52 protein-coding genes (1 of these 52 cut by a window edge) are annotated in these 55,784 nt (G+C 72.3%); 23 read left to right on the top strand and 29 right to left on the bottom strand.

What is annotated here, in order from left to right:
* Positions 1-659: the end of a BTAD domain-containing putative transcriptional regulator gene (locus tag ACFY9V_RS21425; protein ID WP_391162417.1), read on the top strand. Its footprint begins 2,275 nt before the window's first position; only the last 659 of its 2,934 coding nucleotides appear in the window; its start codon lies off the left edge, out of view; its stop codon occupies positions 657-659.
* 157 nt (positions 660-816) lie between these two features.
* Positions 817-978, top strand: a complete 162-nt coding sequence (locus tag ACFY9V_RS21430) for a hypothetical protein (protein WP_355337672.1) — start codon at positions 817-819, stop codon at positions 976-978.
* A gap of 329 nt (positions 979-1,307) precedes the next feature.
* Here ACFY9V_RS21430 and ACFY9V_RS21435 read toward each other — a convergent pair whose 3' ends face one another.
* The gene (locus ACFY9V_RS21435; protein WP_391162418.1) at positions 1,308-3,074 is read right to left on the bottom strand and encodes a FadD3 family acyl-CoA ligase; all 1,767 of its coding nucleotides are present in this window, start codon (positions 3,072-3,074) and stop codon (positions 1,308-1,310) included.
* A gap of 101 nt (positions 3,075-3,175) precedes the next feature.
* Here ACFY9V_RS21435 and ACFY9V_RS21440 point away from each other — a divergent pair, with 101 nt between their 5' ends.
* The 4 genes from ACFY9V_RS21440 to ACFY9V_RS21455 all read left to right on the top strand — a co-directional run bounded on the left by ACFY9V_RS21440 (position 3,176) and on the right by ACFY9V_RS21455 (position 6,302).
* The gene (locus ACFY9V_RS21440) at positions 3,176-4,330 is read left to right on the top strand and encodes a lipid-transfer protein (protein WP_188283764.1); all 1,155 of its coding nucleotides are present in this window, start codon (positions 3,176-3,178) and stop codon (positions 4,328-4,330) included.
* Positions 4,331-4,338: 8 nt separating this feature from the next.
* Positions 4,339-4,788 (top strand): OB-fold domain-containing protein, encoded by a 450-nt coding sequence (locus tag ACFY9V_RS21445; RefSeq protein WP_355337663.1) that lies wholly within the window; start codon positions 4,339-4,341, stop codon positions 4,786-4,788.
* Positions 4,785-5,561 (top strand): enoyl-CoA hydratase-related protein, encoded by a 777-nt coding sequence (locus tag ACFY9V_RS21450; protein WP_391162419.1) that lies wholly within the window; start codon positions 4,785-4,787, stop codon positions 5,559-5,561. Before ACFY9V_RS21445 ends, ACFY9V_RS21450 begins: the two co-directional genes overlap by 4 nt.
* 84 nt (positions 5,562-5,645) lie before the next feature.
* The gene (locus tag ACFY9V_RS21455) at positions 5,646-6,302 is read left to right on the top strand and encodes a hypothetical protein (RefSeq protein ID WP_355337657.1); all 657 of its coding nucleotides are present in this window, start codon (positions 5,646-5,648) and stop codon (positions 6,300-6,302) included.
* A gap of 37 nt (positions 6,303-6,339) precedes the next feature.
* On the opposite strand, the gene ACFY9V_RS21460 is transcribed toward ACFY9V_RS21455, so the two are convergent.
* The 3 genes from ACFY9V_RS21460 to ACFY9V_RS21470 all read right to left on the bottom strand — a co-directional run bounded on the left by ACFY9V_RS21460 (position 6,340) and on the right by ACFY9V_RS21470 (position 11,797).
* The gene (locus ACFY9V_RS21460) at positions 6,340-8,946 is read right to left on the bottom strand and encodes a PQQ-binding-like beta-propeller repeat protein (RefSeq protein WP_391162420.1); all 2,607 of its coding nucleotides are present in this window, start codon (positions 8,944-8,946) and stop codon (positions 6,340-6,342) included.
* A gap of 485 nt (positions 8,947-9,431) precedes the next feature.
* Entirely contained in the window at positions 9,432-10,652 is a 1,221-nt protein-coding gene (locus ACFY9V_RS21465) for an acyl-CoA dehydrogenase family protein (RefSeq protein WP_391162421.1), read from the bottom strand.
* On the bottom strand, positions 10,649-11,797 hold the full coding sequence (locus ACFY9V_RS21470) for an acyl-CoA dehydrogenase family protein (RefSeq protein ID WP_391162422.1): 1,149 nt from the start codon (positions 11,795-11,797) through the stop codon (positions 10,649-10,651). Before ACFY9V_RS21470 ends, ACFY9V_RS21465 begins: the two co-directional genes overlap by 4 nt.
* 178 nt (positions 11,798-11,975) lie before the next feature.
* Here ACFY9V_RS21470 and ACFY9V_RS21475 point away from each other — a divergent pair, with 178 nt between their 5' ends.
* Positions 11,976-13,127, top strand: a complete 1,152-nt coding sequence (locus ACFY9V_RS21475) for an acetyl-CoA C-acetyltransferase (protein ID WP_391162423.1) — start codon at positions 11,976-11,978, stop codon at positions 13,125-13,127.
* A gap of 6 nt (positions 13,128-13,133) precedes the next feature.
* Here ACFY9V_RS21475 and ACFY9V_RS21480 read toward each other — a convergent pair whose 3' ends face one another.
* The 5 genes from ACFY9V_RS21480 to ACFY9V_RS21500 all read right to left on the bottom strand — a co-directional run bounded on the left by ACFY9V_RS21480 (position 13,134) and on the right by ACFY9V_RS21500 (position 17,510).
* A complete protein-coding gene (locus ACFY9V_RS21480) occupies positions 13,134-13,925 on the bottom strand; it encodes a VOC family protein (protein ID WP_355337642.1) in 792 nt (263 codons plus the stop codon).
* Between the two features lie 84 nt (positions 13,926-14,009).
* The gene (locus tag ACFY9V_RS21485) at positions 14,010-15,083 is read right to left on the bottom strand and encodes a nitronate monooxygenase (protein ID WP_391162424.1); all 1,074 of its coding nucleotides are present in this window, start codon (positions 15,081-15,083) and stop codon (positions 14,010-14,012) included.
* On the bottom strand, positions 15,080-15,895 hold the full coding sequence (locus tag ACFY9V_RS21490; RefSeq protein WP_391162425.1) for a CoA-transferase: 816 nt from the start codon (positions 15,893-15,895) through the stop codon (positions 15,080-15,082). The genes ACFY9V_RS21485 and ACFY9V_RS21490 overlap by 4 nt, the downstream gene beginning before the upstream one ends.
* Positions 15,892-16,764 (bottom strand): CoA-transferase, encoded by an 873-nt coding sequence (locus ACFY9V_RS21495; protein WP_391162426.1) that lies wholly within the window; start codon positions 16,762-16,764, stop codon positions 15,892-15,894. The genes ACFY9V_RS21490 and ACFY9V_RS21495 overlap by 4 nt, the downstream gene beginning before the upstream one ends.
* On the bottom strand, positions 16,761-17,510 hold the full coding sequence (locus ACFY9V_RS21500) for an enoyl-CoA hydratase family protein (protein WP_391043208.1): 750 nt from the start codon (positions 17,508-17,510) through the stop codon (positions 16,761-16,763). Before ACFY9V_RS21500 ends, ACFY9V_RS21495 begins: the two co-directional genes overlap by 4 nt.
* A gap of 111 nt (positions 17,511-17,621) precedes the next feature.
* Between ACFY9V_RS21500 and ACFY9V_RS21505 the strand changes: the two genes are divergently transcribed.
* Positions 17,622-18,404, top strand: a complete 783-nt coding sequence (locus tag ACFY9V_RS21505; RefSeq protein ID WP_391162428.1) for an SDR family oxidoreductase — start codon at positions 17,622-17,624, stop codon at positions 18,402-18,404.
* A gap of 4 nt (positions 18,405-18,408) precedes the next feature.
* Positions 18,409-19,056 (top strand): TetR/AcrR family transcriptional regulator, encoded by a 648-nt coding sequence (locus tag ACFY9V_RS21510; RefSeq protein ID WP_355337624.1) that lies wholly within the window; start codon positions 18,409-18,411, stop codon positions 19,054-19,056.
* Between the two features lie 254 nt (positions 19,057-19,310).
* Here ACFY9V_RS21510 and ACFY9V_RS21515 read toward each other — a convergent pair whose 3' ends face one another.
* Both ACFY9V_RS21515 and ACFY9V_RS21520 read right to left on the bottom strand, forming a co-directional pair.
* On the bottom strand, positions 19,311-19,796 hold the full coding sequence (locus tag ACFY9V_RS21515; RefSeq protein ID WP_355338068.1) for a nitroreductase family deazaflavin-dependent oxidoreductase: 486 nt from the start codon (positions 19,794-19,796) through the stop codon (positions 19,311-19,313).
* Positions 19,797-19,843: 47 nt separating this feature from the next.
* Complete coding sequence (locus ACFY9V_RS21520) at positions 19,844-21,070, bottom strand: acyl-CoA dehydrogenase family protein (RefSeq protein WP_391162429.1); 1,227 nt, start codon at positions 21,068-21,070, stop codon at positions 19,844-19,846.
* 282 nt (positions 21,071-21,352) lie between these two features.
* Here ACFY9V_RS21520 and ACFY9V_RS21525 point away from each other — a divergent pair, with 282 nt between their 5' ends.
* The 3 genes from ACFY9V_RS21525 (at position 21,353) to ACFY9V_RS21535 (ending at position 23,858) form a co-directional block, all read left to right on the top strand.
* A complete protein-coding gene (locus ACFY9V_RS21525; RefSeq protein WP_355337618.1) occupies positions 21,353-21,619 on the top strand; it encodes a hypothetical protein in 267 nt (88 codons plus the stop codon).
* 53 nt (positions 21,620-21,672) lie between these two features.
* Positions 21,673-22,851 carry an acetyl-CoA acetyltransferase gene (locus ACFY9V_RS21530; protein WP_391162430.1) on the top strand — a complete coding sequence of 393 codons (1,179 nt, stop codon included), beginning with the start codon at positions 21,673-21,675 and terminating at the stop codon, positions 22,849-22,851.
* A 74-nt stretch (positions 22,852-22,925) separates the two neighbouring features.
* Positions 22,926-23,858, top strand: coding sequence for a trypsin-like peptidase domain-containing protein (locus ACFY9V_RS21535; protein ID WP_391162431.1), 933 nt, complete (start codon positions 22,926-22,928; stop codon positions 23,856-23,858).
* Between the two features lie 27 nt (positions 23,859-23,885).
* On the opposite strand, the gene ACFY9V_RS21540 is transcribed toward ACFY9V_RS21535, so the two are convergent.
* Both ACFY9V_RS21540 and ACFY9V_RS21545 read right to left on the bottom strand, forming a co-directional pair.
* Entirely contained in the window at positions 23,886-24,356 is a 471-nt protein-coding gene (locus ACFY9V_RS21540; RefSeq protein ID WP_391162432.1) for an OB-fold domain-containing protein, read from the bottom strand.
* Positions 24,320-24,772, bottom strand: coding sequence for a DoxX family protein (locus tag ACFY9V_RS21545; RefSeq protein WP_355337606.1), 453 nt, complete (start codon positions 24,770-24,772; stop codon positions 24,320-24,322). The genes ACFY9V_RS21540 and ACFY9V_RS21545 overlap by 37 nt, the downstream gene beginning before the upstream one ends.
* A gap of 184 nt (positions 24,773-24,956) precedes the next feature.
* On the opposite strand from ACFY9V_RS21545, the gene ACFY9V_RS21550 reads away from it, so the two are divergent.
* From ACFY9V_RS21550 to ACFY9V_RS21565, 4 genes are all read left to right on the top strand, one after another.
* On the top strand, positions 24,957-26,138 hold the full coding sequence (locus ACFY9V_RS21550; RefSeq protein ID WP_391162434.1) for an NAD(P)-binding domain-containing protein: 1,182 nt from the start codon (positions 24,957-24,959) through the stop codon (positions 26,136-26,138).
* Between the two features lie 298 nt (positions 26,139-26,436).
* Positions 26,437-28,614, top strand: a complete 2,178-nt coding sequence (locus ACFY9V_RS21555; protein WP_391162436.1) for an acetate--CoA ligase family protein — start codon at positions 26,437-26,439, stop codon at positions 28,612-28,614.
* Positions 28,615-28,825: 211 nt separating this feature from the next.
* On the top strand, positions 28,826-29,686 hold the full coding sequence (locus ACFY9V_RS21560) for an enoyl-CoA hydratase-related protein (RefSeq protein WP_355337597.1): 861 nt from the start codon (positions 28,826-28,828) through the stop codon (positions 29,684-29,686).
* 207 nt (positions 29,687-29,893) lie between these two features.
* On the top strand, positions 29,894-30,589 hold the full coding sequence (locus ACFY9V_RS21565; protein WP_391162565.1) for a flavin reductase: 696 nt from the start codon (positions 29,894-29,896) through the stop codon (positions 30,587-30,589).
* Here the strand turns inward: ACFY9V_RS21565 and ACFY9V_RS21570 are convergent.
* Positions 30,579-31,838 carry an MFS transporter gene (locus ACFY9V_RS21570; RefSeq protein WP_391162567.1) on the bottom strand — a complete coding sequence of 420 codons (1,260 nt, stop codon included), beginning with the start codon at positions 31,836-31,838 and terminating at the stop codon, positions 30,579-30,581. The two genes, ACFY9V_RS21565 and ACFY9V_RS21570, sit on opposite strands and share 11 nt — an antisense overlap.
* Positions 31,839-32,070: 232 nt before the next feature.
* Between ACFY9V_RS21570 and ACFY9V_RS21575 the strand changes: the two genes are divergently transcribed.
* Complete coding sequence (locus ACFY9V_RS21575; protein WP_391162438.1) at positions 32,071-33,066, top strand: helix-turn-helix domain-containing protein; 996 nt, start codon at positions 32,071-32,073, stop codon at positions 33,064-33,066.
* A gap of 60 nt (positions 33,067-33,126) precedes the next feature.
* Here ACFY9V_RS21575 and ACFY9V_RS21580 read toward each other — a convergent pair whose 3' ends face one another.
* From ACFY9V_RS21580 to ACFY9V_RS21595, 4 genes are all read right to left on the bottom strand, one after another.
* Positions 33,127-34,176 carry an alcohol dehydrogenase catalytic domain-containing protein gene (locus ACFY9V_RS21580; protein ID WP_391162569.1) on the bottom strand — a complete coding sequence of 350 codons (1,050 nt, stop codon included), beginning with the start codon at positions 34,174-34,176 and terminating at the stop codon, positions 33,127-33,129.
* 127 nt (positions 34,177-34,303) lie between these two features.
* Positions 34,304-35,176: an SDR family oxidoreductase gene (locus tag ACFY9V_RS21585; protein ID WP_391162439.1), complete on the bottom strand. Its 873-nt coding sequence runs from the start codon at positions 35,174-35,176 to the stop codon at positions 34,304-34,306.
* On the bottom strand, positions 35,173-36,339 hold the full coding sequence (locus ACFY9V_RS21590; protein WP_391162441.1) for an acyl-CoA dehydrogenase family protein: 1,167 nt from the start codon (positions 36,337-36,339) through the stop codon (positions 35,173-35,175). Before ACFY9V_RS21590 ends, ACFY9V_RS21585 begins: the two co-directional genes overlap by 4 nt.
* Before the next feature lie 8 nt (positions 36,340-36,347).
* Positions 36,348-37,259: an SDR family oxidoreductase gene (locus tag ACFY9V_RS21595; RefSeq protein ID WP_355337585.1), complete on the bottom strand. Its 912-nt coding sequence runs from the start codon at positions 37,257-37,259 to the stop codon at positions 36,348-36,350.
* Between the two features lie 135 nt (positions 37,260-37,394).
* On the opposite strand from ACFY9V_RS21595, the gene ACFY9V_RS21600 reads away from it, so the two are divergent.
* Positions 37,395-38,321, top strand: a complete 927-nt coding sequence (locus ACFY9V_RS21600; RefSeq protein ID WP_391162442.1) for a cyclase family protein — start codon at positions 37,395-37,397, stop codon at positions 38,319-38,321.
* Positions 38,322-38,464: 143 nt separating this feature from the next.
* Here the strand turns inward: ACFY9V_RS21600 and ACFY9V_RS21605 are convergent, their stop codons facing one another.
* The 5 genes from ACFY9V_RS21605 to ACFY9V_RS21625 form a co-directional block, all read right to left on the bottom strand.
* Positions 38,465-38,878, bottom strand: a complete 414-nt coding sequence (locus ACFY9V_RS21605) for an ATP-binding protein (RefSeq protein ID WP_355337579.1) — start codon at positions 38,876-38,878, stop codon at positions 38,465-38,467.
* 375 nt (positions 38,879-39,253) lie between these two features.
* Positions 39,254-40,279: an acyl-CoA dehydrogenase family protein gene (locus ACFY9V_RS21610; protein ID WP_391162443.1), complete on the bottom strand. Its 1,026-nt coding sequence runs from the start codon at positions 40,277-40,279 to the stop codon at positions 39,254-39,256.
* Positions 40,264-41,484, bottom strand: coding sequence for an acyl-CoA dehydrogenase family protein (locus tag ACFY9V_RS21615; RefSeq protein ID WP_391162444.1), 1,221 nt, complete (start codon positions 41,482-41,484; stop codon positions 40,264-40,266). Before ACFY9V_RS21615 ends, ACFY9V_RS21610 begins: the two co-directional genes overlap by 16 nt.
* Before the next feature lie 7 nt (positions 41,485-41,491).
* Entirely contained in the window at positions 41,492-42,400 is a 909-nt protein-coding gene (locus tag ACFY9V_RS21620; RefSeq protein ID WP_391162445.1) for an SDR family oxidoreductase, read from the bottom strand.
* Positions 42,390-43,580 (bottom strand): amidohydrolase family protein, encoded by a 1,191-nt coding sequence (locus ACFY9V_RS21625; protein ID WP_391162446.1) that lies wholly within the window; start codon positions 43,578-43,580, stop codon positions 42,390-42,392. Before ACFY9V_RS21625 ends, ACFY9V_RS21620 begins: the two co-directional genes overlap by 11 nt.
* Positions 43,581-43,757: 177 nt before the next feature.
* Between ACFY9V_RS21625 and ACFY9V_RS21630 the strand changes: the two genes are divergently transcribed.
* A complete protein-coding gene (locus ACFY9V_RS21630) occupies positions 43,758-45,290 on the top strand; it encodes an AMP-binding protein (RefSeq protein WP_391162447.1) in 1,533 nt (510 codons plus the stop codon).
* 67 nt (positions 45,291-45,357) lie between these two features.
* On the opposite strand, the gene mca is transcribed toward ACFY9V_RS21630, so the two are convergent.
* The gene (gene mca / locus ACFY9V_RS21635; protein WP_391162448.1) at positions 45,358-46,209 is read right to left on the bottom strand and encodes a mycothiol conjugate amidase Mca; all 852 of its coding nucleotides are present in this window, start codon (positions 46,207-46,209) and stop codon (positions 45,358-45,360) included.
* A gap of 104 nt (positions 46,210-46,313) precedes the next feature.
* Between mca and ACFY9V_RS21640 the strand changes: the two genes are divergently transcribed.
* The gene (locus tag ACFY9V_RS21640; protein WP_355337558.1) at positions 46,314-46,952 is read left to right on the top strand and encodes a TetR family transcriptional regulator; all 639 of its coding nucleotides are present in this window, start codon (positions 46,314-46,316) and stop codon (positions 46,950-46,952) included.
* Between the two features lie 94 nt (positions 46,953-47,046).
* On the opposite strand, the gene ACFY9V_RS21645 is transcribed toward ACFY9V_RS21640, so the two are convergent.
* Positions 47,047-47,436 carry an anti-sigma factor antagonist gene (locus tag ACFY9V_RS21645; RefSeq protein WP_391043574.1) on the bottom strand — a complete coding sequence of 130 codons (390 nt, stop codon included), beginning with the start codon at positions 47,434-47,436 and terminating at the stop codon, positions 47,047-47,049.
* Between the two features lie 282 nt (positions 47,437-47,718).
* Here ACFY9V_RS21645 and ACFY9V_RS21650 point away from each other — a divergent pair, with 282 nt between their 5' ends.
* Both ACFY9V_RS21650 and ACFY9V_RS21655 read left to right on the top strand, forming a co-directional pair.
* The gene (locus ACFY9V_RS21650; protein WP_391162449.1) at positions 47,719-48,297 is read left to right on the top strand and encodes a sigma-70 family RNA polymerase sigma factor; all 579 of its coding nucleotides are present in this window, start codon (positions 47,719-47,721) and stop codon (positions 48,295-48,297) included.
* Positions 48,294-49,643 (top strand): maleylpyruvate isomerase N-terminal domain-containing protein, encoded by a 1,350-nt coding sequence (locus ACFY9V_RS21655; protein ID WP_391162451.1) that lies wholly within the window; start codon positions 48,294-48,296, stop codon positions 49,641-49,643. Before ACFY9V_RS21650 ends, ACFY9V_RS21655 begins: the two co-directional genes overlap by 4 nt.
* Before the next feature lie 127 nt (positions 49,644-49,770).
* Here ACFY9V_RS21655 and purU read toward each other — a convergent pair whose 3' ends face one another.
* Both purU and ACFY9V_RS21665 read right to left on the bottom strand, forming a co-directional pair.
* A complete protein-coding gene (purU, locus tag ACFY9V_RS21660) occupies positions 49,771-50,646 on the bottom strand; it encodes a formyltetrahydrofolate deformylase (RefSeq protein ID WP_188279924.1) in 876 nt (291 codons plus the stop codon).
* Between the two features lie 151 nt (positions 50,647-50,797).
* Positions 50,798-51,244 (bottom strand): hypothetical protein, encoded by a 447-nt coding sequence (locus ACFY9V_RS21665; protein WP_355337548.1) that lies wholly within the window; start codon positions 51,242-51,244, stop codon positions 50,798-50,800.
* Positions 51,245-51,404: 160 nt separating this feature from the next.
* Here ACFY9V_RS21665 and ACFY9V_RS21670 point away from each other — a divergent pair, with 160 nt between their 5' ends.
* Positions 51,405-52,667 carry an ABC transporter substrate-binding protein gene (locus tag ACFY9V_RS21670; RefSeq protein WP_391162452.1) on the top strand — a complete coding sequence of 421 codons (1,263 nt, stop codon included), beginning with the start codon at positions 51,405-51,407 and terminating at the stop codon, positions 52,665-52,667.
* Between the two features lie 51 nt (positions 52,668-52,718).
* Here the strand turns inward: ACFY9V_RS21670 and ACFY9V_RS21675 are convergent, their stop codons facing one another.
* Together ACFY9V_RS21675 and ACFY9V_RS21680 are read right to left on the bottom strand one after the other, a co-directional pair.
* Entirely contained in the window at positions 52,719-53,903 is a 1,185-nt protein-coding gene (locus tag ACFY9V_RS21675; protein ID WP_391162453.1) for a serine hydrolase, read from the bottom strand.
* Positions 53,904-54,111: 208 nt separating this feature from the next.
* Positions 54,112-55,614: a hypothetical protein gene (locus tag ACFY9V_RS21680; protein WP_391162454.1), complete on the bottom strand. Its 1,503-nt coding sequence runs from the start codon at positions 55,612-55,614 to the stop codon at positions 54,112-54,114.
* Positions 55,615-55,784 lie beyond the last annotated feature (170 nt).

Here is a 55,784-nt window from a genome sequence, read left to right on the forward strand (position 1 = left end):
TGACGTCGAGCTACGCGCCCAATCTGCGCGGCAGCATCGCCCATCAGGGCCAGCGCTTCGAGGCGTGCGCGGAGTACCACACCACCGCCCTTGAGGCTTTCCGCGCCGACGGCAACAAGCACGGCGAGGCGGCGGCGCTCAGCAATCTCTCCCGCGCGCAGATCGAACTGGGCGACATCGCCGCCGCGGTGGCGGCGACCGAACGGGTCGTCGCGATCTACCGCGAGTTGGGCGCCGGCTTCCGGCTCGGCAACGGCCTGTACGCGATGGGCATCGCGCTCACCGCGGAGGGCCGCCTCGACGACGCGTTGAGCTGCCTCACCGAGGCACTGGGCATCTTCCGGGAGGCGCGGCAGCAGTTCTGGGAGGGCATGACGCTCTTCCGGCTCTCCAAGGTTCACCTCGCGGGCGGCAGTTGGCGGCAGGCCGCCGCCCACACCGAGCAGTCGCTCGTCATCCTCCGCGAGGTCGGCGGCGAGTGGCGCACCGCCAACGCCCTGACCGTACTCGGCAGCGCGCTCGACGGCATGGGCCAGCCGGTCCGTGCCCACGCCTGCTGGCACGACGCCCTGGCCGTCTTCACCGCGCTCGGTTCGCCCGAAGCGGCCGATGTACGGCGCCTGTTGGGGGACGAATCATCCCCCTCTGTCGCGGTATAAGCCCAGGTCGATTCGCTCAACGCGCCCGTTTATCAGTTGATTATCGGTGGATGCCACGATTCCATCACTGCACGAGCTGCCCGCTCGGTGGTGTACGGGGGTCGCCACCGGGCGGGCTTTCACGACAGCACGTCCCCAAGCACACAGGGAGAGCACCATGAGCACCGAAGTTCCGAAGCTTCCGAAGACGGACCCGCCGGTCGACCCGGACAACTTCCACACCGACGGCACCGAGCAGACGGCTCCGGACGGGCTCCTCACGCCGAAGAAGCCCGTCGTCAAGCCGGACAACTTCCACACGGACGGCACCACCAAGTAGCTTCCGTACCCCGCTCTGGGGAGGGCGGGGCAGCGGAGGACCCCAAGGGGACCGCAGGGGGACCCACGGGGTTGATCAGGGGAAAACAGCACGGGGCAACAGGGGAACACGGGGGATCGGGGGACCGGGGAACCTCGGTGGGGGCCGAGGGGGACCGGTGAAAGCCGCCCAAGGGGGGGCCGGGTGACTGCGGGGGGTTCCACAGCACGCACCCGGGGGCGCACCAAAGACTGACCGCGGCGCGGAGGGGGCGCCGCGGTCAGTCCGCGTCCGGGTCCGGCGCCGGGCGCGGGATCAGTCCGCTTCCGCGGGCCGGGGCCGCTCGCAAATCAAGCCTCGTCAGGGGCCGGGCCGCGCGCAGGTCGGTCCGCGGCCGTACGCAGCTCGTTCTTCTTGACCTTCCCGCCCGCGTTGCGCGGGAGTTCGGGGACGAAGCGGACGCCGCGCGGGACCTTGTAGTTGGCCATTTCGCGGCGCGACCAGGCGATGAGGTCGTCGGCGGTGAGGGTGGAGCCGGGGCGGCGGACGACGTAGGCGCGGCCGACCTCGCCGAGGCGGGGGTCGGGGACACCGATGACGGCGGCGTCGCGGATGTCGGGGTGGCGCAGCAGCAGTTGCTCGATCTCCGCCGGGTAGGCGTTGAAGCCGCCGACGATGTACATGTCCTTGAGGCGGTCGGTGATCCGCAGATTCCCCTCGGGGTCCAGGACGCCGATGTCGCCGGTGTGCAGCCAGCCGTCGGGGTCGACGGCGCGGGCGGTGCCCTCGGGGTCCTCGAAGTAGCAGGACATGACGTGGTAGCCGCGGACCAGGACTTCACCGGGCGCGCCGGGCGCGGCGTCGACCCGTACCTCCGTGTCGGGGATGGCGCGCCCCGAGGTGACGGCGACGGTCGCGGCCGGGTCGCCCCTGCGGCACATGGTGACGGTGCCGGACGCCTCGGTGAGGCCGTACGCGGTCAGAACGGTGGCGATCCGCAGTTCGGCGCGCAGCCGTTCGACGAGTTCCAGCGGGATGACGGCGGCCCCGGTGACGACGAGCCGCAGCGCGGACAGGTCGTGGGCGGCGCGCGCCGGATGGTCGAGCAGCGACTGGTGCAGGGTGGGCGGGCCCGGCAGTACGGAGATCCGCTCGGCGGCGATGTTGGCGAGGACGGTGTCCACGTCGAAGACGGGCTGCGGCACGATCACGGCGCCGCGCATCAGGCAGGCGATGACGCCCGCCTTGTAGCCGAAGGTGTGGAAGAAGGGGTTGACCACCAAGTAGCGGTCCCCCGCGGTCAGTCCGGCCAGCGCGCTCCAGACGCCGTACACGCGCAGCGTCTGGGCGTGCGTGATGACGGCGCCCTTGGGGTGTCCGGTCGTGCCCGAGGTGAAGATGATGTCGGAAGGGTCGCCGGGCGCCACGGCGTCGGCGCGGGCGCGTACGGTCGCGGCGGGTACGTCGGCGCCGGCCGCCACGTAGCCGTGCCAGGACAGGAATCCGGGGGGCGGCGCGTCGTCGCCGAGGACGACGACGTCACGCAGGTGCGGCAGGCCGGGCAGCGGTCCCTCGCCGTCGCCCTCTCCCGCGGCGCGGCGCAGCGCGGCCACGTACGACGTACCGAGGAAGGTGCCGGTGACGAACAGCAGCCTGGCGCGGGTGCGTTGGAGTATCCAGGCCGCTTCGGCGCCTTTGAAGCGGGTGTTGAGCGGGACGAGGACGCCGCCCGCGCTGACCGCGCCGAGCGCGGCGACGATCCAGTTCAGCGAGTTGGGCGCCCAGATCGCGACCCGGTCGCCGGGGCGCAGTCCCGAGGCGACGGCCGCGGCGGCGGCACTTTCGACGCGGGCGCCGAGTTCGGCGTAGCTGACGCGGGTGCGGCCGTCCACGACGGCCTCGTGCTCGCCGTGGGCGCGGGCGGCGGCGCGCACCAGGCGGGGCAGGGTGCCCCAGCGGAGGTCGGCGCGGGGGTCGTCGGCGGGTGAACCGGCCGTGGATGAGCCGTCGTTGGAGGCACCGCCCTCGGATGAGGTGTCGCCGTACGAGGTGTCGCCGTACGAGGTGTCGCCGTACGAGGTGTCGCGCGGATCGTCGTCCCGCAGGTCCACATCCATGACGTCCTCTCCCGTAGCTGACTACCCGTCAGATTAACGGTAGCCTGACGACCTGTCAGCAGTTCGTCAGTGCATCCGGGGACCCGCGGAGGTGTGTGCCCATGGGCGGCGCTGCCCTGAAAGACGCGACGGCCATCGTCGGGATAGGCCAGACACCGTTCGCCAAGTCGCTCCCGGAGTCGGAGAAGACGCTCGCGTGCCGGGCGGTGCTCGCCGCGCTCGACGACGCGGGCATCGACCCCGGCGAGGTCGACGGCTTCGCCTCGTACACGATGGAGGACACCGACGAGGTCGAGCTGGCCAAGGCGATCGGCGCGGGTGATGTGACCTTCTTCGCCAAGTCCGGTTACGGCGGCGGCGGTTCGTGCGCGACCGTCGCGCACCTCGCGGCGGCCGTCGCCACCGGTCAGGCGTCGGTCGGCGTCGCCTGGCGGTCGCGCAAACGCGGCTCGGGGCCGCGCCCGTGGAGCAGCACCACCGTCCAGCTCCCCACCCCGGCGCAGTGGTCCCGGCCGTACGGTCTGCTCCGCCCGGCCGACGAGATCGGCATGCTCGCCCGCCGCTACATGCACGAATACGGCGCCACCCGCGACCACTTGTTCAATGTGGCGCTCGCCTGCCGCAACCGCGCCAACCAGAATCCGGCCGCCCTGATGTACGAGCGCCCGCTGACCCGCGAGATGTACATGACCGCGCGCTGGATCAGCGAACCGCTCTGCCTGTTCGACAACTGCATGGAGACCGACGGGGCCCTGGCCTGCGTCGTGGTCTCCGCCGAACGCGCCCGCGACTGCCGCCGCAAGCCCGTCTACGTGCACTCCGCCGCGCAGGGCCTGCCCGCCCAGCACCACGGCATGGTCAACTACTGGACCGACGACCCGCTCACCGGACCGTCCTGGACCGCCGCCCGACACCTGTGGAAACAGGCCGACTTCGGCCCGCAGGACGTCGATGTCGCCCAGATATACGACGCCTTCACCCCGCTGATCCCGCTCTCCCTCGAGGGCTACGGCTTCTGCGGACGCGGCGAGGGCGCCGCCTTCACCGAGGGCGGCGCCCTGGAGACCGGTGGACGGCTGCCGATCAACACCGGTGGCGGCGGCCTGTCCGAGGCGTACGTCCACGGCTTCAACCTCATCACCGAAGGCGTCAGGCAACTGCGCGGCACCTCCACCGCCCAAGTCCCCGACGCCGCCACCTGCCTGGTCACGGCGGGCGAGTGCGTCCCCACATCCGCTCTGCTGCTGAGGAGTTGACAGCCGCGATGCTGCTGCCGGTCATCGACGAGGACGGCGCGCCCTTCTGGGAGTACGCGCGCCAGGGCGAGTTGCGCGTCCAGGCGTGCGCCGACTGCGGACGGCGGCGCTTCCCGCCGCGCCCCTGCTGCCCGTACTGCCGGTCCTTCGGGTCCCGCTGGGAGCGGATGAGCGGACGCGGCCGGATCTGGTCGTACGTCGTCGCCCACCCCCCGCTGCTGCCCGATTACGCCGAGCAGGCCCCGTACAACGTGATCGTGGTGGAACTGGCCGAGGAGGCCACCCCCGAGGGCGGCCGGATCCGGCTGGTCGGCAACCTCGTCGCCCGCGCCGACGCGCGCCTCGACTCCGTGGACCCGGCGCGGCTGCGGATCGGCGCCGCCGTGAAGGTGGCCTTCCCCGACCCGGCCGCCACGGACGGCGTCGTCGTACCGCGCTGGCTGCTGGAGCGGCCATGAGCGTCCGGCGCACGGAGGCCGGTGACGGGGTCGCGCTCGTCACCCTCGACCGGCCCGAGCGGCACAACGCCCTGGACGGCGCGACCGTGGACGGGCTGCGCGAGGTGTGGCGCGACCTGCGCTTCAACGACGCGGTACGGGCGGTGGTCCTCACCGGCGCGGGCGACCGGGCGTTCTGCACCGGCGTCGACCGCGGCCTCGACGTACCGCAGCCGTCGTCCCCGTACTGCGTCGACGACCCCCTGCTCACCGCGGGCCCCAAGGCCAACGACCTGTGGAAGCCGGTCGTCGCCGCCGTCAACGGCATGGCCTGCGGCGGCGCCTTCTACCTCCTGGGCGAGGCCGAATTCCTCATCGCCGCCGAAGACGCCACCTTCTTCGACCCGCACACCGCCTACGGCATGGTCAGCGCCTACGAGTCCGTCCTCATGGCGCAGCGCATGCCCTACGGCGAGGCCATGCGCATGTCCCTCATGGGCACCGCCGAACGGGTGAGCGCGCGACGGGCCTACGAGACCGGTCTCGTCTCCGAGGTCGTGCCCGGCCCCGACCTCCTCGCCACCGCCCTGCGCGCCGCCGCCGTCCTCTCCTCCTACCCGACCGAGGCCGTCCAGGGCACCGTGCGCGCCGTGTGGTCGGCCCGGGAGGCGGCCCGCGCGCACGCCACCGCGCTCGCGCCGCACCTCATCGCCCTCGGCAATCTGCCGCCGGAGCGGCAGGCGGAGCTGTTCACCGGGCGCGCCCGGGGGCCCGCCGCCTTCCGGTTGAGGTGAGCGCGGCTCACGTGGCGGGTGCGACGGTCGCGGCGTAGCGTCGGCCCCGAGGGGGCTGAGCGAGCGAAGCGAGGCGACCACGAGATGTTCCGCACCGTCGTCGGGTCGCTTCTCGCCCTCATCGGAGCGGCGGGCGCCGTCTGGAGCCCCTTCCGTGCCTGGTACGGCGGCCGCCACGGCTCCGGCATCCGGGTCGACGACCTCTTCACCGGGGTCGGCGTGACGCCTGACAAGGCGGCCCTCCTCGGCTCCCTCTTCCTCCCCATGGCCTTCGCCGCCCTCCTCACCCTCCTGGGCGTCCTCCTCCGCTCCCGCCTCACCCTCGCCCTCGCCGCCCTCCTCGTCCTCGGCATCACCATCCTCTGGATGGTCCGCCAGGGCCAAGCCTCCGGCTCCCTCACCGCCGGCGGCAACGGCCTCGACTACGGCGTCGCCACCGCCTTCGCCTCCGGCCTCCTGCTCCTCCTCGCCGCCGCCGTCCTCCCCGGCCGCCACCGGCCGCGCCGCGCCACGCCGGTTTTCGAGGAGCCCCGGTACGACGAGCCGACGTACGGCCGGTACGACGAACCCCGCTACGAGGAGGAGGAGACGGGGCGGGGTGCCCCCGCAGAACTGCGTCGACAAGTGGACGACGCCTACGACACGACCAGGCAGACGCAGTTCGAGGAGGTGCCCCGGCCCGGCACCGACGACCTGCCCAGCGGCGCGCAACCCCCGCCTACCAGCCCGCCCGGCGCCTGAGGGCATCAGCCCGCCCGGCGTTTGAGGGCCCACGGGCTCACGCCCGACGCGAAGTCGCCCCGGTCCCCTTCGTCGCGTCGAGCGCGTACACGCACCGGTCCTTCGAGCACGCGTACACCACCCCCTCCGACGTCACCGGCGACCCGGTGATCTCCCCGCCGGTCTCGAGCCGCCACCGCAACTGCCCCCCGGCCGCGTCGACCGTGTACAGACAGTGGTCCTTGGACCCGAAGTGCACCCGCCCGGCCGCCACGGCGGGCGAGCCGACGATCTCGTTCTGCGCCGCGAAGCGCCACCGCGGCGCGCCACTGACGGCGTCCAGCGTGTAGAGCGCGCTCCCCGCGCCGAGGTGCAGCGCACCATTGGCGACGATGACGGGTTCCAGCGACTGCCGCGGCTCGGTGGCGACGCGCCAGCGCGCGTGCCCGTCGGCGGGATCGAGGGCGTAGACGGTGCCGAGGTGGTCGGCGACGTACACGCCGCCGCCCGAGACGCCGGGCCCCGGCACGTGCGCGGGCGGCGAGAACATGACGGCGGGGGCGTCGAAATGCCAGCGCTCGGCGCCACTGCGGGCGTCGAGCGCGACGACCCGCGTCCCGGCGGTGAGGTGCACGATGCCGTCCGCGACGACCGGCCGGGTGGGCACGGAGCCCGCGACGCCGGGTTCGCCGACCGGGTACGACCACATCTCGGCGCCGGTGAGGGAGTCGACGGCGTGCAGGTGGCCGCCGCCCTGGTAGTAGACGGCGCGGCCGAGGACGGTGGGCCCGGAGTCCGGGGACTCGAATTCGGTCTGGGCGCCCGACCGCTCCCAGCGCAGTCCGCCGCGCGCCGCGTCCCATGCCTGGATGCCGCCGCCGCGGGTGGCGGTCACGACCGTGCCGGAGTCGGCGCGCAGCGCGTACACCCAGCCGTCGATCGCCGTACGCCAGCGCTCGCCGCCGTCGACCGCGTCGAGCGCGAAGAGGCTGGGGCCGTCGGAGGCGTGGATACGGCCGCCGTCGACGGCCATCGTCCAGGCGACGTCGCGGGTCTTGAACTGGCGGCGCCCGCTGGCCACATCGAGCGCGTGCACTTCGAAGGAGGTGACGTAGAGGAGTCCGCCGGAGACGACGGGGGTGCCCCACACATCGTTCGACATGCGGAAACGCCACGGCCGCCACTCGCCGGGAGCGGCGGCCTGGGACTGGAGGCCCGACTGGGCGCCGTGCTGGGCCTGCTGCGACTGCGGCTGTGATTGCTGCTGCTGTTGTGACTGCTGCTGTGACTGCGGAGCCTGCTGCGCTTGCTGGCCCTGCTGCGCCGGGAGGGCGGCGGGGGCCTGGGCCGCGCCGCCGTTCGCCACGGCACCGGCGTTGGCGCCCGCGTTGGCGTTCGCGCGGTGCGCGCCCGCGCGGCGGCGTACCCAGTCCGTACCGGGCGCGGCCCCCGCCTTGTGGTCCGCGGCGTCCGCGACCCGCATCCCGGGACCGATCGGCGCGGAACCGGCGAGCTGTACGGGAACGGCGGAGGCGGGACCGGATGTGGGACCGGAGCCGGGGCCCGCCGCGGGTCCGGCCGCGGGGCCGGATACGGGTACGGGCGCGCGGTGGTTGCCGCGGCCGTCGGGCGCGCCCGCGTGCGCCGGTGCGTTGTTCGGCGGCTGCTGCGGCCGGGGCGGGGAGTTCGGCGGGAGCGGCGGCGCGTTGCCGGGCAGTTGCGGGCCCGCGGCGTGCGCGCCCCGGCTGCCGCCCGCGGCGACGGCGGGCCGTCCGCTGCGGCGCTGCTCTATCAACGCGACCGCGCCGGGCGGCAGCCAGGCCGACGCCGTACCCGTGTCGTCGCCGCCGGTGGAGTACAGGTGCGGTGCGAGCTGCGCCTGGAGGTCGGCGGGGGTGGGCCGCCGGTCCGCCTCCATCCGCATGCAGGACTCGATGAGCGGGCGCAGCTCGGGCGGCAGGCCGTGGAGATTGGGGCCCTCGCGCAGCAGCATGAAGACGGTCTCGACGGGGTTGGCGCCGTGGAAGGGCGCGTGGCCGGTCGCGGCGAACACCAGGGTGGAGCCGAGCGAGAAGATGTCGCTCGCGCCGCGCACGCTGCGGGAGTCGCGGGCCTGCTCGGGCGACATGTAGGCGGGCGTGCCGACGGCCACGTTCGTCATGGTCAGGCGGGTGTTGGAGACGCCGGACGCGATGCCGAAGTCGATGACGCGCGGCCCGTCCTCCACGACGAGTACGTTCGACGGCTTCATGTCGCGGTGCACGAGACCGGCGGCGTGGATCGACTGCAACGCCTCCGCGATTCCGGCGGCCAGCCACCGTACGGCCTGCGCGGGCATCGGGCCCGCCTCGTTGACGATCTCCTCCAGCGACGGGGCCGGGACGTAGGCGGTGGCGAGCCACGGGACGGCGGCGCGGGGGTCGGCGTCGACGACGGCCGCGGTGTAGAAGCCGGAGACCGCGCGGGCGGCCTCCACCTCACGCGTGAAGCGGACCCGGAAGAGCTGGTCCTCGGCCAGTTCGGCGCGCACGGTTTTGATCGCCACGCGGCGGCCGGAAGCCGAGCGGGCGAGATAGACCAGCCCCATGCCGCCGGCGCCGAGCCGCGCCAGCACCTCGAAAGGGCCGATCCGTCTCGGGTCGTGCTGCGTAAGCTGCTCCACCACTGCCCTGCCACCTCCCCGTGCCCGCGTTGCCCGCGCTGTCGCGGCCTTACCCCGTGCTGCGCGCCGTACCGTCGTTCCGTTGTCGCCGTGCTCGTGCCGTGCTGTCGTGATCGAGCGCTTGCGCCCGCCTGTACTGCTTTGCCCGCTCTGCGCGCTCCGTACCCCGTTCGACCGGCCCAAGCGCCAGGGTACGGGCCTGATTCTTCCTGGGATGGGCGCCGGTTGCGAACCCGGGGCCGCCGCGACACGCCCGGAGAGCGAACTCGTTATCATCCGCCATTCGCACCGTCTCCGGCGCGCGGCGCGCCGAACGAGGCGTCCGGGAGGGAGGCATGGGACGCACGTGGCGCACCGGCGGCGTCCAAGTGCCTTACGGGGCGGCCGAGTCGGGGCAGGCGCCCGTGGACGGGGGCCGCGCGGGGCGGTCGCGGCTTGGTGCCAGGACGGTCCCGGGTCGGTCGCGGCTTGGTCCTGGGGCGGCGGGTTCAGCGCGGCGGGCAGGACCGGGACGGGCCGCCCGGCGCGAAGAGGTCGGCCGCCACGGCGGCGCGATGCCGGGTGGAATCGCCCCACGCGGCGGAGAGCGCCCACACCCGGCGCAGCCAGAGCGAGAGGTCGTACTCGTCGGTATAACCGATCGCACCGTGCACCTGGAGGCACCCGCGCGCCGCTTTCCCCGCCGCCTCGTTCGCGAAGACCTTCGCCATGGCCGCGTCCCGCGCCGCACTGGGCAGCCCGTGGTCGTACGCGTACGCCGCCCGCGCCACCACCGGCCGCGCGAATTCCACGGCCAGCAGGACGTCCGCCAGCCGGTGCTTCACCGCCTGCCGCTCGCCGATCGGCGACCCGAACTGCACGCGGCCCTTGGCGTACTCCACCGTCCGCTCCAGCATCGCCGCCGCCGCGCCCACCAGGTCGGCCGCCGCCCCGATCGCCCCGAGCCGCGCCGCCATCCCGGCCGCCTCCCCCCACTCCCGCGCGAGCACCCGCCCGCCTCCGTCCGCCACACGCGCCAGCCCCCGATTCGGGTCGACCCCGGCAACGGGCGTACGCGGCCCGGCCCCCGCCTCCCGCAGCTCACCGTCTTCCGTGACCACCAGCACGTGATCAGCGTGGGCGGCATGCGCGACAACGGGCTGACCTGCCGGTTCGGATACGGATACGGATACGGACGTGCGTACGGATGCGGGTACGGATGCGGACGTGGGTACGGGTCCCGGTGCCGGGTCCTGGGCGGGAAGGGACACGGCAACGGTCACCGCGCCCTCCGCCAGCCCGCGCAGCAGATCCGCCCCTTCCGACAGCCCCCCGAGCAGTTCCGCCGCGACCGCCGCCTCCAGCAAGGGCTCGGGCAGGCAGGCACGGCCCGCCTCCTCGGTGAGCGCGACGAGCGCCTGCGCGCCCAGGGGCGGCTCGTCGAGGCGCCGCCCTCCGAGGTGCTGCCTGCCGGAACCGTGGCCGCCGGGACCGTAGCTGTCGGGACCGTGCCCGCCGGGACCGTAGTCGTCGGCACCGGGACCGGAACCGAGACCGAGGCCGCCGTACTCCTCCGGGACCAGCAGCCCGGTCGCCCCGACCTCGGCGAGCGCCCGCCAGCGGTCCCGCGAGAACCCGGCGCGCACGTCGGCCGGTGTGCAGCGCGCCGCCAGCAGCTCGCGGGCGGTGCGGGCGAAGAGCTGTTCGTCGGGCGTGGTCGCAAGTCTCATCGGCGGGACTCCCGGGGGAGGCCGAGCAGCCGCTCGGCGATCACATTGCGCTGGATCTCGTTGGTGCCCGCGTAGATGGGTCCGGCGAGCGCGAAGAGGTAGCCGTCCAGCCACGGCCCGCACCGCTCCGCCTCCGCGCCGAGCACGCGCAGCGCGATGTCGTGCAGGTCGAGGTCCAGTTCCGACCAGAAGACCTTGTTCAGCGAGGACTCCGGCCCGCTCTCCTTGCCCTCCCGCATCCGCGTCACCGTCCGGTAGGTGTACAGCCGGTACGCCTCCGCCCGCATCCACACGTCCGCCACCGCGTCCCGGTGCGGCGCCGCCTGTTCCGGGCGCAGGCGGCACAGGTCGAGCAACCGGTCGGCCGCCGCCAGGAACCGTCCGGGGCTCCGCAGACTCAGCCCCCGCTCGCTCCCCGTGGTGGACATCGCGATCCGCCACCCCTCCCCCGCCTCCCCCAGGACGTCCCGGTCGGCCACGAACACGTCGTCCAGGAACACCTCAGCGAATCCGGCCTCCCCGTCGAGCTGCCGGATCGGCCGTACCGTCACCCCCGGCGCCGCCAGGTCGACCATGAAGTACGTCAGGCCGTGGTGCCGCCGCGAGTCGGGGTCGCTCCGGAAGAGGCCGAAGAGCCGGTGCGCGTAGGCCGCCCGCGAACTCCACGTCTTCTGCCCGCTCAGCCGCCACCCGCCGCGCGCCTCGTCCCGTACCGCCCGCGCCCGCAGATTCGCCAGGTCGGAACCCGCCTCCGGCTCCGACCAGCCCTGCGCCCACACCTCCTCCCCGCTGGCCATCGGCGGCAGCACCCGCGCCCGCTGCTCCTCCGTACCGAAGGCGAAGACGGTGGGCGCGAACAGGAAGATGCCGTTCTGCCCGACGCGCCCCGGCGCGCCCGCCCGCCAGTACTCCTCCTCGAAGATCAGCCACTCGTCCAGGCCGAGGCCCCTTCCCCCGTACTCCTCCGGCCATCCGACGACCGCCCACCCGGCCTCGTACAGCGTCCGCTCCCACTCCTGGTGCGCGCGGAAACCGTCCGCCGTGTCCATCGACGGCAGCGGCTCACGCGGCACCCGACGGGCGAGCCAGTCCCGTATCTCCCGCCGGAACGCGTCCTGTTGAGCACTGAAGGAAAGGTCCGTCACCGCGCTAGGATAACCGACTATCTGACGGATCGTCAGATCCCGGTACGGCCAGGACGCACCTCATCGCACGCCACCGCGCCCTCACCTCAAGGCACGTCACCTCACATCGCCTCACCTCTCTCATCACCCTCACGTCACCTCTCGTCACCTCCCAGCCCTGCGAGAACGGAGCCCCCCGATGCCCGAGGCCTACATCGTCGAAGCGGTACGCACCCCCGTCGGCCGCAAGAACGGCGCGCTCGCCCCCGTCCACCCCGCCGACCTCGGCGCCCATGTGCTGACCGCCCTGGTCGAACGCGGCGGCTTCGACCCCGGCGCCGTCGAGGACGTCGTCTTCGGCTGCGTGGACGCCATCGGCGGCCAGGCCGGTGACATCGCCCGCACCTGCTGGCTGGCGGCCGGACTGCCCGAGCACGTACCGGGCGTGACCGTCGACCGGCAGTGCGGCTCCTCCCAGCAGGCCGTGCACTTCGCGGCGCAGGCCGTGCTGTCCGGCACCAGCGACCTGGTCGTGGCGGGCGGCGTCCAGAGCATGTCCCGGATACCGATCGGCGCGGCCATGGTGGTGGGCCGCGAGTACGGCTTCACCGATCCGTTCTCCGGGTCCACCGGCTGGCGCGCCCGCTACGGCGACCAGCCCGTCAGCCAGTTCGGCGGGGCCGAACTCATCGCCCGCGACTGGGACATCAGCCGCGAGGACATGGAGCGCTTCGCCCTGGAGAGCCACCGTCGCGCCCTGCACGCGCTCGACAGCGGCTGGTTCGCCCGCGAAACGGCCGCCCTCCCCGAACTCGCCACCGACGAGGGCCCCCGCCGCGACACCTCGGCGGAGCGGATGGCCGCCCTGCCGTCGATCGTGCCCGGCGGCCGGCTCACCGCGGCCCTGTCCTCACAGATCTCCGACGGCGCCGCCGCACTGCTCGTCGCGAGCGAACAGGCGGTGCGCGACCACGGCCTGACCCCCCGCGCGCGGATCCACCATCTGTCCGCCCGCGGCTCCGACCCGATCCGCATGCTGACCGGGCCGATCCCCGCGACCGAACACGCCCTGTCCAGGACGGGCATGTCCATCGGCGACTTCGACGCGGTGGAGATCAACGAGGCGTTCGCGTCCGTGGTGCTGGCCTGGCTGAAGGAGACCGGCGCCGACCCCGACGTGGTCAACCCGTGCGGCGGCGCCATCGCCCTCGGCCACCCGCTGGGCGCGACCGGCGCCCGGCTCATGACCACCCTGCTGCACCACCTGGAGCGCACCGGTGGCCGCTACGGCCTCCAGACCATGTGCGAGGGCGGCGGCCAGGCCAACGTCACCGTCATCGAACGGCTCTGATCCGGCTCACGCGCCGGGTATCGAACCGCTCCTCCGCGTCACGTCGATGATCGCGAACCTCGCGCCCTGGTCGTCGGCGACGACGGCCATCCGTCCGAACGGCGAGTCCTCCGGTCCCATGACGACCCGTCCGCCGAGCCGTCCCACGGTGTCGGCGGCGGCGTCGCAGTCCGCGACCACGAAGTAGACCTGGAAGGCGGGCGGCTCGTCCCCGCCGCCGGACGCGCTGTTCATCCGGCCGGCGAGCTGGCCCTCGGGGTCGCCGGGGCGGGACCACACCTTGTAGTCGAAGTGGACGCCGTCACCGACCTGCACGCCGTCGTAGCCGAACACCGTCTCGTAGAAGGCGTCGACCGCCGCCGCGTCCCGCGTGTGGTTCTCGGTCCAGCAGTAGGCACCGGGCACGTTGACCACGTCGAAGCCGGGGTGGCCGCGGAGCTGGAAGGCGCCGAAGAAGGAGCCGCCCGGGTCGACGGCGCCGACCAGCACACCGGTGTCGCCGATCTCGTCGGGGCCGAAGACGACGTGCCCGCCCGCCTCGGTGATCTTGGCCGCGGTCTTCGCGGCGTCCGCGGTGGCCAGGTGTATGCCCCAGGCCGTGGGCATCGACTCGTCCATCTTGCCCATCAGGGCCGCCGCGTTCTTCCCGTCGAGCTTGGCCAGCGTGTAGTGCCCGAACTGCTCGCCCTGGTCCTCGAACGTCCAGCCGAACAGCTCGCCGTAGAAACGCCGCCCGGCCGCGAGGTCGGGAAGCGAGACGTCGGCCCAACAGGGAGCGCCTTCACCGAATGCGGACATGAGCTGGTTCCTCTCGCGAATGTCTGGAATGCCACCGTAACCAGTGATCTTCCCGCCCGCACGAGAGAGAATTCGAACATATGGTCAATTCTTGAGACGGCCCAGGACTTCCTCGGTTTCGGCCATGATCCGGTCCACCAGCTCCGCGCACGAGGGCAGGTCGGCGATCACTCCCGCCACCTGCCCCGAGGCCATGACGCCCAGGTCAGCGCGCCCTTCGACCATCGCGGCGCGGAGCAGCACCGGGGTGTTCGCGGCCATCAGGACCTGCGGCCAGCTCAGCTCGCGGGCGCCGCGCATCGCCCGTCCCTCCCGGAGCATCGCGCGCAGCGGCGTCCCGGACAGCCGGGAGAAGCGGACGGCGTTGCGCAGCGCGCGCGGGTAGCGGACGAGGGGGCCGCCGCGTTCCAGCGAGCGGACGAAGTCGGTGGCGAGGACGCGGTGCGGCACCCCGTCGACCTCGGTGGTGACGAGGGTGCCGGTGACGTCGGCGGCCAGGTAGCGGTCCTGGACGGCGCGCGGCACGGGCGCGTCGGAGGTCAGCAGGAAGCGGGTGCCCATCGCGATGCCGTCGGCGCCGTAGGCGAGGGCCGCGACGAGGCCGCGCCCGTCGAAGAAGCCGCCCGCGCCGACCACGGCCACCCCGCTGCCCCGCAGCGCGTCCACCACCTGCGGCAGCAGCAGCGTGGTCGGCACCCGGCCGGTGTGCCCGCCGCCCTCGCCGCCCTGCACGATCACCGCGTCCGCGCCCCACTCGGCGACCTTCTCCGCGTGCCGCCGCGCCCCGACCGACGGCACCGCGACCATCCCCTCGTCGTGCGCGGCGCGGATCAGCTCCCTGGTCGGCGCCTGGGCGAAGGACGCCACCCGTACGCCCTCGCGGCCCATCAGCGCGATCCGCCGTGCCGCGTCCGGCGCGTCGGCCCTGAGGTTGACCCCGAAGGGCCGTCCGGGGGCCGCCGCCTTGACCTCGGCGACGGCCGCGGTCAGTTCGTCGTACGACAAGGTGGCGGCGGCCAGTACGCCGAGGGCCCCGGCGTTGGCCGCGGCGGCGACGAGGCGGGGGCGGGCGACGTATCCCATACCGGTCTGCACGATGGGGTGGCGGATGCCGGTGAGGTCGGTGAGGCGGGTGCTCAACGGACCGCCGGCGGTCATGCGGGGACCTCGCGGTCGCGGGCGGAGCGCGGGTCGAGGACGTCGCGCAGGACGCGCAGTTCGGCGTCGGTGGGCTGTCGGGTGGTGGGGACGCGGGCCGGGACGGTGAGGCGGAAGCGGGTCGCCGCTACGACCTGCTCCAGGGTGACGCCGGGGTGCAGCGAGGCGAGCCGCATGTGGTGGCCGGGTCCGCCGAAGTCCAGGACGCACAGATTGGTGACGACCGTGCGCAGACCGTGGAAGCGCGCGGCGCGGCCGACGGCGGCGGCGCGGTCGTAGCCGATGCCGCAGACGACGTCGACGCGCTCGACGAAGGCGCGCGGAGCGTGCCGGGGCACCCAGTAGCTGGTGGTGTGGTTGACGGTGTTGCCGGGGGCGCCGCGCGCGCCGAGGAGCTGCCGGGTGGGGCGGGCCCAGGGGCCGATGCAGGAGATGTTGGCGTTGCCGTACGCGTCGATCTGGCTGGGGCCCATCATGACGTGGCGCCGCCCGCGCGCGGCCAGGTCGAGGACCGCGCGGTAGGGCAGCCAGCCCTCGACGGTGAGCGCGTCGGGTGCCGCCCCGAGGGGGATGTCGCCGGCCAGCAGATAGGCCAGCCCGTCGCTGAGCACCAGGTCGGGGGCGAAGGTGGCGCGGGCGAGGCGGGCGCCGAGGGTGGGCACGACGCCCATGGGGCTGGCCAGGATCTCGCCGTCGCCGCGCCAGGCGTCGGCGCAGGCGGTGACGCAGATCTCGGCCCTGGTGGCGGGGGCGGTCGCCGCGGCGGTCGAGTCGTTCGGGGGCGCGGTCGGGCCGTTCGGGGGCGCGGTCATCGGGTCGCCTCCTCGCGGAAGTTATCCACAGCCTGTTGATAAGACGATTCATCCATATGGCTGAGGAAGCGCTCGGCGAAGGCGGCCCAGGCCGCCGGGTCGGCCGCGGCGGTCGCGTAGGCGCGCTGGAACGGCTCGTCGCGGCCGTATTCGGGCGGGCACTCGGTGAAGTGCGCGCCGCGCGGCGCCTCGATCACGCCGTGGGTGAGGTAGCGGTGCAGGACGAGGGCGTGCACGCACCCCGCCTCCTTGCGCAGGTCCGCGGTGGGCACGACGCGTTCGGCCGACACATAGGCGGCGTCCGCGGCCTGGCAGAACAGGTCGTCGAAGAACTGGTCGGGCCCGGTGAGTGCGGCGCTGCCCGCGGGGTCGGCGAGGTTGGCGTGCACCAGGGCGGCGTCCAGCCGCAGCGGCGGTACGGCGACCACCTCGTCCCCGGTGCCGTAGGGGTCGGGGAGCACCCGCAGCTCGGGCGCGTACCGCAGCACGTCGGCGCCGAGCCCGGCGCGTACCGGCATGAAGGGCAGCCGGAGGGCTGCGGCGCGCAGCCCCGCCAGGAACATGCCCTCGTCCATTTCGAGCGCCTTGACGGTGCCGTTCTCGCGGGCGGCACGGAAATGCGGCTCCAGGGGGACGGAATCGAGGGTGACGAAGCCGTAGACGACCTTGCGGACCTTGCCCGCCGCGCACAGCAGGCCGACGTCGGGGCCGCCGTAGGAGACCAGGGTGAGGTCGGTGAGCGGGGAGCGGAGGATCGCGCGCACCAGGGCCATCGGTTTGCGGCGCGAGCCCCAGCCGCCGATGCCGACGGTCATGCCGTCGGCGAGGTGCGCTATCGCCTCGTCGGCGGTCATGCGCTTGTCCGTCATCCGGCGCCTCCCTCGGTGAAGGCGTCGCGCAGCCGGTCGCCGACGCCCGCCAGGTTGAGTTCGAAGGTGAAGCCCTGTTCGTAGCGGTAGGAGCGCTTGACGTCGACCGGGTCGATGCCGTTGAGCGACTGTTTCGCGGCCCTGACCACCTGCGGGTCCTTGGCGGCGACCGCGGTGGCGATCTCGACGGCTGCGTCGCGCAGACGATCCCTGGGGGTGAGCGCGAGGACCGTGCCGTAGCCGTGCAGCTCGGCGGCCGTGGCGTTCTGCGACGTGTAGACCATGTGCCGCATGCGCTGCTGCGGTACGAGCCTGGCCAGGTGCGTGGCGGCGCCGAGTGCGCCCCTGTCGACCTCGGGCAGGCCGAAGTACGCGTCATGGGAGGCGATGACCAGATCGGCGTTCCCGGCCAGGCCGACGCCGCCGCCGAGGCAGAAGCCGTGCACGGCGGCGATCACGGGGACCGGACAGTCGTAGACGGCGGAGAAGGCGGCGGCGCATCCGGCGTTGGCGCCGAGCAGCGCGTCGAATCCGGCGGTGCTCTGCATCTCCTTGAGGTCGACCCCCGCGCAGAATCCGCGGCCCTCCGCGCGCAGGACCACGGCCCGCACCTCCGGGTCCGCGCCCTGCGCGGTGAGCGCGTCGGCGAGTGCGAACCAGCCCTTCACGTCGATCGCGTTGACCGGCGGCGCGTCGATCACCACTTCCGCGACGCCGGTCCCGGGGCGTGCCACCTGTATCGCCATGCGCCGTCCTCCGCCCGCTCGTTGGCCTTTTACGGATGTACGGATCCGGATCCCGACCGATGTCCGGCACAGATCTGACGGATCGTCAGTTCCTCTGGCACGATAGCCCACGTGACGGACGACCTGGAAGGGCGAGTGGCGGTCGTGACCGGCGGCACGCGCGGCATCGGCCGGGGCATCGCCGAGGCGCTGGCGGCGGCCGGCGCCCGGGTGCTGGTGTGCGGGCGCACACCGCCCGCGGACCTGCCGCCCGGTGTCGCCTTCCGGGCCGCGGACGTCCGCGACCCCGAGGCGGTGCGGGCGCTCTTCGCGCACGTCGCCGAGGCGTACGGGCGACTCGACCTGCTGGTGAACAACGCGGGCGGCTCCCCCGCCGCCGACGCCGCCACCGCCTCGCCGCGCTTCTCGCGGGCGGTCGTCGAGCTGAATCTGCTGGCGCCGCTGTACTGCGCGCAGGCCGCGTACGCCCTGATGGCCCGCCAGCCGGACGGCGGCTCCATCGTCAACATCGGCAGCGTCAGCGGCAGCCGCCCCTCGCCGGGAACCGCCGCATATGGCGCCGCCAAAGCGGGCCTGGCCTCTCTCACTCGCTCGCTGGCCGCCGAGTGGGGCCCCGCGATCCGGGTGAACTGCCTGGTCGTGGGCCTGGTGCTGACGGACCGCTCGGCGGCGCACTACGGGGAGGGCGACCCCGCCGTACAGCGCGCGGTGGCCGCCGCCATACCGCTGGGGAGATTCGCGGAACCGGCCGACATCGCCGGTCCCGTCCTCTTTCTGGCCTCCCCGTCAGCACGCTATGTAACCGGCGCTGAGCTGCATGTTCATGGTGGCGGTGAGCTGCCTCCCCATTTGCAGGCGGCCGAATCGCGCGCTGATCACCCGTCGGTAAACTGACGGCATGACAGGACAAGTTCGCACCGTCGACGGCCGTGTTGCCGGTCGCCGCGGGCAGGCGACGCGGCAGAAGCTGCTCGACTGCCTGGGCGAGATGCTCAGCACGTCGCCGTACCGGGACGTCAAGGTCATCGACGTCGCCCGGATGGCGGGCACCTCCCCCGCAACGTTCTACCAGTACTTCCCCGACGTCGAAGGCGCCGTTCTCGAACTCGCCGACGAGATGGCCAAGGAGGGGGCGGGCCTGACCGAATTGGTCGCGGGCCGCTCCTGGGTCGGCAAATCAGGCGCCCAGGCGGCCGAGGAACTCGTCGACGGTTTCCTCTCCTTCTGGCGGAAGCACGACGCCATTTTGCGCGTCGTCGACCTCGGAGCAGCGGAAGGGGACAAGCGGTTCTACAAGATCCGCATGAAGATCCTCAACGCCGTCACCAATTCCCTGACCGACTCCATCAAGGACCTTCAGAGCAAGGGCAAGGTCGACAAGGAGGTCAGCCCGGCGGCCGTCGCCGGATCGCTGGTCGCCATGCTGGCCGCTGTCGCCGCTCACCAGAAGGGCTTCACGAGCTGGGGCGTCAAGCAGGCCGAGCTGAAGCCGAATCTCGCGCTGCTGGTCCACCTCGGTGTGACCGGAAAGAAGCCCGCCAAGTAGCGGACGCGGCACGCACCGCTTTGCGCGTTGACGTTTCGCCGTCCTGCCAGAAAGTCACGCCCTGACGCGGGCGCCGCACAGTCCTCGGGGGAGGTACGCGGCGCCCGCGTCTTCGTGTGGGTGGCGGCACGGATTGCCGGCTTCGTGTACGCGCTCCCGCGTGCACGCCTCCGTGCGCGCGACTTCTGCCCGCGTCTTCGTGTGGGTGACGCCCCCTATCCGCGTCTTCGTGCGGGTGACCCTTCACCCCCGCCTCACTCGCGCGGCGTCAGCCGGAACACCCGGATCTCGCGCGTCACGCGGGAGGCGTAGACCGCGTAGGGCGGCCAGAAGGCGACCAGCGCCTTCCACGCGGCGGCGCGGTCGTCGCCGGTCAGCAGGCTCGCGGTGACCTGGAGGTCGCGGCCCCGGCCGCTGACCACGGCGTCGGGATGCGCCAGCAGATTGGCCGACCAGGCCGGATGCCCCGGACGGCCGAAGTTGCTGCCCACGAGAACGAGGGTGCCGCCGTCCTCCGGCATGCACGCCAGCGGCGTACGCCGCGGAAGTCCGCTGCGGGCGCCGGTCGCGGTGAGGACGACGCCGGGCAGCAGGCTCGCGCTGACCAGGAACCTTCCGCCGGTCAGCCGGTGGACCGCGCTGTCCATGACCGGCACCACATGCGGCGCGATCTTGGCGAAGGCCCGGGTGGCCGACACCTTCTGCACGGATCTGCCGAGGACGCCGGTCCTGCTGACCACACCACGCCCGCTGACGGCGCCCTTCACGTCGGCGTCGGCCGCGCCGCTCACGCCGCGCTCCTGACCACCGAGGGCGCGAAGAGCCCTGCCCGGTCCGCGGCGTGCGCGCGCAGGGCGTCGACCGGTCCGAAGAGCAGTTCGTCGGCGGTGGCCCGCTTGAAGTACAGATGCGCGTGGTGCTCCCAGGTGAAGCCGAGGCCGCCATGCAATTGGATCGCCGCGCCCGCCACCATGCGCAGCGTTTCCAGCGCCTGGGCGAGGGCTACGGGCGCGGCCAGCTCGAATTCGGCGCTCGCCTCGGTGTCGTCCGCCCCGGAGGAGGCCCCGGCCGCCCAGGCGGCGTAATAGGCGGCGGAGCGCGCCGCCTGAAGCTGTACGTACAGGTCGGCGAGCCGGTGCTTGACCGCCTGGAAGGAGCCGATCGGGCGCCCGAACTGCTCCCTGACCTTCACGTACTCCACCGTCGAGGTGAGCGCGTGATCGGCGGCGCCCACGGCTTCCGCGGCGAGCGCGGCGGCGGCGAGGCGGCCGGCGTCGGCCAGGGCGGCGGCGGGGGCGTCGCCGAGCGCTTCGGCGGGAGTGTCGCGCAGCTCGACGCGGGCCAGGGGCCGGGTCTCGTCGAGCGCGGTCAGGCGGGTGCGTACGAGCCCCGGTGCGGTGGATTCGACGAGGAAGAGCCGGGTACGGGTGGCCGCGTATCCGCCGGTGTGGGCCGCCACGATCAGCAGGTCCGCGCTGTGCGCGCCGAGCGCGCGGTCCGCCTGCCCGTAGAGCAGGTGCCGTCCTGGCGGCCCGTCGGCCGCCGCGCGGGCCTGGACACCGCCCGCCCGGCCGCCACCCGCCCAGTCGCCGTCATTGGGCCCGGTGAGGGCCAGCGCGGTGGCCGGCGGGCCAGCGGTGACCAGCGCGGCGGTCAGGGTGCCGTCGGCGATCCGCGGCAGCAGGCGAGCCCGCTGCTCCTGATTGCCGAGGGCCGCGATCAGGGGCGCGGCCAGGACGGAGGTGCCGAGCAGCGGGGACGGCAGCAGCGCCCGGCCGGTCTCCTCGCAGGCGAGGACCAGTTCGGTGGGGCCGCAGCCGACGCCGCCGACCGCTGCGGGCAGCGCGAGCCCCGGCAGGCCGAGCGTCTGCGCGAGATGGCGCCACAGCGCCTCGTCGTGCCCCGCCGCCGTGGCGACGGCGGCCCGCGCATCGTCGGGACCACAGCGTTTGTGCAGCAGGTCCCGCAATGTGCGCCGGATTTCGGCCTGCTCGTCGGTGAACGCGGCGTCCATCGGCCGCTCCTCCCTGCCGCGACTGCGATCTGACGGGCCGTCATCTTAGGTGCCCCCCGCCACGATGCCCAGGCCCGTGCACCGCCGATACGCGAGCCGGCGCCAAGGCCGCACCTGGTGGCGGCCACCCGGCGAGGACCCGGGCGGATACACCAAGCCGCGGCACCCCACGGCCGCCACCCGTGCGCGGCCCCACAAGAGCACCCGCCTGGGACCGTAAAGCCGACCCACCCCGGACCCCGCGCACCGACGCACACGCCCCGGCGGGGCATCATGTCCCGCATGACCAGCAGCAGCCAGCCGCCGGGGGCGCCGCGGCGCAGCGCCCTCCGCCGCTTCCTCTCCCCCGGCCCCGACTCCTCGACGACCCAGCTCAGGGCATACGCGTGGACGTGGGCGATCTTGCTGGTGGTGTGGATCAGCGCGCAGTTCTGGGCGCATCCGGACGGGCTGCGCAGGGCGCTGTACATCCTGCTGTCGCTGGTCTCGATCACACAGGCGCTGAGCGCGCTCGCACTGCTGAGCAAGCGGTCGGACAGGCGGCGCTGAACCCGTACCGGGGCCGTATCGCCGCCACCCGAATCTGATGTACCGTCAGATTCATGGCTCAACGCCCCCGTGGACAACGTGCTGTGGCGGTCGTCGGTGTCGCCCTGTCGGACTGCGGACGGGTGGACGACGCCACCGCGTACGCGCTGCACGCGCAGGCGGCCAGGCGTGCGCTCGCCGACTCCGGTCTCGACCGGGCCGTGGTGGACGGCCTGGCCTCCGCCGGGCTCGGCACGCTGGCGCCGGTCGAGGTGGCCGAGTATCTGGGGCTGCGGCCGACCTGGGTGGACTCCACGGCCGTGGGCGGCTCGACGTGGGAGGTGATGGCCGCGCACGCGGCGGACGCCATAGCCGCGGGCCACGCCAACGCCGTGCTGCTCGTCTACGGCTCCACCGCCCGCGCCGATCTCAAGGCGGGCCGCCGTACCGCCAATCTGTCCTTCGGCGCGGGCGGCCCGCTCCAGTTCGAGGTCCCGTACGGCCACACGCTGATCTCCAAGTACGCGATGGCCGCGCGGCGCCATATGCACGAGTACGGCACCACCTTGGAGCAGCTCGCCGAAGTCGCCGTCCAGGCGCGGTCGAACGCGGCCCGCAATCCCGAGGCCATGTACCGCGCGCCCATCACCGTGGACGAGGTCCTGTCGGGGCCAATGATCGCGGACCCGTTCACCAAGCTGCACTGCTGCCTGCGCTCCGACGGCGGCGGCGCCGTATTGCTGGCGGCCGAGGAATATGTGCCGGATTGCGCCAAGCCGCCGGTATGGGTGCTGGGCAGCGGCACGTCGGTGTCGCACACGTCGATGGCCCAGTGGCCGGACTTCACCGTCTCCCCCGCCGCGGCCTCGGGACGGCTGGCCTTCGAGCGCGCGGGGGTGACGCCCGCGGAGATCGACCTGGCGGAGATCTACGACGCCTTCACCTATATGACGCTGGTAACGCTGGAGGATCTGGGGTTCTGCGCCAAGGGCGAGGGCGGCGCCTTTGTGGCGGACGGGCGGCTGACAGTGGACGGCGCGCTGCCGGTGAACACCGACGGCGGCGGCCTGTCCGCCTGCCACCCCGGTATGCGCGGTCTTTTCCTGCTGGTCGAGGCCGTACGGCAGTTGCGCGGCGATGCGGGTGAGCGGCAAGTGCGCAAGGCGGGCGGGCGGCTGCCGGAGCTGGCCGTCGCCTCGGGGACGGGCGGCTGGTTCTGCTCCTCCGGCACGATGGTGCTCGGCCGGGGCTGAGACCGGGCGATCCGCACCGGTCAGCGCCGGTGTCCCGGCCGTACGCGGCCGGGTGCGCCCGATACCCTTCCCGCGTGCTGCGACGCCTCCTGCTGCCCGCCGTGTGCACCGCCGCGCTGGTCCTGGTGTCGGTGCTGCTGCCCGGTGCCGGACGCCCGCGTACGGCGCCGCACTGGACGAACAGGGCCGCCGCGCGCTTCTGGACCCCCGAGCGGATGGCCGACTCCATGCCGTCGTCGGTCCGCCAGCTCGGCCCGGCGGCGGAACCGGGCACCGTGCCGGGACCGTTCACCCGCTCCGAGACCGCGACGCACTTCGGGGGCGTCCCGACCGTCGGCATGCTCTTCTCGGTCGACGGCGACATGACCGCGCACTTCTGCACCGCGAGCGTCGTGCACAGCCCCGGCCGCGACCTGATCCTGACCGCCGCGCACTGCCGACCGGGCGCGAACATCGGCTTCGTACCGCAGTTCCGCGCGGGTGCGGCCCGGCAGCCGTACGGGATCTGGGCCGTCTCGCAGGTCTTCACCGACGCGCGCTGGGCACCCGCGGACGACGCCGAGTCCGCCTACGACTTCGCCTTCGCCCGGGTCGCGCCGGACGCGGACGGGCGGCGGATCGAGCAGGTGACGGGCGGCAACCGCCTGATCCGTACGCCCGGCTTCCACAACCGCGTCACCGTCATCGGCTACCCGCGCACCTCCGACGACCCGTCCGACGAGGCGATCACCTGCACGACGACCACCTCGCGGCTCGAAGGGCTGCGCCAATTGCAGCTGGTGTGCGCGGGGTACTTCGCCGGCACCTCCGGCAGCCCGTGGCTGCTCGACTACAACACCCGCACCAAGAGCGGCAGCGTCATCGGCCTGATCGGCGGCGAGGACGAGGGCGGGCTGTCCGACCGGATCTCGTACAGCCCGTTCTTCGACGACGCGATCCAGGCGCTGTACCGGAAGGCGGTACGGGCCCGGTCGCATACGCCGCACATGGTGACGGCCAAGCACTGACGTCCGCCTCACGCGGGCGGCAGGGGCTCAGGCCGGGCGGAAGACGGGGATCGCGGGCTCGTCCTCGGGCGGGGTTCCCGCGTCCGCGCCACGGCGGAAATCCACCCTCAACGGCATGCCGATCCGTAATCCCTGCGCCGCGCAGTCGATGACTTCCGTCATCATGCGCGGCCCTTCGGCGAGATCGACGACGGCCGCCGCGTAGGGGAGCCGGTCGCGGAACGGCGGCAGGTCGTTGAGGTGGACGACCGACCAGGTGTAGAGGGTGGCGAGGCCGGAGGCGGTCTCCCAGACCACGTCCTCGCTCCAGCAGTGCGGGCAGAATTCGCGCGGGTAGTGGTGCGCGGCGCCGCATCCGCCGGCCCGGCAGCGCCGGATGAGCAGCCGCCCCTCGGCCGCCGCGTCCCAATAGGTCCGGGTGAAGGCGTCGGTTCGCGGCAGGTCGAACCGCGCCGCGCCGCTCACCGGAACAGCCCGAAGGCGTCGTCCAGAGACCATGTCTGCCAGCTCACGGCGAAGAACGCCACGACCGAGATCAGCGCCATCATCGCGTTCTGTCCCTGCTCGGCCCAGTCGTGGATCATCAGGACGAGGTAGAGCAGGTTCAGCAGCAGGCCGCCGACGAGGGCGACGGGGGTGAGCAGGCCGGTGATCAGCCCGAGCCCGAGGGCGAGTTCGGCGTAGACGACGACGTACGCCATCAGGCGAGGGCGCGGGGCGACGACCGCCGCGAAGCCGGTGCGCACGAAGGGCCAGCGGTGCCGCTCGGCCACGTCGGCGGCCCAGGCGATGCCCGTACCGCGCGCGAACCACGCCTTCTTGTCCTTGTGCCGCCAACTCTCCAGCCACCACAGCCCCAGCCCTATGCGCAGTACGGCCAGCCATTCCGGGCCGCTGAGCCAGATCGCGCGCATGCCGGACCTCCTCCAAATCTGACGGTACGTCAGTTCAGCGGACGGCGGGCGGTATGCGCAAGAGGCCGGACCGAACCTCGCCGACCGATCCGTTCCGGGCTACGCTCACACGCGCGCGAGCAGTTACCTTCCGGTACCGCCGCAACTCGTTTCTCGTACGACTTTCAGGCCCCGGGAGTTCTCCATGTCCCACCCCAGCAACGCCGGTTCGGGCACACCCGCGAGCAGCGCGACCGCCGAGCCGGACACCATCGTCATCGGCGCGGGACCCGGCGGCCTGGCCGCCGCTGCCGCGCTCAGAGCGCGAGGGGTGCGCCCCCTGGTACTGGAGCGCTCGGAGCACCTCGGCGCCTCCTGGCGCGCCCACTACGACCGGCTGCGCCTGCACACCACGCGCCGGCTGTCCGCGCTTCCCGGCCTGCAGATCCCGCGCGCGTACGGCCGTTGGGTCGCCCGCGACGACGTGGTGCGCTACCTGGAGCAGTACGCCGAGCACCACGACCTGGACATCACCACCGGCATAGCGGTGGAGCGCGTCGACCGCGCGGCGTCGGGCGCGGGCTGGGAGCTGCCCGCCAACGGCGGCCGGGTGCTCACCTCCCCCGTGGTCGTCGTCGCCACCGGCCACAACCACGCGCCGCACATACCGGACTGGGAGGGCCGCGACACCTTCCCCGGCGAACTCCTGCACTCCGCCGCCTACCGCAACGCCGCGCCCTACGCCGGGCGCGACGTGCTCGTCGTCGGCGTCGGCAACAGCGGCGCCGAGATCGCCGTCGACCTCGTCGAAGGCGGCGCCGCCCGGGTACGGCTCGCCGTCCGCACCCCGCCGCACATCATGCGCCGGTCCACGGCGGGCTGGCCCGCGCAGGCCAGCGGCATCCTGTGCCGACGGCTGCCGACCCGCGTCGTCGACCGCGTCGCCCCGTACATCGAGCGGGCCAGCGTGCCCGACCTGTCGGCGTACGGCCTGCCCCGCCCGGAGACCGGCCTGTACGCGCGCGTGCTCGACGGCTCCATCCCCGTCCAGGACGTGGGCCTGATCGAGGCCGTACGCGCCCGGCGGGTCGAACCCGTCGCCGCCGTCGAGCGCTTCGACGGGGACAAGGTGCACCTGGCCGACGGCTCGCAGATCAGCCCCGAGGTCGTCATCGCCGCCACCGGGTACCGGCGCGGCCTCGAACCGCTCGTCGGCCACCTCGGCGTACTCGACGGGCGCGGGCGCCCGGTCGTGCACGGCGCCCGCTCGCCCAAGGGCGCCCCCGGCCTGTACTTCACCGGCTTCACCAACCCCATCAGCGGCATGTTCCGCGAAATGGCCATCGACGCCCGCCGGATCGCCCGGAAGGTGTCCCACACCCGCTGACCCGTACGCGCCCGCTTCGTACGTACCGCCGCGGCACCCGGCCGTGCGCGCGCTGACGCACGCCCGCTCCCACACCCCCGCTCCCACATCCCCCTCTCTCCATACGCAGGCCGCCGACCCGCTCGCGGGGACGCCGGAACCCCGCGTCCCCGCGAGCGAACCGGACGCCGCGCGTCCGCACCCCGCACAGGGCCGCACATTTCTTTTCCGTGACCCGACTGTTCCTGACAGGTCGTCAGTTCAGTAATCTGACTATGCGTCAGTTCTGTAGACCCAGCAGCAGGAGGGGGCGAGACCGATGCTCGGATCCACGTTCAGCACCCGCAGTCCCGGCCCGGGGCCCGTCGCGCGCGGCGGGTCGGACACCGATGTCGGCGGCCGTCCGCTGCACGCCCCCGTACCCGACCTCGACAGGTTCTTCCGGCCACGGACGGTAGCGGTGGTCGGCGCGTCCGACACCGAGGGGCGGCCCAACACCGGCATCACGCGACAGCTCCTGACCTGGTCGCAGCGGGTCGGCGCCCAGTTGCTGCCGGTCAACCCCGGCCGGGAGACCGTCTTCGGCCTGCCCTGCCACGCCTCGGTGGCCGATCTCCCGGAGGACGTGGACCTGGCGGTGCTGCTGGTCGCCGACCCGCTGCCGGTGATCGAGCAACTGGGCGAGGCGAAGGTCTCCTTCGCCGTGGCCTTCGCTTCCGGCTTCGCCGAGACCGGCGCCGAGGGCGCGGCGGCCCAGACCCGGCTGGCCGAGGTCGTCGCCCGCTCCGGTCTGCGGCTGCTCGGACCGAACACCAACCTCAACGCCTTCGAGGAGTTCCGCGAGGACCTCACGGGACCCGCCATCGCGCTGATCACCCAGTCCGGCCACCAGGGCCGCCCCCTGCACTCCCTCCAGCAACTCGGCATCCGGCTCAGCCACTGGGCGCCCACCGGCAACGAAGCGGACCTGGAGACCGCCGACTTCATCTCCTACTTCGCCGGGCAGCCCGAGGTCGGCGCCATCGCCGCATATGTGGAAGGGCTCAAGGACGGCAGGTCGTTCTGCCTCGCCGCCGACCGCGCCGCCCGGCGCAAGGTGCCGGTGGTGATGGTCAAGGTGGGCCGTACCGACGCCGGGGCCAGGACCGCCGCCTCGCACACCGGCAAGCTCACCGGGACCGATTCCGTGATCGACGCCGCCCTGCGGCAGTTCGGCGTGATCCGCGTCGACGGGCTCGACGAACTCCAGGACACCGCGGCCCTGCTGGCCCGCGCCCGGCCGCCCGCCGCGGACGGGGTCGTCGTCTACTCCATATCCGGCGGCACCGGCGCGCACTTCGCCGACCTGGCCACCTCGGCCGGGCTGCGGCTGCCCGCGCTGTCGGAGGCCAAGCGCACCGAACTCCACCAGTGGATCCCGGACTACCTGAACGTCGCCAACCCGGTCGACAACGGCGGCCACCCGGTGGGCGACTGGCGCGGCCGGAAGATCATCGACGCGATCCTGGCCGATCCGGCCGTCGGCGTACTGATCTGTCCCATCACCGGCCCCTTCCCGCCGATGAGCGACAAGCTGGCCCGCGACCTGGCGGACGCGGCCGAGGAGACGGACAAGCTGATCTGCGTGGTGTGGGGCTCCCCGGTCGGCACCGAGGACGCCTACCGCACCACCCTGCTCGGCTCCTCCCGGCTGGCGACCTTCCGCACCTTCGGCAACTGCGTCACCGCCGTGAAGTCCTACCTCGACCACCACCGTTTCACCGCCGCCTACCGCTCGCCCTTCGACGAAGCGCCGCGCACACCGTCGTCCTCGGCGCGCAAGGCGCGCGGCCTGCTGCGCGCGGGCCACCAGCTCAGCGAGCACGCGGCCAAGCAACTGCTGCGGGCGTACGGGATCCGGGTGCCCCGCGAGCAGTTGGTGACCAGCGCGGCGGGCGCCGTCCGGGCCGCGGGCCTGGTCGGCTACCCGGTGGTGATGAAGGCTTCCGCGGCGCAGCTCGGGCACAAGACGGAGCTGGGCCTGGTCAGGCTCGGCCTCACCTCGGCCAGCCAGGTCAGGGACGCCTACCGCGAACTCACCGACACCGCCCGCGCCGCCGACATCGACCTGGACGGCATCCTGGTCTGCCAACTCGTCGAGCGCGGCGTGGAGATGGTGGTCGGCATCTCGCCCGACCCGCTCTTCGGCCCGACCGTCACCGTGGGACTCGGCGGAATCCTGGTCGAGGTCCTCGCCGACACCGCCGTACGCGTGCCGCCCTTCGGGCCGGACACCGCGCGCGGCATGCTGGACGACCTGCGGGGCCGCAGGATCCTCGACGGGGTCAGGGGGGCGCCGCCCGCCGATACCGACGCGCTCGTCGACGTGGTCATGCGCGTGCAGCGGATGGCGATGGAACTGGGCGACTCGCTCGCCGAACTCGATATCAACCCGCTGATGGTGCTGCCGCGCGGGCAGGGCGCGGTCGCGCTCGACGCACTGGCCGTCTGCTACTGACCGCGCCGACCCGTACGCCGAGGATTCGCCCCCCACCGGTCCGTCCCGGAACGGTCCGCGCCGGAAGGGCGCACGCCGACACGACCCGCTCCCGGACGCCGCGCGCCCCCATGCCCAGCACTCGAACACCCCGTGCCCGCGTGCCCCGTGCCCGCACACCCCGTGCCCGCACACCCCGTGCCCGCTCTTCCCGCTCCGACCGAGGATTCCCATGGCCGACTCCCCCTCCACCGACTCCGACAACACCGCCGCCGACTCCGCTGAGTCACCGGACGATTCCGCTGAGTCAGTTGTACGTCACGCCACTGACAACGGGGTCTCGTGGATCACGCTCGACCGCCCGCACGCCATGAACGCCCTGACCTGGGACCAGCGCGAACGCCTGATCGGCCTGCTCGAAGCAGCCTCGGCGGAACCGGACGTGCGGGCCGTCGTACTGACCGCGACCGGCCGGGCGTTCTGCGCGGGCGCGGATCTGAGCGGAGGCGCGAGCGCACCGGCCGAGCGGGTGCCGGGCGATGTGGCGCGGACGATCAGGCGCGGCGCGCAGCGGCTGATCGCGGCCGTGCTCGACTGCGAGAAGCCGGTCGTCGCGGCGGTCAACGGCACCGCCGCCGGGATCGGCGCCCACCTCGCCCTCGCCTGCGACCTCGTCCTCGCCTCGGAACGGGCCACGTTCATCGAGGTGTTCGTCCGGCGCGGCCTGGCCCCCGACGGCGGGGGCGCGTATCTGCTGCCACGGCTGATCGGCCCGCAGCGCGCGAAGGAACTGCTCTTCTTCGGCGACGCGCTGCCCGCCGCCGAGGCGGAACGCCTCGGACTGGTCAACCGCGTCGTACCGGCCGCCGAGTTGGACAAGACCGCGCGCGCCTGGGCGGACCGCCTGGCCGCCGGGCCCACGCGCGCGACGGCGCTGGCCAAACAGCTCGTCAACGCCTCCCTCGACACCGACCGCGCCACCGCGTTCGCCGCCGAGGCGGCGGCGCAGGAGATCGTCATGACCACCGCCGACGCGCTGGAGGGCGTCCGCAGCTTCACCGAACGGCGGCAGCCGCACTTCCGGGGCCGGTGACCCGATTCCCTCCGTCCGCCACCCGCCACCCGCCGCCCGCCACCGGCCACCGGCCACCCGCCACCCGCCACCGGCCGACGAGCACGCCCCCGCCGAGAAACCCGGTTCCCGCCGATCGACAGCGCCCCGACCTCACCTCGGCCTCACCTCACCCTTCCTATCTGACGGTCCGTCAGATTCAATGGAGGGGTGATGGGACACGCGGGAATGGCGGAGACCGCCGTGCGGTACCTGAGGTCGGTCGGGGCGGCGACGGCCGCGGCGCCGGGCGCCGGAGGTCCGGCGACGGCGCCCACGGCGCTGCCGGGCGCCGCACCACTGGCCGGGGCGCGCGCCGCGCTGCGGGCGGTGGGCCCGGACGAGCGGGCACCGGTGGACCAGGGTGAATTCCGCGGGGTGCTCGGCCGTTTCGCGACCGGCGTGACACTGGTGACGGCGGCCTGCCCCGACGGGCCGGCCGGCTTCGCCTGCCAGTCGTTCGTGTCGCTGTCGCTGGATCCGCCACTGGTGGCGTTCATGGTCGGGCGTGCGTCAACGACCTGGCCGCGCATCGCCCGTGCGGGCGTTTTCTGCGCCAACGTACTGACGGCGGGGCAGGCCCCGCTGTGCAGGCAGTTCGCGGTGAGTGGCTCGGACAAGTTCGCGGGCGTGGACTGGACGCCCGCGCCCGTTTCGGGGTCGCCCCGGATCGGCGGCGCGTCCGCGTGGATCGACTGCGCGATCCACGCGGTGCACACCGGGGGCGACCACCTCGTGGTGGTGGGCCGGGTGGTCGCGCTGGGCGCGACGGGCGGCGACGACAACCCGAACGCCCCGGCCGGCCCCGAGGACCCTTCCGGACCTTTGCTGTTCTACCGGGGCGGATTCGGAACTTTCGCTCCTTTCGGCCCGTTCACCCCGTAACCGCCAACGCCGGTACCGCGGCGACCGGTCGGCGGCGGATGACGAGGGACATCAGCGCGGCCACCGCGCACAGGGCACCGGAGGAGTACCAGACGACGTCGTACGAGCCGAACGCGTCACGCGCGACACCTCCCAGATAGGCGACGAGGGCGGCGCCGATCTGGTGGGAGGCGAGGACCCAGCCGAAGACGATCGCGCTGTTCTCGCCGTAGTGCTCGCGGCACAGGGCAATGGTCGGCGGGACCGTGGCGACCCAGTCGAGGCCGTAGAAGACGATGAACAGCACCATCGGCGGATGGACGCTGTCCGCGAGCAGGATGGGGAGGAACATCAGGGAGAGTCCGCGCAGGCCGTAGTAGATCGCGAGCAGGCGGCGCGGTGATACGCGGTCGGTGAACCAGCCGGAGGCCACCGTGCCCGCGATGTCGAAGACGCCGATCACGGCCAGCAGGGAGGCGGCGGCGGTGACGGGCATGCCGTGGTCGTGGGCGGCGGGCACGAAGTGGGTCTTGACCAGGCCGTTGGTGGACGCGCCGCAGATCGCGAAGGTGCCCGCGAGCAGCCAGAACGGTCCGGTACGCGCCGCGTCGCGCAGGGCCCGCAGCGCCCGGCCCGCGGCGCCCGCGACCGGTGCGGGCTTGGGGGTGAACTCGGCGGCGCCGTAGGCCGCGAGGCCCACGTCGGCGGGGTGGTCGCGCAGCAGGAACCAGACGAAGGGGACGACGGCGAGCGCGGCGCAGGCCACCACCGCGGCGGCCGGGCGCCAGCCGTGGTGTTCGGTGATCCAGGACAGCACGGGCAGGAAGACCAGTTGTCCGGCCGCGCCGCCCGCGGTGAGAATGCCGGTGACCAGGCCGCGGCGGGCGACGAACCACCGGTTGGTGACGGTGGCGGCGAAGGCCAGCGCCATCGAGCCGCTGCCGAGGCCGACGAGCACGCCCCAGCACAGCACGAGTTGCCACACCTGCGTCATGTAGACGGTCAGTCCCGCGCCGAGCGCGATGGTGACCAGCGCGCACGCCACCACGCGCCGGATGCCGAAGCGGTCCATCAGCGCGGCGGCGAAGGGCGCGGTGAGCCCGTACAGCGCGAGGTTCACCGAGACCGCGAAGCCGATCATGCCGCGCGACCAGCCGAATTCGGTGTGCAGCGGGTCGATCAGCAGTCCGGGGAGCGAGGCGAAGGCGGCGGCGCCGACGAGGGTCACGAAGGTGACGACGGCGACGGCCCAGGCGCGGTGCGGTCGCACGCGGGCGCCGGGGCGGGGACCGAGGTCAGGAGCGACGCCGGATACGGCACCAGGCGCGACACCGACACCGGGTACGGCGGCCTCGCCAGGCGTGGCGGCCGGCCCTGGTGCGGCGGTCACGGTGTCAGGGACCTGACCGGCGGAGTGCGATGTCTGCGTCACTCGAACAGTCTCCGGAGATCGGTACCACCGGACGAGTGGCCCGATGGCCATGATGTGAAAGGATCGGGCCATGGCCGTTTTCCAGCACCCCGACCGGCACAAGGTCGCCGTCTTCGCGCTCGACGGCGTGATCCCGTTCGAACTGGGCATCCCGCTGCGGATCTTCGGCGCCGCACAGGGCGTCGAGGACGGCAGGAAGCTGTACGAGGTCGTGACGTGCAGCGTCGCCCCCGGCAGCGTCCGTACCGACGCCGATTTCAGCGTCGTCGTCGAGCACGGGCTCGAAGCGCTGGCCGAGGCGGACACGGTGGTCGTGCCCGCCTCGCACGAGTTGGGGACCGTCTACACCGAGGGGGTGCTGACGCCCGCACTGGCCGCCGCCTTCCGCCGGATGCGGACCGGCACCCGTACGGTCTCGATCTGCACCGGCTCCTTCCTGCTCGCCGCCGCGGGCCTGCTCGACGGTCGCCCCGCGACCACCCACTGGAGCAGCGCGGACCACTTCCAGCGGCTCTTCCCGCAGGTCAAGGTGGACCCCGACGTCCTCTACGTGGACGACGGCGACGTCCTGACCTCGGCCGGGGTCGCCGCGGGCATCGACTTGTGCCTGCACATCGTGCGCCGCGACTTCGGTACGGCGGTGGCGAACGGGGTCGCGCGCCGCACCGTCGTCCCGCCGCACCGGGAGGGCGGCCAGGCGCAGTACATCCGCAGGCCGCTGCCGGAGCCGCAGTTGGCCAGTACGGAGCGGGCGCGCTCCTGGGCGCTGGACCGGCTGCACGCGCCGCTCACGCTGCGGCAGCTCGCCGAGCGCGAGTCGATGAGCGTACGCACCTTCACCCGGCGGTTCCGCGAGGAGGTGGGGATGAGCCCCGGACAGTGGCTGACGCAGCAGCGCGTCGAACACGCCCGCCACCTGCTGGAGTCCACCGATCTCGGGGTCGACCAGATCGCCGGGCAGGCGGGTTTCGGCACGTCGGCGTCGATGCGTCAGCACCTCCAGGCCGCGCTCGGGGTGTCACCGACGGCGTACCGCCGCACGTTCCACAGCGCGGCCGGACGGTAGGCTCCGAGGGTCCGGAAGGCGCGGAGGGCCCGTAGGACTCGGACGGCCGGGAGAGAGGGCTCAGAAGGTGAGCACGCCGCGCGCCACCCGCCCGTGCGCGGCGTCGTCCACCGCCTTGGCGAAGTCCTCCACCGGGTAGGTCTCGGTGACGAGTTCGTCCAGCAGCAGCCGCCCCTGTCGGTAGAGGTCGGTGTAGAGGGCGATGTCGCGCTGCGGGCGCGAGGAACCGTATCGGCAGCCGAGGATCGCCTTGTCCAGGAACATCGAGGAGACGCGGAACGACGCCTCGGCATCGGCGGGCGGCACTCCGAGCAGCAGTGCCTGGCCGTGCCGGTCGAGCAGGTCGATCGCCTGCCGGATCAGGGCGGTGCGGCCCACGCACTCGAAGACGTGGTCGGCGCCGTGGGGCAGCAGGTCGCGTACGGAAGCGGCGTCGGCGACGAAGTCCGTGGCGCCGAACCGCCGGGCCGGCGCTTCCTTGGCCGGGTTGTTGTCCACGGCGACGATGCGGGAGGCGCCCGCGATCCGAGCGCCCTGGAGGACGTTGAGGCCGATGCCGCCGGTGCCGATGACGACGACGCTCTCACCGAGGCCGACGCGCGCCCGGTTCAGGACGGCGCCGACGCCGGTCAGCACACCGCAGCCGATCAGGGCGGCCGAGGTGAGCGGGATCTCCGGTGCGATTTTCACCGCCTGGACGGCCTTGACCACGGTCAGCTCCGCGAAGGCGGAATTCGAGGCGAAGTTGAAGAGCGGCTTCCCCTGCCGCGTGAAGGGCTTTCCCGGGCGGCCGATGGCCTGACGGCACATCGTGGGGCGGCCACGGTCGCACTCGGGGCACGTCCCGCAGTTGGCGAGCGTCGAGAGCGACACATGGTCGCCGACCACCACGTGGGTCACCCCGGCGCCGACCGCCTCGACCACTCCCGCGCCCTCGTGGCCGAGCACGACCGGCACCGGGAACGGGATCGTCCCGTCGATCACCGACAGGTCGCTGTGGCACAGCCCGGCCGCCGCGATCCGTACCCGCACCTCACCGGGCCCCGGCGCGCGGACCTCCAGGTCGTCCACGACCTGCGCCTGCTTGCCGTCGAAGACGACGCCCCGCACACGTCCCCGGACGTCACCATAAGTGCCGTCCAGCGCGGCGCCCCCCTTGGTGCCGTCCGCGTGCGCGTCACCATTAGTGCTGCCTATCGTGCCGCCGTGCCCGCTCATGTGCGCCCCCTCAAGGGTGTCAAGGGTGTTGGGACGAGACGGAGACCACCTCGCCCGTCAGATAGGAGCTGTAGCCGCTGGCAAGGAAGACGATCGCGTTGGCGACCTCCCAGGGCCGCGCGGCCCGCCCGAACGCCTCGCGCGCGGTCAGTTCCGCCAGCAATTCGTCACTGGTGACCTTCGCGAGGTTGGCGTGCATCGCCAGCGACGGCGCGACCGCGTTGACCCGTACGCCGAACTCGGCCGCCTCCACGGCCGCGCACCTGGTCAGCGCCATCACGCCCGCCTTGGCCGCCGCGTAGTGCGCCTGTCCGGCCTGGGCGCGCCAGCCCAGCACGGACGCGTTGTTGACGATCACCCCTGTGCCGCGTTCCCGCATGTGGCGCAGGGCGGCGCGGGTGCAGCGGAAGGTGCCGTTCAAGGTGACGTCGAGGACGGTCGACCACTGCGCGTCCGTCATGTCGACGAGCGCGGCGGTGCCGCCGAGGCCCGCGTTGTTGACCAGGACGTCCAGACCGCCGAACCTCTCGGTGACGGCCGCGAAGAGCCGCCGCACATCGTCCTCGACGGTCACGTCGCACGGCACGGCCAGCGGCGCCTGGCCAGTCAGCTTGTCCAACTCCGCGGCTGCCTCGGCCAGCCGCCGCTCGTGCCGGTCGCTGATCGCCACGACCGCGCCCTCCTCGGCGCAGCGCCGCGCGGTCGCGAAGCCGATGCCGCTGCCCGCGGCGGCCGTGACCAGGACCGTACGGCCGCGCAGGAGGCCGTGCGCGGGCTCGTAGGGCGGCTCGCGCCCAGGGCCGTGCGGGGGGTGCGGGGCGTGCTGGGCGTGCTGGGCGTGCTGGGGAGACGCGCTCACCCTGATGGCCTCTTCCTCCTCGGACGCGCTCACCCTTTCGGCTCCCTCGGCAGCCCCAGCGCCCGCTCCGCGATGATCGTGCGCTGCACCTCGTCCGAGCCGCCGTAGATGGTGTCGGCGCGGGAGAAGAGGAACAGGTGCTGGGCGGCGTCGAGTTCGTACGGCGCGGCCGGTGTCCAGTCGCGCGGACCGGTGGCGGCGGACGGGCCGCGTACGGTCATCGCCAGCTCGCCGAGCCGCTGGTGCCAGGCCGACCAGAGGAGTTTGGCCGCGCTGGGCGCGGCGAGGTCGGCGGTGCCGAGGGTGCGCAGCGCGTTCCAGCGCATCGTCCGCAACTCCGCCCACAGCCGTATCAGCCGCTGCCTGATCATCGGATCGGTGTCGGCCCCTGTGCGCCGCGCAGCCTCCGTGACCTCCGCCAACTCCCGCCCGAAGCCGATCTGCTGGACCAGTGTGGACACGCCGCGCTCGTGGCCGAGGAGCGCCATGGCGACCTGCCAGCCGCCGCCTTCCGCGCCGACGACCCCGACGGCGCGGGCGCCGTCGAAGAACACTTCGTTGAAGTCGGCCGCGCCGGACATCTGCCGAATCGGGCGCACGTCGATCCCCGGCTGGTCCATCGGCAGCAGCAGGAAGCTCAGGCCGTGATGGCGGCGCGAGCCGGGCTCGGTGCGCGCGAGCAGAAAGCACCAGTCGGCGTCACGCGCCAGTGACGTCCAGATCTTCTGCCCCGACACCCGGTACGAGCCGTCGGCCGGATCGCGTACGGCCGCCGTCCGCACACCCGCCAGGTCGGAGCCCGCGCCCGGCTCGCTGTACCCCTGGCACCACAGCTCCTCCCCGCGCGCGATCGGCGGCAGGAAGCGCTCGCACTGCTCGGGTGTGCCGTGCGCCTCCAGGGTGGGCGCGAGCAGCTTCTCGCCGATGTGTCCTGTCCTTACGGGGGCGCCCGCGCGGGCGTACTCCTCGCCCCACGCGACCTGTTGGGCGAGCGTCGCGCGCCGGTTGCCGCCGTATGTTCCGGACCAGCCGAGGCCGATCCAGCCCGCCGCGCCGAGGGTACGTTCCCAGGCCCGGCGGTCGGGCGCGGCGCGCATGTCGGTGGCGGCCGGGGTGGCGGCGGGGGCGTTGGCGGCGAGCCACTGGCGGGCCTCCGCGCGGAAGGCGTCGACCTCGGGTCCGAAGGTGAAGTCCATGGCGCTCCCTAGGCGTTGGGGCGGTCCTTGGCCGCGGCGGCTCTGCGCATGGCGTCGAGCTGTTCCAGCAGGGGCATGGGGTCGGTGCCGATGGTGGCCGGGATGACGTCGGCCAGCCGTTCCGGCGTCCAGGGCCCGTCCTGCGACCAGGCGGAACGTATCTCCCTGGGCTGCGCCCACAGCGCGATCTTGGGGCCCGCGACCGTGTAGACCTGCCCGGTGGTGTCGGCGGCGCGGTCGGAGAGCAGGTAGACGACGAGCGCGGCGACGTCCTCCGGCTCACCGATCTCCTTCAGCTCCATGGGCACGCCCGCGGACATCCGGGTACGGGCCACGGGGGCCACGCAGTTGGCGGTGACGCCGTATTTGTTCAGGCCGAGGGCGGCGCTGCGGACGAGCGAGATGATGCCGCCCTTGGCGGCGGAGTAGTTGGCCTGCGAGACGCTGCCCTGGTGGTTGCCGCTGGTGAAGCCGATCAGCGTGCCGTGGCCCTGGCGGCGCATGACCGCGCTGGCGGCCCTGAAGACGGTGAAGGTGCCCTTGAGGTGGGTGGCGATGACGGGGTCCCACTCGTCCTCCGCCATGTTGAAGAGCATGCGTTCGCGCAGGATGCCGGCGACGCAGACGACGCCGTCGAGCCGTCCCCAGCGGTCCGTCGCGGCCGACACGATCCTTTCGCCCGCCGCCATCGTGGACACGTCGTCGGCCACGGCGACCGCCTCGCCGCCCGCCGCCTCGATCTCCTTCACCACCGACTCGGCGACGTCGCCTGCCGGTTGGCCCGCGCCGTCCATGGCGACGCCGTAGTCGTTGACGACGACTTTCGATCCCTGCGCGGCGCAGGCGATGGCGACCGCGCGTCCGATGCCGCGCCCGGCGCCGGTGACGGCCACGACTTTTCCGGCCAGGAAGTTGCCCACGTCCCGCCCCTTCTCATCGTTTCTGACGGACCGTTAGATTTGACGGGTCGTTAGATATTACGAGTGCGGACCCCGTCCAGCACAAGACCCGTACACGACCGCGTACGCGACCCCTCACACGATCTGGAGATTCCGGTGGCCCTCCCCGACGCGTTCCTCGACATCGCCCGCCGGGTCAACAACTGGGGCCGCTGGGGCGCCGACGACGAGATCGGCACCCTCAACCTGATCACCGACGAGGTGGTGCGCGCCGCCGCCGCGACCGTACGCGGTGGCCGCCGCGTGCCGCTCGCGCTGCCGCTGCGGCAGGACGGCGTACAGACCGGGCTGATCCCCGGCCGGGTCAATCCGCTGCGCACGATGGTCGCGCTCAACCAGGAGATCTTCGGGCCCGGCACCATCGCGACCAGCGACGACGTGGTGACCCTCGGCCTTCAGGCCGGGACGCACTGGGACGGCCTCCCCCACGTCTCGCACTCGGGCCTGATCTACAACGGGCGCCCGGCCGACTCGGTGACCGCGCACGCGGGCGCCGCCTTCAGCGGCGTCGAGAAGGTGACCTCCGTGGTGTCGCGCGGCGTGCTGCTGGATGTGGCCCGCGCGCTCGGCGTCGACCGGCTGCCCGGCGACCACGCCGTGACCCCGGAAGACCTCTGCGCGGCGGAGGAGTTGGCGGGCACGGCGGTACGGGCCGGGGATGTGGTGCTGGTGCGGACCGGCCAGATGCGGGCGTATCTCGGCGGCGACAAGGAGGCGTACGCGTATCCGTCGCCCGGCCTGTCGATCCGCACACCGGAGTGGTTCCACGCGCGGGATGTCGCGGCGGTCGCCAACGACACGCTGACCTTCGAGATCTTCCCGCCGGAGGTCGAGAATCTGTGGCTGGCGGTGCACGGGCTCGACCTGGTCGAGATGGGCATGCTCCAGGGCCAGAACTGGAATCTGGAGGGCCTGTCGGCGGCCTGCGCCGAGGAGGGGCGTTACGCGTTCTGGCTCGATGCCACGCCGGAGCCCTTCGTGGGCGGGACGGGCGCGCCGGTGGCTCCGGTGGCGGTCCTGTGAGCGGTGCGGTGGCCCTGACCCTGGTCCTGGCCCCTGGGATGGCACGGGGCAGACGGGGGTGCTGACGCTGGTGCTGGTCCTACGAGTCGGGCGCGCGGTGCGGTGGCTGTACGGCGGGGCGTGCGGTCCGACGCCCCCGCGTCCTAGGTGAGGACCGTGGCCTGACGGCGGTCGACCTCGCACCAGATCTGCTTGCCCGCGCCTTCCGGCTGCCAGCCCCAGCGGTCGGCGAGGCCGTCGACCAGCTCCAGGCCGCGACCACCGGTCTCGTCGCGGTGCGCGTGCCGGGGGGCGGGCGGGGCCTCGCTGCTGTCGGACACCTCGACCCGCACCGGAGAGGCGGGCGCCGAGGGGAACAGCATCCGCAGGACGGCGGGGCAGCCGGTGTGCACCACCGCGTTCGTCACCAGCTCGGAGATGAGCAGGATCAGCGTCTCCGCGACCGGCTCGTCGGCTCCTATACCCGAACCCACGAGCCGGGACCGCGCCCAGCGACGCGCCCGTCCCACCTCCGCGGGGTCCACACCGACCTCAAGCTGCACCTGAAGCACCTGCACCGCTCACACCATCCGAACCGGCGGACACAACGCCTCGCTTCTGCCCGAGATCACCGTGCGTGACCCCGGCACAACACAGCATGATTGACCTACAGTCACGCCAACAAGCGCTTCGGGCATATTCCAGCGCAACGGAGTACGTGTGCTGCATACTGTGCGGCACTTCCGACGGGGATTCGAACGCCCAGCCGTGACGCCCGTCCGACTCAGCCGGACGGCGCCTCTGGGCAGCCTGGAACCAACACGCACCCGATGGAGCGTACCCGAGGTGTTCGCCGACTCCACTGCGTGGCAAGTCACGCATCGGACACAACACCGTGCGGACACTCCGTAATCGGAGGGTCAGCGAACGGCCACGGTGTGTGCGCAGCGTCATCACAGCAGCCATTCGGCGAGCATGTCCTCGTCAGCCGCCGACTCCTGGCCGCACACGGAGGGTATCCAGGAGCGCTTGATGTGCAGCTGTACATCCGCCTCCCAGGTGAAGCCCATGCCGCCGAAGACCTGCAGGCAGTCGCGTGCGTTACGGGTCGCCGCCTCGTCGGCGAGCAGGCGCGCGGCGGCGGTCTCGTACGGGTCGGCGGTGACGGCCGCCGCGTAGAGCGCGGTACGGGCCAGTTCGGCGCGGACCAGCATCTCGGCGCAGAGGTGCTTGACCGCCTGGAAGGAGCCGATCGGTCGTCCGAACTGCTCCCGCTCCCGGGCGTGTTGCACTGCCATACGCACCATCCGCCCCGCGCTCCCCACCCGTTGCGCGGCCTCCAGCACGGCCGCCTCACGCCGTAACGCGACGGCCCGCACGGGCACGGTCCCGCTCACCGCTATTTCCGATATGTCCGCCATGGCGAGCAGATGCAGCGGGGTCAGCGGGTCCACCGACCGCAGCGGCTCGGCGTGCCGCCGTACGGCGGACGCCTCGGCGACCGTGACCGTGACCTCGGCCTCGGCCGCGGCTTGGGCTGTAGCGCTGCCGGTGCCGGTGCCGGTGAGGACGAGGACGGCGTCTGCCGCGTCGAGGTGGGCGACGGAGTGCGGGCCCGCTCCCCTCGCGTCGAGCAGGGTGACCACGGCCTCGCCGGTCGCGGCCCCCGGTACCACTCCCGCCGCGAGGTGGGTGGCGGTCAGCGGGCCGGGCACCAGCGCGCCGCCCGCCTCCTCGAAGAGCAGCGCGGCCTCCGGCAGCCCGAGCCCGACGCCGCCGTCCGCCTCGGGCAGGCGCAGCCCGAAGAAGCCGGTCTCGCCGAGGGCTCGCCAGATGTCCCGTGGCGGGATGGCGGTACCGCCTTCCGCCTCGGCCGCGTCCACGGCGGCGCGCAGGGCTGTCCGGTCGAAGCGGGCGGCCAGCAGGTCCCGCAACGCGCCGACCAGGGCACGCTGGTCGTCGGTCAGCCGGAAGTCCATGGCGGTGCGCTCCTCTCCGGTAACCCTCGCGGCTCCTTGGGCAGGCCGAGGAGGCGTTCGGCGACGATGTTGTGCTGGATCTGCGAGGTGCCCGCGGCGATCGTGTAGGACAGCGAGCTGAGGCGTTCGGCCGTCCACGGGTGGTCGGCGTCGGGGGCGAGGGGGCCGAGGACGGTGGCGGCGGTGTCGTAGAGGAGTTGCCTCGCCTGCGAGTAGCGGAGCTTGAAGACGGAGGCGCCGGTGCCGGGGACGGCGCTTCCGCCGGTGCGCAGGGCGTGCTGGGAGGCGCTGACGTTCCACTGGGTGAGGCGCCACAGGACGGAGAATTCGGCCGCGAGTCGGCCGAGCGCGCGGCGGACGGCGGGGTCGTCCCATGTGCCGTTGGCGCGGGCCGCGCGGGCGACCTCGCCGAGGGTGCGGCGACAGGCGACGACTTCGCCGACGAACGCGGTGCCGCGCTCGAAGGACAGCGTCACCATGGTGACCCGCCAGCCGTCGTTCTGCGCCCCCAATCGGTTGCCGACCGGCACCCGGACCTCGTCCAGGAACATCTCCGCGAATTCCGTCGATCCGGCGAGTGTCCGCAGCGGCCGTACCCGTACTCCCGGCGCGTTCATCGGCATCGCCAGCCAGCTGATGCCGTGGTGCTTGGGCGTGCCGTCGGCGCGCGGGGTGGTGCGCACCAACAGCTCGCACCAGTCGGCGACTTCGGCGTGCGAGGTCCAGATCTTGGAGCCGGTGACGACGTACGCGTCGCCGTCGCGGACCGCGCGGGTGCGCAGGGACGCGAGGTCGGAACCGGCGTCCGGCTCGCTGAACCCCTGGCACCACACCTCCTCGCCCCGCAGGATCGGCGGCAGCCAGCGGCGGCGCTGCCGCTCGGTGCCCTCGGCCGCGATGGTGGGCCCGGCGTGCAGCAGCCCGACGAAATTCGCGCCCACGTACGGCGCTCCGGCCCGCTCGGTCTCCTCCAGGTAGATCAGGTGCTGGGTGGGGGTGGCGCCGCGGCCCCCGGCGTCCTCGGGCCAGTGCAGTCCCGCGTATCCGGCGTCGTACAGCAGCCGCTGCCAGCCCGTGTCGTACGCGCGCCGTCCCGGCCAGTCGCGGGGGTCGGGTGGTGGCGGCAGGGTGGGCAGCGCTTTGCCGAGCCAGGCGCGCAGTCGGGCGCGGAACTCCTCTTCCTCGTCGGTGTATGCGAGGTCCACGGTCCGCTCACCCCGTTCCGTAGACGGGTTCCGGCGGGGTCGCCTCGGCGAGCAACGCGCCGACCACGGGACCGAGTTCGACCGGCCGCCAACGGCGTCCCACGTCGGTCCGAGGGCCGTGCCGCCAGCCGTCGGCGACCGATACGGCGCCGCCCTCGACCTCGAAGACCCGCCCGGTGACCTCGCGTGCCTCGGGTCCCGCGAGCCAGACGACCAGCGGGGAGACGTTGGCCGGGTGGTAGACGTCGAAGCCGGTGGCGGGCCGGGCGACCAGGTCCGGCATCGCCTCCTCGGTCATCCGCGTCCTGGCGGCGGGCGCGATGGCGTTGACGGTGACGCCGTAGCGCGCCAGCTCCACCGCCGCGACCTGGGTGAGCGCGGTGATCGCGGCTTTGGCGGCGGCGTAGTTGGCCTGGCCGACGCTGCCGAGCAGCCCCGCGCCCGAGGTCGTGTTGATCACGCTCGCGTTCACTTTCTCACCCGCCTTGCTCCGCTCCCGCCAGTGCGCCGCCGCGTGCCGCAACGTCGCGAAGTGCCCCTTGAGATGGACCTGTACGACCGTGTCCCACTCCTCCTCCGTCATCGAGACCAGCATCCGGTCCCGCAGCACCCCCGCGTTGTTGACCAGCACGTCCAGCCGGCCCCAGTGCTCCACCGCCGCGCCCACCAGCGACCGCGCGCCCGCCCACTCCCCGACCGACCGCTCGTGCGCGACCGCCTCACCGCCCGCCGCCCGGATTTCGGCCACCACCTCGGCTGCCGACTCCACGTCGTTGACGACGACCCGGGCGCCCTCGGCGGCGAAGGCCAGCGCGTGCTCCCTGCCGATCCCGCGCGCGGCCCCGGTGACGGCGACCACCAGGCCGTGGGCGATCCCGGCACCGCCGGCGGCTTCGCCAACTGCCTCACCGGTCAAGGTCGAGGCCCAGCATCCGGATGGCGTTGCCGCGCAGCAGCTTGTACGTGACCTCGTCCGACAGCCCCGCCATGTGGTCGGCGGCGACCTGCTTGGTATGGGGCCAGGTCGAGTCGACGTGCGGGTAGTCGGTCTCGAACATCGCGTTGTCCTCGCCGATGGTGTCCAGCGAGGCGACACCGTGCATGTCGCGGAAGAAGCAGCAGTAGATCTGCCTGCGGTAGTACGTGGACGGCGGCTCCGGTATCAGGTCCTTGACCCCGCCCCAGGCCCGGTGCTCGCGCCACACGTCGTCGGCCCGCTCCAGCGCGTAGGGCACCCACCCCATCTGCCCCTCGCTGTAGGCCAGCGTCAGGCGCGGGAACTTCACCAGCACCCCGGAGAACAGGAAGTCCATCATCGACGCCATCGCGTTGTTGAAGCTCAGACTCGCCTGCACCGCCGGGGGCGCGTCGGGGGACGCGGCGGGCATCTGCGACGACGACCCGATGTGCATGTTCACCACCGTGCCGGTCTCCTCGCAGGCAGCGAAGAACGGGTCCCAGTAGCCGGAGTGGATCGACGGCAGCCCCAGATACGTCGGGATCTCGCTGAAGGTGACCGCCCGCACCCCCCGCGCGGCGTTCCGGCGGATCTCCGCCACCGCCAACTCCACGTCCCACAAAGGGATCAGGCACAACGGGATCAGCCGGCCCCCGCTGTCACCGCACCACTCCTCCACCATCCAGTCGTTGTAGGCCCGCACACACGCCAGAGCCACCTCCTTGTCGTGCGCCTCCGCGAACGTCTGCCCGCAAAAGCGCGGGAACGTCGGGAAGCACAACGACCCCTCCACATGATTGAGATCCATGTCCTTCAACCGCTCGACCGGGTCCCAGCACCCGCGCCGCATCTCCTCCCGCGTGATCCCGTCCAGCGTCATCTCGTCCCGCGAGAAACCCACCGCCGCGATGTTCCGCTTGTACGGGAACTTCAGGTCCTCGTAGATCCACCAGTCGGCGGGCGGTCCATCCGGATCCATCGTGATCCGGTACTTCCCACCGATGTAGGCCAGTTCACCGATCCCCGCCGTCAGCGGCTGCGGTCCCCGCTCGCGGAACTTCTCCGGCAGCCAGGTCGAGAAGAGATGCGCGGGCTCGATCACATGATCGTCCACGCTGATGATCCTGGGCAGTTCCATCGGCCACTCCCTCACTGCATCCGGATGACGCTTCCGATCGCCGATCTGACGAGGCATCTGATCTGATGGACCGTCAGATCTACCGTATCGACCCACCTCTGGACCGACAAGCGGCGGCGACTTACCCTTCTGAGAATTCTGACGCTACGTCAGCTATGGTGCCGGGAGGCGATCGGCATGGATCCGACCATCGCGACACTCAGCGACTCCCGGACCCTGTGGGAGCTACTGGACCGCCGCGCCGCCCTCAGCCCCGACGCCCCCGTGCTGTTCGACGCCGAGGACCGCCGCGTCACCTTCGGCGAACTGCGCGCACGGGCGCTGCGCGTCGCCGCCGGCCTGTACGGACTCGGGGTGCGGCCCGGCAGCCGCTTCGCCTGGCAACTGCCCACCCGCGTCGAGACCGTCGTCCTCTCCCTGGCCCTGGCCCGGCTCGGGGCGGTGCAGATCCCGGTCATCCCCATCTACCGCGACCGCGAGGTCGGTTACGCCCTCAGCCGCACACGGGCCGAGTTCTTCGCCGTACCCGGCACCTGGCGCGGCTTCGACTACACCGCCATGGCCGACCGCCTCGATCTCGCCGACCGCCCGTCCGTCCTGGTCGCCTACGACTCCCTTCCCGAAGGTGATTCCGGCACCCTGCCCCCGCCGCCGTCCGACGGAACCACCGTCCGCTGGATCTACTGGACCTCGGGCACCACATCGGACCCCAAGGGTGTGCTGCACTGCGACCGCGGTCTGATCGCGGGCGGTTCCTGTCTCGCCCACGCGCTGGAGATGCGGCCCGAGGACATCGGTTCCATCGCCTTCCCCTTCGCTCACATCGGTGGACCCGACTATCTGGTGATGCTGCTGCTGTACGGCTTTCCGGCCCTGCTCCTCGAACAGTTCGCCCTCCCCGCCTCTCTGGACGCCTACCGGTCCCACGGCGTCACCATGGCCGGCGGCTCCACCGCCTTCTACTCGCTCTTCCTCACCGAGCAGCGCAAGCGGCCCGGCCGCACACTCATCCCCACCCTGCGGTTGCTCTCCGGAGGCGGCGCCCCCAAGCCGCCGGAGCTCTACCACGAGATCGTCCGGGAACTCGGCTGCGATCTCGCCCACGGTTACGGCATGACCGAGGCACCGATGATCACCATGGGCTCCCCCCGTGACACCGTCGACCAAAGGGCCACCACCGAGGGCCGCCCGCCCGCCGCGATGGAGATCCGGATCGCCGACGACGGCGAGGTGCTGCTGCGCGGTGAGGCCGTGTGCCTCGGCTACACCGATCCCGCCTTGACCGCCGAAGCCTTCGACACCCAGGGCTACTTCCACACCGGTGACCTCGGCCGCCTCACCGAGACCGGTCATCTCGTCCTGACCGGGCGCCTGAAGGACGTCATCATCCGCAAGGGCGAGAACATCTCCGCCAAGGAGATCGAGGAACTCCTCTACCAGCACCCGGCGGTGGGCGATGTCGCCGTCATCGGCCTGCCGGATCCCGACCGTGGTGAACGCGTCTGCGCCGTGGTCGAACAGCCGCCGGGCGCCGATCCCCTCACCCTGGCCACCATTACCGACCACCTGCGCCGCTCGGGGCTCGCCGTCCACAAACTCCCCGAGCAACTGGAGATCGTGGACGCCCTGCCCCGCAACGAGACCCTGCGCAAGGTCCTCAAGTTCAAGCTCCGCGAGCGCTTCGCCGACACTCACGAGCGGCCGAACTGAGCGGACCGGCCGACCAGGCCCCGACCGGCGGCGCGCGTCCCGCGCTCCTTCCTCCCCGCACCGCCCGTCACTCCTTGATTCCGGCGAAGAGATCGGTCTCCGGAAGCTTGGCCGGGATGTAGGAGCGGGCGAGAACGTAGTCCTCGGTGGGCCACAGGGCCCGTTCGAGGTCCCGAGGGTGGGAGAAGAAGGGGTTGTCCGGAGCGGCCTGGCTGGCGTGCGCGCGAAAGGCGCGGTCGCGGGTGGCGAAGTGGTCCTCGCAGTGGATCCGGGTCGTCGGGTGCAGCTCGACCGCCCAGTCGGGCCACTCGTCCAGCACCTGGCCCATCGAGGAGGAGAGCCCTCGGGCCGTCATGCCGTGGTGCAGGGTCTCGAACCAGGCGCGCGAGAAGGCCACTTGGTAGTACAGCTTCAGCGGTTGCCAGACCGGACCCGCCAGCGGGAAGCATGCCGAGTCCCCCGCCGCGTCGAACGCCTCGGCGGCGACGCGATGGGTCTGGACATGGTCCGGATGTGGATAGCCGCCGGATTCGTCGTAGGTGACGAGGACATGGGGCCGGAACTCCCGGACCACCGCGACCAGCCGCTCGGCCGCGACCAGCGGATCCTCGCGGGCGAAGCAGCCCTCCGGCAGCGCCTCGCCCTGCCCGGGCAGTCCCGAGTCGGAGAAACCGAGGAACCGTTGGCGCACCCCGAGGACGGCCGCCGCGGCGGCCATCTCCCGTCGTCGCACCTCCGGCAGCCGGGCCCTGACCTCCGGTGTGTCCAGCAGCGGGTTGAGCACGTCACCGCGCTCCCCGCCCGTGCAGGTCACGACCAGGACATCGACCCCATGGGCCGCGTAGTGCGCGAGCGTGGCGGCGCCCTTGCTGGACTCGTCGTCGGGGTGGGCGTGGACGGCCATCAGTCGGAGTGTCATCACGGTCTCCTCTTCCTCTATTTCTTGTGTTGGACCTAAACTTAGGACGGACACACTCAGCCCGTCAAGACTTTTTTTAGGTCCGACCTACTAAAGTGGGAACCATGGCCCAGCTCCGCGAGTTCAAGAAGCAACAGACCCGGCAGACCATCACCCACGCCGCCACCGCCCTCTTCGTCGAGCGGGGCTTCGAGGGGACGACGATCGCCGACGTCGCCGAGGCGGCCGGGGTCTCGAAGATGACCGTCACGAACTACTTCCCGCGCAAGGAGGACCTGTTCTTCGACATGCACGAAGAGGTGATCACCGGCCCCGCCCGCGCCTTCGCCGCCCGCCCCGTCGGCGAGTCCGCACTGGACGCGGTGCGCCGGGACTACCTCGAAGCGGTCGAGCGGCACGACGCGCTGCTCGGCTGGACCCAGCCCGGATTCACGCGGCTGATCGACGAGAGTCCGGTGCTGCGCGCCCGCCTCCGCGAGATGTACGACCACCAGGAGCAGGCACTGTCCGTCACGCTCGCCGAGGCCGTGGGCGACGAGCCGGACGCCTTCGAGCCGCGGCATGCCGCCGCCCAACTCAGCACGGTGCTGAGGCTGTTGTTCGGTGAGGCGCAGCGCCGGGTGCGACAGGGCACGACCGAAAGGGAGTTGTTCGACGCGCTGGGACGGATTGCGCGGGAGGCTTTCACGCGACTGGAGCCGTCATTGGGCGCGTACGCGGTGCGGGAGTCCCCGCACGAGTGAAGACGGACGGGGAGGAAAGGGGAAAGGAGAGGAATGGTGAAGGCGAGCGAAGTCGAGCGAGATTGGCCGAAAGGGGCCGCCAGCAGAGGCCGGTTCAGGCCGAGAGGGGCCTGGCGGTGTCGTCCGTCGCGGCTTCCAGATCCGGATAGACCTCGAAGAGCCGTCGTACGCCGAGGGCGGCCAGCACCCGGTTGACGTGCGCGCCGCCGCCGTAGCCCTCGGTGGGCGCCGTCACCGTGGGAACGTCCTCTGGCAGCACGATGCGCAGGCGGCCCGCACAGGAGCGCATCAGCCGCCGGGCACCGATCAGGACACCGACTCCGCTGGAATCGCAGAAGCGCACGTCAACGAGGTCGAGTACCACCCGGCGCCGCCCCGCGGCGACCGCGTCGTGAACCTTCTGCCGGACCGCGGGAGACGAGATCAGGTCCATCTCACCCGCGACCGTCACCACCACCCAGCCGTCTCGCTCGGCCTGGGTCACCAGCACCGGTTCCCACCTCGCCTCGCCGTCGACTTCAGGAACATCATCACCATGACCCTATGCCCGTTCTCCGTCGTAACTCTGCAATGTTCCGGTCACACCCGGATAACAGACCGCCAAAATCGATCACAGTCAGCAGCAGGTTGGTGCAAAGCGACGCACGTCGCAGGAGGTGCCCGTTACATTCGACCTGAGCGCATTCGGGCACGCTGAACACACTCGGCTACGGTCGGTGGCCGGGCAAGGGGCGACAGAGCAGGCGACGAGGCAAGGGGGCGGCAGATGGCGACACCCGCACCACCGCGCTGGGACCGCAAGATGCAGCAGCGGCTGGCGCGCGGTGAGGAAGCCGCACTCGGCGAGCTGTACGACCGGTACGCCTCACTTGTGCACGGCCTGGCCTATCGCGTGATGGACGACGACGACGCGGCCGACCTCATCACCCGCGAGGTGTTCGGCTACATCTGGGAAAATCCGGACGCCTACGACCCGAAGCACGGCTCGCTGCGGTCGTGGATAGCGACACTCACCCAGCGGCAGGCCGTGCACCGGCTGCGACAGCAGTCGAACCGGGGCCGTTCCACGCCGGACGAGGTGGAGGCCCGGGTACGCGAGGCCAACATGGCGGCCCGCGCCGACTTCATCGTCACCTCGATGCCCGCGCCGCTGCGCGCCGCCCTCGAACTGGCCTACCGGGAAAGGGTCGACTACCGCACCGCGGCGGCCGGGCTCGGGGTGAGCGAGGACGAGGCGCGCCGTCGGCTCCGGCTCGGGCTGCAACTGCTGTCCACGGCCATGGAACCGGGCGAGCAGGGCGACGACCACCCGCTGGATCCCCGGGGACAGCGAGGGCGACGATGAGCGGTCCCGCGTTCCGCAACGGCGACGGCCCGCACGGCGGGGACGACGGCGAGCCGCGCGTCCCGTACCAGCGCGAACAGCCCGAGACGCGGGAGACCGCGCACCGGCAGCCACCCGCGGAGTCGCACCAGCCGATGCCCCAACTGCCGCACTACGACCACCGCACCCTCAAGTCGCTGCTCGGCGCGTGGGCGTTGTCGGTGTGCTCGCAGGACGAGGCGCTGGCGGTCGAAGTGCATCTGACGGACTGCGCCACCTGTGCGGATGAGGCGCTGCGACTGCGGGACGCGGTGGGTCTGCTGCACCAGGAGGATTCGCTCGACCTCGATCCGCTGCTGCGGGCAAGGGTGTTGGAAGGCTGCCTCGGCCGTCGGCCGGCGCGTATCCCGGTGCCCGAGTGGGCCGGACCGTTCGACGCGGAGGCCGCCCGGCTGGACGCGCTGCTGCGCGACCTCGGCGACGGCTACTGGAAGGCACCGGTCGAGCTGAAGTGGCACGACGGCGAGCAGCGGTCGACGGAGTTCACGGTCGCGCAGGTCATCGGTCATCTCACCGCCGTGGACAGCCTGATCGCCAGGTCGCTCGGGCTGCCGCCGGACGGCGGCGACCCGTCGGCGGACCCGCCGCGTTCCGGGCTCGGCGGCCTGGGCCTGGGCATCGGAATGGGCATCGCCTCCCGCGCCCGGCTGCGCAACGCCCGCACTATGGGCGACTTCCCGCTCACCCCGGTCGAGCGCACCGCCGCGCACTGGGCGACGCACAGCATGCTGCCCGGAGCGACCGTGCGCTCCCTGTGGCGCGAGCAGAGCCACAGCCTGGTGCGTACGGTCTCCTTCGCGGGCGGCGGCGCGGGCGGGCTCGACGTCGACTACGGCTCGTTCGCGCTGCCGCTGGAAGACGCCTTCCTGGACCGGGCCTTCGAGTGCTGGATCCACGCGTCGGACATCGCCGAGGCCGTGGACTATCCGTACGATCCCCCGGCGCCGCGCAATCTCAACCGCATCATCGACCTCGCCGCGCGGCTGCTGCCCGAGGCGCTGGCGGACCGGCGCAGGGCCGGTCTGACCACCTCGCCGACGCATCTGGTGACGGCCGGTACGCCGGGCCGTTCGCTGCTGCTCGAAGTCGAGGGCAAGGGCGGCGGCCAGTGGTATCTGCCGCTGGACTCGCCCGGCGCCGTCGCGTCGGCGGAGGAGATGGTCGCCCATGTGGCGATGGACTGCGTCGAGTTCTGCCAGTTGGCGGCGGGTCACATCGAGCCGGAGCGGATCGCGGTCGGCCAGATCGGCGACCGCGACGTCATCCGTGACGTGCTCTTCGCCACGGCGTCCCTGTCCCGCCTCTGAGACGGACGCCTGTGCCCTGACGAGGGCCGGGCGAAGAGCCCGCTCGGACAGAGAGCTCAAGCGAAGAGCCCGGACAGAAGGCTCAGGCGAAGAGCTCGGACAGAAGGCTCAAGCAGAGAGCTTCCGCTCAGGCGAAGACGACCGTGCGGTGGCCGTTGAGCAGCACCCGGTGCTCGCTGTGCCACTTCACCGCGCGGGCCAGCGCCTGGCACTCCACATCGCGCCCGATGGCGACGAGCTGTTCCGGCGTGACCTCGTGGCCGACCCGCTCGACCTCCTGCTCGATGATCGGCCCCTCGTCGAGGTCGGCCGTCACATAGTGCGCGGTGGCGCCGATGAGCTTCACACCGCGGGCGTGCGCCTGGTGGTAGGGCTTGGCGCCCTTGAAGCTCGGCAGGAAGGAGTGGTGGATGTTGATGATCTGACCGGACAGCTCACGGCACAGGTTGTCGGAGATCACCTGCATGTAGCGCGCGAGCACGACGAGTTCGACGCCCTCCTTGCGCACGATCTCCAGCAGCCGCGCCTCGGCCTCGGCCTTGGTGTCCCTGGTGACCGGCACATGGTGGAAGGGAACGCCGTAGGAACCCACAAGTTCCTGGAAGTCGGTGTGGTTGGAGACCACGGCGGCGATCTCGACCGGCAGCGCGCCGATGCTGGTGCGGAAGAGCAGGTCGTTGAGGCAGTGCCCGAACTTGCTGACCATGAGCACGACCCGCATGCGCTCGTCGGACGGGTGGATCCGCCAGTCCATGTGGTACGCCTCGGCGATCGCCGCGAAGCTGGCGCGCAGCTTGTCCACGGTCACCGCCTGCTCGGCCGAGAAGTGCACCCGCATGAAGAACAGGCCGGTGTCCTGGTCGCCGAACTGCTGGCTGTCGACGATGTTGCAACCGGTCATGAAGAGATAGCTGGAGACCGCGTGCACGATGCCCTGTTTGTCCGGGCAGGACAGGGTGAGGACGTACTGCGGGTCTGGCTGCGGCGGCTGCTGTTCGGTCACGCCGTCAGCCTCGCACAAACCGACCCCTTCAGGTCGGACTGTCCGTCAAGCGGAACCCACGGATATCGCGCGCCAGGTGGCGCGGGGAAAAACAGGTGCCACCGGAAAACACGCACCAGGTGCGGCCCGGGGACGTATGAACATCCAACGGTCACGCCGATCGTATGTAGATCGCCAGCACCTCCAGCGAGCGCGGCGGCGTGTCCGGGTCGTCGCCGTCGGCGGCGGACATCCGTACGTGGGCGTCGCGGGCGGCGCGGACCGCCTCCGGCCAGGCGTGGTGGTCGAGATAGGCGGCGACAGGTGCGTCGGCGCCCACCTGGTGCAGGATTTTGAGGACGCGCAGCACGGCGACGTCGACGAGCGCGGCCTCCTGCGAGTCGCGGAAGATCGTGCCCACGTACTTCTCGGCGGACCAGTTGTCGAGCCAGGTGTCCTCGACGAGCCGGTACACGGCGTCCGTGACGTCCCCGTATCCCTCGCGGCCGGTCTGCCAGACCTCCCGCTGGAACACCGGGTCGCTGATCATGTGCAGCGCGGAGCGCACATTGCTGCGCCAGCGCCACCAGGGCATGTCATTGAGCGGCATGCCCCCCATCGTGGAGGAGTGACGGCCGCGACGGGAAGACTTCTCCGAACCTTGCACAATGGCGCATCGTACGTTCTCCACCGACGCCACCCGTAATTCACCTGATAGTGACCGTCCGTTCGCTTGTGGTCACCCCGGCGTTGGGCGCGGGCCGGAATCTTCGCATGACATGAGGGAACGGCGTATCCGCAGGGTCCGCACGGCTGTCGTCGCGCTGCTGACCACAAGTGCGCTGCTCAGCGGGTGCGGTGTGCTTCCCGGGGGTTCGGGCGGCTCCACGGGACCGCTCGTCGTGATGACGTGGGCGCCGGTCGACACGAAATCAACCAATATGCCGGGAATGCTCGCCATGGCGCAGGCATTCGAGAAGTACACCAACGAGCAGGGCGGTCTCAACGGCCGCAAATTGAAGGTGCTGACCTGCAACGAACGCCATGACGCGGTCGCCGTCACGGACTGCGCGCAGCAGGCGGCGAAGGCGGGCGCGGTCGCGGTTGTCGGTTCCTACAGCGAAGAGGGCGGCAGTTTCACCACCGCCCTGGAGTCGAACGGCATCCCGTACATCGGCGGCTACGGCATCACCGCCGACGAGTTCCAGAGCCTGCTGTCGTACCCGGTCAACGGCGGTCTGCCCGCGCTGCTGGCGGGCAGCGGACGGCAGTTGGCGGACCTGTGCAAGAAGGTCAATCTGGTGCGGCCCGACACGATCACCGGTGACCAGTTCCCGATCTTCCTCGACCAGGGGCTCAAGAGCGGCGGCCGGCCGCCCGCGCGCGACATGCTCACGGCCGACGACTCCAACGACTACACCGACATCGCCACCGCCGCGGTCGGCAACAACAAGCCCTCCACCTGTGTCTCCGCGGTGCTCGGCGACCGCACCAGCACCTTCTTCGACTCCCTGCGCCGGGTCGGCGAGGAGCAGCCGAAAGTGCGGCTGTCCTCGGTGCTCGGCAGCGTGCAGCAGTCGGTGGTGGACTCGACCGGCGGCGCGGGCAGCCCGCTGGAGAACGCGTACGTGACCGGCTGGTACCCGCCCGCGTCCGACGCCAAGTGGGCCGAGATGAAGTCGGTGGTGAAGAAGTACGCGTTCGGCGACGACCGGATCGACGTCGCCGACCCCGGGGTGCAGACCACCTGGGTCGCGTACACCGTCTTCGCCAAGGTGGTGCGGGAGATGGACGAGAAGGTCAGCGTGAACGCGGACAATCTGCACCGCGCGATGGACACCACGACCCACCTGTCGACCGGCGGCCTCACCCCGGATCTCGGCTGGACGCAGGCCGATCTGCTGGGCATCCCGAGCCACTCCCGGATGGTGAACTCCAAGGTCACTTATCAGGTGGTACGCGACGGGCGGCTCGTGCTGGCGCGGCCGGGCTTCGTGGACCTGACCAAGACGCTCCGGCAGAACTCGTCCGCGCAGAACTGAGCGCCCCCGAGCGGCCCGTACGACCCGTAGCGCACCGTCCAGGACGCGCCCTCACACCCCCGCCGCGTACCGCCAGAAGTCCCGCATCACCTGGGGCGGCGTAGGGCCGGTCATCGAGCGCTGCGTGAAGAGAATGCTGACAGCGCCGGTCGACGGCGTGATGTGCGCCGTGGTGCCGCTGCCGCCGACCCAGCCGTAGCGGCCGAGGACGTTCCAGGGGTCGGTCTCCGCGACGTCCACCGAGCCGCCGAAGCCCCATCCTTGGCCTTCGAGGAACAGCTCGCTCGCGTCGCGCTGGGACCGCGTCAGGTGGTCGGTGGCCATCATCCGCACCGACCGCGCGGACAGCAGCCTGCGGCCGTCCACGGTCCCCTCGGCGAGCAGCATGCGGGCGAAGGCGAACCAGTCGTCGACGGTCGAGACGAGGCCGCCCGCGCCCGAGGTGAAACCGGGCGCCTTGGTCCACTCCTCGCCCGGCGGGTCCGACAGTTCGATACCGCCGTCCGCGCCCGTCCCGTAGGCGCTGGTCAGCCGGTCGAGCGCGGTCGCGGCCACGGTGAAGCCGGTGTCGGCCATGCCGAGCGGTTCGAAGATCCGCTCGGCGAGGAACTCGGCGAAGGAGCGGCCCGAGACCCGGGCGATCAACGCGCCCTGGATGTCCGAGCCGGTGTTGTACAGCCAGGCGTCTCCCGGCTGGTGGAGCATCGGGATACGGGCCAGCGCCGCCAGCCAGTCGTCGGGGCCCGCGAAGCCCGACAGCCGCGGCGGACCCTGCTTCAGCTCGGTGAACAGCGGTTGCAGGGCGGGGAGTGAGAAGTCGCTGGGCATGCCGTGCCCGGCCCTGAAGGTGAGCACGTCGGCCACGGTGACCGGCCGGGCGGCCGGGACCACGTCGTCGACCGGGGCGTCCGGGGTGCGGACGACGACCGGCGCGGCCAGTTCCGGCAGCCAGGTGGCGACGGGGTCGTCCAGCGCGATCCGGCCGTCGTCGACGAGCATCATCACGGCGGCGGCGGTGATCGGTTTGCTGACGGAGGCGATCCGGAAGATCGCGTCCCTGGCCATCGGCACGGCGCCCTCAAGGTGCGCGGAACCGACCGCTGCGACCTCCACCCGGTCGCCGCGCGCCACCAGACCCACCGCACCCGGAATCGTGCCGTTGTCGATGTACGGCTCCAGGACGCCGCGCAGGCCCGCCGCCGGATCGGTCGTGGAACTGTTCGTGGGATGCGTCATCGGTCCACCTCTCGCATGGTGCGGTCGAGAGGAAGACTCCCGCGTCGGCGCGGATTCATCGGTCGGGCGCGGACGTGTCGGGTCCGTCACCGTCCGTCCGCATACGCACGCATATAAGCGCACGGGAGCGCGCGGGAGCGCACAGGCGCGCAAGGAACCGCGCGGTGACGCGTATACGCCCGTGGCCCCGTCCACCAACGGCCCCGGCTCAGAGCTGGCTGTACTGCCGCTCGGTGAGCCCGTACTGCTTCGCTATGGCGTTCCACAGCCGGACCGCGCGCTTCTTCTGCTCGGTGGCGGTGCCGCTCTCGCGGTTGCCGTCCTGGGCCTCGCCGGTGCTGCGGGCGTGGCCGCCCTTGCAGACGCTGTGGTTGTGCGCGGCCTGGTCGGCCCAGTTCGCGTAGTGGCCGTCCGCGGCGGCCGACGCCTGCCACGCCTTGGTGAGGGCTTCGGTCAGGTCGGCGTGGTTGGGCAGCTTGTCCACCGACAGGCCGCCGAGCTGGGTGACCAGGCCGGTGCGCTGGGTGGCGGCGGACCGCAGGTCGGCGGCGGCGGGGCCGAGATTCTTGCAGTTCTTGATCGACTCGACCGCGCTCACCACGGAGCTGCGGCTGTTGCCGCTGGTCTTCAGCAGCGCGTCGAGGCCCTGCGCCTGCTGCTTGACGGCATCGTCGGCCGCGGAATCGGTGCTGCCGCTCGCGGACGTGCTCGGCGCGGAGGACGCCGGGGTGCCGCTCTTCGACGCGGTGTTGTCGGTCTTGGCGTCGCCGCCCTTGTTCAACAGCCCGCCGACCACGAGGCCCGCGACCACACACCCGGCGACGACGATGCCGATCACCATGAGGGGCGACAGCCTGCGGCGCGGACCGTCGTCCTGACCGTGCCCGCCGTCGTAGCCGTAACCAGGGTCGTACGGCTGCTGCGGGGGCTGGCCCATGCCGCCCTGCTGCTGCCCGTACTGCTTCTGTTGCTGTTGCTGGGACGGCGGCTGGATGATCCGCTGGCGCAGCGGTTCCGGGCCGGGCACGTCGCTGCGGAACAGGTGGTCGTAGTCGCTGTCGTGCTGCGGCCCCGTCTGGGGCTGCTCCTCGTACCCGCCGCCCTGGCCCTGACCCTGACCTTGGCCCTGACCCTGGCCCTGACCTTGGTCGTACGACTGCTGGCCGTACTGCTGCTGGCCGCCGTACGACTGCTGCTGGTCGTACCCCTGCTGCCCGTAGCCGTCGTAAGGCTGCTCATAGGACTGCTCGTACGACTGCTGCGGGGGCGGGGACTGCGGGCCGCCGTACTGCGGCTGCTGTTCCTGCTGGTCGCGGTCCTGGAAGATCGACAGCGGCAGCGCCTGGGTGGCGTCGGCGGCCTGCTGCTGCGGGGCCGCGGGCGGTGCCTGCGGCGGTACGGGCGGCAGCGGCGGTACCGGGCCCGGCCCCTGGCTCGCGGCGGCCATCGGCATGCCGGGGTCGCCGCCGGGGTACGGGGGCAGCATCTGCGTGGCGTCGGCCACCGGGACGGCGGGCGGCGGCATGCTCCCGGGATACGGCGGCAGCATCTGGGTGGCGTCGGCGGGCTCGGGCAGCGGGGCGGGCTCGCCCCAGGGGGAGCCGCCGGCCGGCTGCACATGTTCCCCGTAGGGCGGCTGCTGCCGCCCCGCGGGCACCACGACGCCCCGGTACGCCTCAGGCGTCTCCTCGCCGCGTCCGTCGGTGTGCATCGCCGCTGACTCCCGCCTATGCCCTGTCGTCCGTTGCCGGATCCTTCCGAACCATCCGCCAACGCTACCGGGTTAACCGGACCATCAACCACGTACCCGAACGAGTGAACGTCATGACACACCGAGAGGGCGGAAGTACCGGGCGTACCGGGCCCGTTCCCGCAAGGTCT

The organism is Streptomyces sp. NPDC008317 (assembly GCF_042955955.1).
Classification (GTDB): domain Bacteria; phylum Actinomycetota; class Actinomycetes; order Streptomycetales; family Streptomycetaceae; genus Actinacidiphila.

Bases quoted from the DNA above. Each gene is read 5' to 3' on its own strand.
- ACFY9V_RS21430 (WP_355337672.1), top strand. From the start codon at position 817: ATGAGCACCGAAGTTCCGAAGCTTCCGAAGACGGACCCGCCGGTCGAC.
- ACFY9V_RS21435 (WP_391162418.1), bottom strand. From the start codon at position 3,074: ATGGATGTGGACCTGCGGGACGACGATCCGCGCGACACCTCGTACGGC.
- ACFY9V_RS21440 (WP_188283764.1), top strand. From the start codon at position 3,176: ATGGGCGGCGCTGCCCTGAAAGACGCGACGGCCATCGTCGGGATAGGC.
- ACFY9V_RS21445 (WP_355337663.1), top strand. From the start codon at position 4,339: ATGCTGCTGCCGGTCATCGACGAGGACGGCGCGCCCTTCTGGGAGTAC.
- ACFY9V_RS21450 (WP_391162419.1), top strand. From the start codon at position 4,785: ATGAGCGTCCGGCGCACGGAGGCCGGTGACGGGGTCGCGCTCGTCACC.
- ACFY9V_RS21455 (WP_355337657.1), top strand. From the start codon at position 5,646: ATGTTCCGCACCGTCGTCGGGTCGCTTCTCGCCCTCATCGGAGCGGCG.
- ACFY9V_RS21465 (WP_391162421.1), bottom strand. From the start codon at position 10,652: ATGAGACTTGCGACCACGCCCGACGAACAGCTCTTCGCCCGCACCGCC.
- ACFY9V_RS21475 (WP_391162423.1), top strand. From the start codon at position 11,976: ATGCCCGAGGCCTACATCGTCGAAGCGGTACGCACCCCCGTCGGCCGC.
- ACFY9V_RS21480 (WP_355337642.1), bottom strand. From the start codon at position 13,925: ATGTCCGCATTCGGTGAAGGCGCTCCCTGTTGGGCCGACGTCTCGCTT.
- ACFY9V_RS21485 (WP_391162424.1), bottom strand. From the start codon at position 15,083: ATGACCGCCGGCGGTCCGTTGAGCACCCGCCTCACCGACCTCACCGGC.
- ACFY9V_RS21490 (WP_391162425.1), bottom strand. From the start codon at position 15,895: ATGACCGCGCCCCCGAACGGCCCGACCGCGCCCCCGAACGACTCGACC.
- ACFY9V_RS21495 (WP_391162426.1), bottom strand. From the start codon at position 16,764: ATGACGGACAAGCGCATGACCGCCGACGAGGCGATAGCGCACCTCGCC.
- ACFY9V_RS21500 (WP_391043208.1), bottom strand. From the start codon at position 17,510: ATGGCGATACAGGTGGCACGCCCCGGGACCGGCGTCGCGGAAGTGGTG.
- ACFY9V_RS21510 (WP_355337624.1), top strand. From the start codon at position 18,409: ATGACAGGACAAGTTCGCACCGTCGACGGCCGTGTTGCCGGTCGCCGC.
- ACFY9V_RS21520 (WP_391162429.1), bottom strand. From the start codon at position 21,070: ATGGACGCCGCGTTCACCGACGAGCAGGCCGAAATCCGGCGCACATTG.
- ACFY9V_RS21525 (WP_355337618.1), top strand. From the start codon at position 21,353: ATGACCAGCAGCAGCCAGCCGCCGGGGGCGCCGCGGCGCAGCGCCCTC.
- ACFY9V_RS21530 (WP_391162430.1), top strand. From the start codon at position 21,673: ATGGCTCAACGCCCCCGTGGACAACGTGCTGTGGCGGTCGTCGGTGTC.
- ACFY9V_RS21540 (WP_391162432.1), bottom strand. From the start codon at position 24,356: ATGGTCTCTGGACGACGCCTTCGGGCTGTTCCGGTGAGCGGCGCGGCG.
- ACFY9V_RS21545 (WP_355337606.1), bottom strand. From the start codon at position 24,772: ATGCGCGCGATCTGGCTCAGCGGCCCGGAATGGCTGGCCGTACTGCGC.
- ACFY9V_RS21550 (WP_391162434.1), top strand. From the start codon at position 24,957: ATGTCCCACCCCAGCAACGCCGGTTCGGGCACACCCGCGAGCAGCGCG.
- ACFY9V_RS21555 (WP_391162436.1), top strand. From the start codon at position 26,437: ATGCTCGGATCCACGTTCAGCACCCGCAGTCCCGGCCCGGGGCCCGTC.
- ACFY9V_RS21560 (WP_355337597.1), top strand. From the start codon at position 28,826: ATGGCCGACTCCCCCTCCACCGACTCCGACAACACCGCCGCCGACTCC.
- ACFY9V_RS21565 (WP_391162565.1), top strand. From the start codon at position 29,894: ATGGCGGAGACCGCCGTGCGGTACCTGAGGTCGGTCGGGGCGGCGACG.
- ACFY9V_RS21575 (WP_391162438.1), top strand. From the start codon at position 32,071: ATGGCCGTTTTCCAGCACCCCGACCGGCACAAGGTCGCCGTCTTCGCG.
- ACFY9V_RS21590 (WP_391162441.1), bottom strand. From the start codon at position 36,339: ATGGACTTCACCTTCGGACCCGAGGTCGACGCCTTCCGCGCGGAGGCC.
- ACFY9V_RS21610 (WP_391162443.1), bottom strand. From the start codon at position 40,279: ATGGACTTCCGGCTGACCGACGACCAGCGTGCCCTGGTCGGCGCGTTG.
- ACFY9V_RS21625 (WP_391162446.1), bottom strand. From the start codon at position 43,580: ATGGAACTGCCCAGGATCATCAGCGTGGACGATCATGTGATCGAGCCC.
- ACFY9V_RS21630 (WP_391162447.1), top strand. From the start codon at position 43,758: ATGGATCCGACCATCGCGACACTCAGCGACTCCCGGACCCTGTGGGAG.
- mca (WP_391162448.1), bottom strand. From the start codon at position 46,209: ATGACACTCCGACTGATGGCCGTCCACGCCCACCCCGACGACGAGTCC.
- ACFY9V_RS21640 (WP_355337558.1), top strand. From the start codon at position 46,314: ATGGCCCAGCTCCGCGAGTTCAAGAAGCAACAGACCCGGCAGACCATC.
- ACFY9V_RS21650 (WP_391162449.1), top strand. From the start codon at position 47,719: ATGGCGACACCCGCACCACCGCGCTGGGACCGCAAGATGCAGCAGCGG.
- ACFY9V_RS21655 (WP_391162451.1), top strand. From the start codon at position 48,294: ATGAGCGGTCCCGCGTTCCGCAACGGCGACGGCCCGCACGGCGGGGAC.
- ACFY9V_RS21665 (WP_355337548.1), bottom strand. From the start codon at position 51,244: ATGGGGGGCATGCCGCTCAATGACATGCCCTGGTGGCGCTGGCGCAGC.
- ACFY9V_RS21670 (WP_391162452.1), top strand. From the start codon at position 51,405: ATGAGGGAACGGCGTATCCGCAGGGTCCGCACGGCTGTCGTCGCGCTG.
- ACFY9V_RS21675 (WP_391162453.1), bottom strand. From the start codon at position 53,903: ATGACGCATCCCACGAACAGTTCCACGACCGATCCGGCGGCGGGCCTG.
- ACFY9V_RS21680 (WP_391162454.1), bottom strand. From the start codon at position 55,614: ATGCACACCGACGGACGCGGCGAGGAGACGCCTGAGGCGTACCGGGGC.